Below are 57,671 nucleotides of genomic sequence, written 5' to 3'. Positions count from 1 at the left end.
ACTTCGACATCCGCATCGACGCCTCGGTCAGCCCCGTCCAGGACTCCCAGTTCCGCGTCGTCCCCGGGCTGGCGAACACCTCCGGGTACGTGTCCTTCGAGTCGGTCAACTACCCCGGGTACTACCTGCGGCACTACAACTACGACCTGGTCCTGGCCGCCAACGACGGCTCCACCACGTTCGCCGGCGATGCCACGTTCCGCCAGGTGGCCGGTCTGGCCGACAGTTCCTGGTCGTCGTTCCAGTCGTACAACTACCCGACCCGCTACCTGCGCCACTACAACTATCTGCTGCGAGTCGACCCGATCAGCACCGCCACCGAACGGGCCGACGCCACGTTCCGCATCACCGGCTGACGCCGCCGGGCCGGGGCGGCACGTGCTGCCCCGGCCCGTTCTCATCCTGGCATCGGGTCCTGGACGGTGGCCCAGACGACCTTGCCGTCGTCGATCGGCATGGCGCCCCACACCGCGGACAGCCGGTGCACGATCTGCAGGCCACGCCCTCCCTCCTTCAGGTCGGGACCGTTTCTCTCGCGGGGCCGGGGCAGATGCGGGCTGCGGTCCGCGACAGCGATGTGCAGGCCGTCCCCGCGCCGGGCGACCAGCAGCCGCCCCTCCGAACCGGTGTGCTCCACCACGTTCGAGACGAGCTCCGACACGACCAGCTGCGCCGGGAACTCGAGATCGGGCAGCTCCCACGCCTCGCACGCGTCCTGGACCAGCCGCCGGGCCCGCCGCGCGGCGAGCGACTCGGGCGTGATCCGCATGAACAGCCGGCGAGGCTGTGGCAGGCGCCCCGCCAGGGCCTCCCGCGCGCTGTCGGCACGTGGATAGACCGGCAGGCCGTCGCCGGTCCGGCGCAGGCGCCCGGCCAGCACACCGCCGTCCGGCGCGCAGAGCGCCACCGGCACGCCCGGGTCCATGTGCTCGCCCCGGCGGTACGCGTTCAGCCACGTCGGCACGCTGTGCCCGCTCGCGTCGTCCAGGCCGGACAGGTCGAGCAGCAGGCCGCGCGGATGCTGGCTGAAGCATTTGTTCAAGGTGGTCGTGACCCGGTGCCAGAGCCCGCGGCCCCACCGGTCCCGGACGGCGACGACGGTGATCTCGGCGTCGAACTCGCTGCGGACCGCGACCGATCCGGGCTCCGCGTCGAACAGGTAAGGCGGATGAACGCCCACACCCCGATGCTAGGTAATACCCCTGACGCGTGCACTCCCCGATTCAGGGTCGCCTTCCGGGTTGTCACGGATCCGTCAGGTGTGCGGCTGTTGCAATGATTAGCGGTCTCGTCGCCTGGCCTTGGGGAGGCCGTCATGAGATTCCGCCGTCTCGGCGCCGCGGGCGCGGTCGCCGCTCTGCTGCTCGTCGCAGCGTGTGCGAACGACCCGGCCGGCACCGCCACCAGTGAACCGAGCACGACCAACCCGCACGCCTCGCACAGCGGATCCGCACCACCGCCGTCACCGTTGCGGCAGAACGAGCGGTTCGTCGACATCGGGCTCGACAAGCCGTACACACCGGCCGCGCCGAACGGCGGCACCGATGAGTACCGGTGCTTCCTGATCGACCCGAACCTGACCGAGCCCGCGTACCTGACCGGCAGCCGCTTCCTGCCGCAGAACGCCGCGATCGTGCACCACGCGATCTTCTACCGCCTCGGCCCGGAGCAGGCCAAGTCGGCCGAGCAGACCGACGCCGGCACGCCCGGCGAGGGCTGGACGTGCTTCGGCGACACCGGTGTGGACGGCCAGACCGCCTGGGTCGCGCACTGGGCACCCGGCGCCGGCGAGACGCTGATGCCGGACGGTTTCGGCTTCGAGATGCCGCCCGGCAGCAAGCTGGTCATGCAGATCCACTACAACCTGCTCGGCGCGCAGGGCACCGGGAACGCCGACCAGTCCGGCATGCAGATGCGCCTGGCCTCGGCGGGCGCCCCGCTCAAGCCGCTGGAGACCGGCCTGGTGATGGGCCCGATCGAGCTACCCTGCGAACCCGGCGGGACCGGGCCGCTGTGCGACCGCGAGACCGCCGTCGCCGACGTCGCCAAGCGCTTCGGCGAGGAGTCGCGGGAGACCGTGGACCAGCTCGTCCAGTTCTGCAGCGGCGGCCGGCCGAAGCCCGGCAACACCCAGACCTGTGACCAGCCGATCGAGCAGGCCGGCACCGTCTACATGGCCGCCGGTCACATGCACCTGCTGGGCCGCGCGATCAAGGTGGAGCTCAACCCGGGCACCCCGAAGGCGCAGACCATCATCGACATCCCGCAGTACAACTTCGACGACCAGGCTCTCGTACCGCTGAAGAAGCCGATCTCGATCGGCAAGGGCGACAACATCCGGGTCACCTGCACCCATGACGCCACGCTGCGGCAGAAGCTCCCGCAGCTCAAGCAGCTCCCGTCCCGCTACGTCGTCTGGGGCGAGGGCACCAGCGACGAGATGTGCCTCGGCATCCTCGTGATGGCCCCGGCCACCACCTGACCCGGCACGACTCGGGGCCTCCTGGACCGGAGGCCCCAAGTCGGTGGTTACGCCCCGCCCGATCGGTGGGTAACGGGAAGGGCATGACGGAGTACGGCATTCACGCCTCGCACGAGCAGATCCCGCCCGGCGCCCTCCTGGAGGCGGTGATCGCGGCCGAGCGGGCCGGGTTCGGCGCCGCCATGTGCTCGGACCACTTCTCGCCGTGGAGCGCGCGGCAGGGCCAGTCCGGGTTCGCCTGGTCGTGGCTCGGCGCCGCGCTGCAGGCCACGAACCTGTCGTTCGGAGTCGTGAACGCGCCCGGCCAGCGCTACCACCCGGCGATCATCGCGCAGGCGATCGGCACTCTCGGATCGATGTATCCGGGGCGGTTCTGGACCGCGTTCGGCACCGGCGAGTTCAGCAACGAGCACATCACCGGGGCGAAGTGGCCGCGCAAAGAGGTCCGCAACGCCCGGCTCCGCGAGTGCGTGGACGTCGTCCGGGACCTGCTCAACGGCGAGGAGGTGTCCCGCGACGGGCTGGTGACGGTCGACCGGGCACGGGTGTGGACCAGGCCGGAGACGCCGCCGGCGCTGATCGGGGCCGCGGTCAGCACGGCCACCGCGAAGTGGTGCGCGGAGTGGGCGGACGGCCTGGTCACGGTCAACGCCCCGGAGGAGCACCTACGCGAGATGATCTCGGCGTACCGGGGTGCGGGCGGCCGCGGGCCGGTCTGCCTGCAGGTGCACCTGAGCTGGGCGGAGAGCGACGCGGAGGCGGAGCGGATCGCGTACGACCAGTGGCGCAGCAACATCTTCGAACCGCCGGTCTGCTGGGACCTGGCGACCGCCGAGGAGTTCGACGTGGTCTCCGAGCACGTCACGGTGGAGCAGGTGGCGCGGGTCGTGCACATCTCGGCCGACCTGGAACGGCACGTCGAGCTGCTGCGCGGCTATGCGGCACTCGGCTTCGACCGCATCTATCTGCACCACGTCGGGCAGGACCTGATGCCGTTCGTGGAGACCTTCGGCGCGAAGGTGCTGCCGCGCCTGCGAGACTCGGCTGCATGACGCGGTACGTGACGACCCGGGACTGGGACGCGGGAGCGTCGGAACTGCGCAGCCACGAGGGTGTCACCTTCGCCGACCTGGACCTCTGCGAGACCGAGGTACGCGGGGTCGAGTTCTCCGGCTGCACGTTCCGCGACGCCCGGTTCAACTGCTCCCAGCAGGACGACGTGGCATTCCTGAACTGCACGTTCGTGAACTGCACGTTCTTCGACGCGACGTTCACCGACTGCAAGATGGTGGGCAGCGGCTTCGAGCGGTGCACCTTCGACATCATGACCGTCGAGGGCGGTGACTGGTCGTTCGTCGTGCTCCACCGGGCGGACCTGTCGAGCACCACGTTCACCGGCACCCGGATGCGCGAGGCGGACCTGACCGGTGCGCGCTGCCACGGCGCGACCATGCGCGACCTGGACCTGTCCGCTGCGACGCTGACCGGGGTGGACTTCACCGGGTGCGACCTGCGGGGCACCGACCTCTCGGCGCTGGACCCGCTGACCGCCCAGGTCCGCAACGCGATCATCACGGGCGACCAGGCGATCACCGTGGCGGCCGCGCTGGGCCTGCAGATCCGCGACTAGCGGCCGGGGAACTTCGGCAGGCCGGCGCGCATGCGGGCCCGGTCGAGGAGCTGGTCCTCGCTCTCGTCGTCGTCGCTGAGGTAGACCCACGGCCAGTCGGCCTCGTCGCCGGAGCGTTCCAGGTGGGGCCGGGAGCGCTTGATGTCGCCGCGGTCGTTGAAGACGAAGGCGAAGGCCTGGTGCGCCTCCGGGGAGGCGGGGTGTGCGGCATACGCGTCGGCGCCGGCCATCAGCCGGTCGGACGCGGCGTCGACCTCCCGGCGCACCTCCTTGCGGCTGAAGTACCGCAGGGCGGCCCGGACCCGGGTGAAGACGTTGTCGTCGCTGCGCAACTCGATGTAGGCCTCGACGTGCGCGAGCGGGACCAGCGCGTGCATCGGATGGCCCGGCGGCAGGTCGCGGGTGCGCTCGCGAGCGAACGCGAAGCACTCGGCCTCGCTGCCGTGCCACTTGCCGGTGAGCGTGACCAGGCGCAGCCGGTTCGCGTCGTAGGAGATGTCGCCGCCGCGCTTGACCAGCTCCGCCCACATGTCGTGGACCTCGCCGGAGTACTTGCCGGCGGCCATCGCGCAACCCATCAGCCGACGCCACGGCGCGGGGTCCTCGGGCAGCAGCTCGGCGGCGCGGTGCAGCGACTCGCGTGCCCGCGTCATGTGGTGCATCAGGCCGTCGACCTGCGCCCGGCTGGTCTCGGACATGACCGCGGCACCGCGGGCCTTCCAGGCGGACTCCTCCTGCAGCGTGCCGACCAGCAGCCAGAGGTCCGGGTTCCACGGGTCCTGGCCGAGCTGGGCCTCCAGCTGCGGCAGCCGCGGGATGGTGTTCCGGGACAGGCTGCACAGCGCGTGGATCCGCGCCTCGGCGTCACCACGGGCGGCGGCGAGAAGGTGCAGCGCCGGGGCGGTGTCACCCTGCTGCAGCGCGATGCGGGCGTTCCGGTACGGGTCCGGGTGCCATTGACCGGCGAACATATCGAGTGATCTTAGCGAGGGCTTGCACGGCCCGGCTTTCCTGGAGGGTATGGACGTACCGGACGGCCCCGAGGATCTCGACGCCAAGATCGCCCGACTCGCCGCCGCGCTGAGCGAGCGCGCCCGGCTCGAGCCCCGCCGGGCGGCCGTCGTCGCCGCGATCACCAAGCTGACCGGTGAGCTGGAGGTGCTGCGCCGCCGGGAGGAGGCCGAGCAGCGCGACGTCGAGAAGCTGGAGGGTTTCTCGGTCGGCCGGGTCCTCACCACGCTGCGCGGCGCGCACGGCCGCAGTCTGGACCGGGAACGTACCGAGGCCGAGGCGGCGCGGGAGCGGGTCGCGGAGGCGATGACGCGACTGGACACCCTGGAGTCGCAACTCGCCGATGTGAAGGCCAGGCTTGCGGCGACGGACACCGCGCCCGCGACCTATGCCTTGGCCATCGCCGAGAAGGAACGACTTCTTCAAGAATCAGGACACCTTTCGGGTACGCGACTCGCGGCGCTCGCCGCCGAGAAGGCCACGATCGGCGCCCAGCTGGAACGGCTCACGCGCGCCGCGACGGCGGCCGGCCGGGCCGCGGAAGCCCTGCGGCAGGCCAACGAGTTGCTGGAGTCGGCCGGCAACTGGTCGGCCGCGGACACGTTCCTGGGCGGCGGCGCGATCAGCAGCCACGCCAAGCACGAGCGTCTCGAGGAGGCGGCCGGTCACGTGTCCGGTGCGGAACGCCAGCTGGAGGTCCTGCGCAAGGAGCTCGGCGACAGCCGGGTCGTGGCGCCCGTGGCGGCCGGGCTCGGCGTCGACGGCACGACCCGCCTCATCGACGTGTGGTTCGACAACATCTTCACCGACGTGTCGGTCGGCAACCAGATCGGCACCGCGCAGGAGCGGATCGGCCGGACCGCGAAGCGCGTACGCGACGTGCGCACCGCTCTCGCCGCCCGCATCGCGGGAATTCGCGCGCGACTGCGTGAAATCGAATCCGAGCGCGAGAAAATCATTTCTATAAGCGACGGCTGTTAAACCCGGCGAAATTGATCGGTTGACGCGGGGCGCCGGCAGGCGATAAACAGTTTTGTAGATCCTATAGGTCTACGAAAGGAATCCCGCTCGTGGACCCGTTCGAAAGAGTGGCGCTCGGCCGCACCGGCGTCACGGTCACCCGGCTCGGCATGGGGCTCGCGCCTCTCGGCGGGCTGTATTCGGCGGTCGGCGACGACACCGCCACGGCGGCGATCGACGAGGCCTGGCGGCACGGGGTGCGGTTCTTCGACACCGCCCCGTTGTACGGTTCGGGGCTCTCCGAGCGGCGTTCCGGGGCGGCGCTCTCCGGCCGGGACGATTTCACCCTGTCCACCAAGGTGGGCCGGCTCGTCACCCCCGGCAGGACCGAGGATCCGGGAATGTGGTCCGAGGGGCCGCAGGAGATCACATGGGACTTCTCGGGTGAGGGGGTGCGCAGGTCACACCGGGAAAGCCTGGAACGGCTCGGCCTCGACCGCGTCGACGTGCTCCATCTGCACGACCCGGACGACCACTATGTGCAAGCGGTCACCGAGGCGTTGCCGGCGCTGGTCTCGATGCGCGCCGAGGGCACCATCGGCGCGGTCTCGGCGGGGATGAACCAGTCCGCGATGCTGACCGAGTTCGCCCGCACCGGCCAGTTCGACTGTCTGCTGCTCGCCGGGCGTTACACGCTGCTCGACCAGTCCGGGCTCGCCGACCTGCTGCCCGAATGCGAGCGCCGGGGCATCTCGGTGATCGCCGGCGGGGTGTACAACTCGGGGGTGCTCGCCGATCCGCGTCCGGGGGCGTATTACGACTACAGGCCGGCGCCGCCCGCGGTGGTCGCGCGGGCACAGGCGATGGCACGACTTTGCGAGCGTCACGGCGTACCTCTTCGTGCTGTTGCTCTGCAGTTTCCCCTCGCCCATCCGGCGGTTGCGGCGGTGCTGATCGGCGTGCGGTCGCCGGAGGAGGCAGCGGATGCTGTGGCGATGGCCCGCGTCCCGATTCCCGGCGGCCTCTGGCGTGACCTGGTCGCCGCGTGGCTGCTCGACCCCACCGTCCCGGTTCCCTGACCCCCTTCCCTCGATTGGAGCTGTCATGAGGTATCTGCGTGTCGGACCGCCCGGTGAGGAGCGCCCGGTGCTGTATCACCAGGGTGAGCTGCTCGACCTGTCCGGAGTGACCCGCGACATCGATGGCGCCTTCCTCGCCGCGGGTGGCTTCCAGGGAGACCCGTCGGCGCTGCCGCCGGCCCGCGTCGACGGATCCCGGATCGGGCCGCCGATCGCCCGGCCGGGTGCGGTGCTCTGCATCGGGCAGAACTACGCGGCGCACGCCAAGGAGTCGGGTGCCGAGCCGCCGAAGGAGCCGATCCTGTTCTACAAGGCGCCGAACACGGTGATCGGGCCGGAGGACGACATCCTGCTGCCGCGCGACTCGGTGCGCACGGACTGGGAGGTCGAACTCGGAGTCGTGATCGGCCGGACGGCACGCTATCTGTCGTCACCCTCGGAGGCGCTCGCGCACGTGGCCGGGTTCGTGATCTCCAACGACGTGTCGGAGCGGGACTTCCAGCTCGAACGGTCCGGTGGGCAGTGGTCCAAGGGCAAGTCGTGCGAGACGTTCAACCCACTCGGGCCGTGGCTGGTCACGCCGGACGAGGTGTCGCTCCCGCTGCGGCTGCGGTCGTGGGTGGACGGCTCCCCCCGCCAGGACTCCACGACCGAGGACATGATCTTCGACGTAGGCCACCTCGTCTGGCACCTGTCCCAGTTCACCGTCCTGGAACCCGGCGACCTGATCAACACGGGCACGCCGGAGGGGGTGGCCCTGTCGGGGCGCTTCCCGTACCTGCGTGCGGGCGACGTCGTCGAGATGGAGATCGACGGCCTGGGCAGACAGCGCTGCGTCGTCAAGGGCTGAGCCGCGCACGACTCGGGCGGATGCCCCGGCCGGCTGGCACCCACGCAGCATTCCGGCCGCCCGAGCCCGCCTCACCGCCGGCCCCCGCAACCCGGCCGGCACCCACGCAGAATCCCGGCCGTCCCGTTTTGTGGCTCACCTCGTCCCCCGGGCGTTCGTCCAGCGCCCCCGCCGGCCGTCACGGAGAGTGGAGCATTTCTTAAGTTGTGATTAAGTAAAGAATCTTTGGGAAACCGCTTTCCTCCTGCATACGTGCTACTCCCCAGACATCGCCTTCGAGGCGCCCTGCTAGGGAAAGGCACGGTATGACCAGGAGCAGAGTGATCGCAGCGGCGGCCGTATCAGTCGGTCTGGTCGCGGCGGTGGCGTTCACGAACTTCGCGGCGGCCGATGTGCCGCCGGCGACCGGCCAGGAGGTCGTCACCGCGACGATCGAGGTCAGTGGTGTCTTCGACGGCGAGAACAAGCGCTTCATCGGTGGCGGCGACCTCGGCGACGGCGGCCAGGACGAGGGCCAGGACCCGCTGTTCGAGCTGGCGGACGGCGCGACCCTGCGCAACGTGATCCTGGGCAGCCCGGCCGCCGACGGCGTGCACTGCTCCGGAAGCTGCACGCTGAGCGGCGTGCACTGGGAGGACGTGGGCGAGGACGCGGCGACGTTTCGGGGCACCAACGCCACCGTGGTGATCGAGAACGGCAGCGCGACCGCGGCCGACGACAAGGTGTTCCAGGACAACCGGGGCGCCGGCGGCTCGGTGACGATCCGGAACTTCGAGGTTTCCGACTTCGGCAAGCTCTACCGGTCGTGCGGCAACTGTTCTACGCAGGCCGCCCGTACCGTCACGATGCAGGACATCACCGCCACCGCACCCGGCGACACCCTCGCCGGCATCAACGTCAACCTGGGCGATCGCCTCACCATCGACGGCGTGACCCTGGTCGGCGACGAGATCAGCCTCTGCGACCTCTTCGAGGGCAACGACACCGGCGACGAACCCACCAAGGTCGGCGAAGGCCCCGACGGCACGAGCTGCGTCGCCACCGGCGTCACCGGCCCCTGAGATCGTCGGCGGCGCTGGGCCGGGTGCTCGCGGATTCGTCCTCCACGGGCGCCCGCCCCTCCCCGACATCCACGACCAGGGTCCGCGCATCGTCCACAACCAGGGCCCGCGCATCGTCCACGACCAGGGCCCGCGCTTCGTCCGCGACCGGGGCCCGCGCATCGTCCACGACCGGGGCCCGCGCATCGTCCACGACCGGGGCCCGCGCTTCGTCCGCGGACGGTGTCCAAGCGAAGGCGAGCGACCCGCCGACCAGCCCGAGCAGCAGCCCGACGACGAAGCCGCCCATGTTGGACGTGATCCAGGAGCTGAGGCACAGCAGGATCGCGACCAGCGAGTAGAACACCCGCTGGGACGGGTTGAACCACAGCAGCAGTCCGCACAGGATGATCACGAGCGGGATCAGGTAGCCGAGGAAGCTCTGCATTCCCACCTTGAGCACCACGGGGAGCGGCGCCCACACCGTCACGAAGATCTCGATGCCGCCGAGCAGCACGAACAGGCCGCCCCAGAACGGACGGGACCGCCGCCAGCGCCGCCACCGCCGCCGCCACTCAGCAGGCACGATCGCTGAATTCCATGCGCAGGTTGGGCAGGCGGAAAGTCGCCGCCGTGGTCGCGTAGTTGTTCTGCCGCAGGTTGGTGATGGTGACCTCGTCGGCCTGCTGGCCGAAGACGCCCAGGCCGCCGTTGACGCCGGGGACCTTGTTCAGCGTGCTGGCGTCCTGGCCGATATCGATCTTGTTGAACTCGGCGTCGCCGGTGATCAGGTCGGAGTCGACCACGAGACGCCGCGCGGTCACCGGGATCCGGTCGCTGCCCGCGGTGATCCGCAGGTTGGTGCCGCCCAGGTTGATGCTCTGGCACAGGCCGTACAGTTCGGCCTCGTTGATCGCCGAGACGATGAGGATCATCTGGCCACCGGTGTCGCCGGCGTTGGGGCTGTCCGGCGCCATCTCGTCGAGCGTGGCGAACTGCTCGAACCCGGTCCCGTGCAGACGGGGCGACGCGACCGTGAACGGCATGCCCGAGATGGAGAACGACACCGCGAGCACGCCTTTGCCGGTCAGCAGGACGAGCGCGGCGGCAAGAGCGGTGACGATGCCCATCATGGCGCCGAACCGGCGCCAGCGGGTCCGCCCGGCAGGGATGACAGTAGCGGTGGACACTCAAACTCCCTTTCCAAAGGCCGGGCACGCACTGCGGATACGCGCCCGGCATCGAGGGGCCGATCGATGGATCTCGATGATTGCGGCGAAGTTACGCCCCAGTAACCCGGGCCGTCAAGGCAGGATCCCGGCATTCCGGAAGGTGAAAAACCTCAGCGGTATCCGACTAGCGCTGCGGCTCCGCACACGGCGCGCTGACCTGTGCCGAGGGGTCCACCGGCACGCCCAGCTCGGCATCGGCGGCGTCCCGGCCGAGGAACGGCGCCATCATGAAGTAGCTCAGCACCGGCAGCAGACCGGGCAGCTCCGCGACCCGGCCGTCGGACACGTATCGGTAGATCGTCGCGTACACGCCGCCGACCACCGCACCCACCAGCTCGTCCGGCAGCGGCTTGGGCGCCTCCGCGAAGAACCGCGCGAACCGGCCGAGCAGGTCGGAGCGCTCGCGGCGGGCGAGCGGGCCGGCCGCGTCGATCTCCACGATGGCCATCGCGGCGAAGGCGGGCACACTGGCCAGGATGTCCAGCAGGACGCCGAGCGCGGCGCGCGCACCGGAACGCCAGTCAGGCGCGTCCGCGTACGCTTGATCCATCACCCGCAGAAGCACCCCCGTGCCGTGCCGGTACGTCGCGAGAAACGCGTCCTCCTTGCCCGCGAAGAGTGCGTAGAACGCCGGCCTGGTGACCCCCGCGGCCGTGCAGATGTCGCTGACCCGGGCGCTGGCGTAACCCTTCTCCGCGACCGTGTGCACGAGTGCGTCGAAGAGCCGTTCCCGCTGCGTGGCCGCCACGACCTCGGCCGGAACCTGCCGTGGCCCGCGCTTGATCGCCCGCGCCGGGTCCCGGCCGGTACGGGCGCCCGGCAGCGGCGGCGGGGCGGAAAGCGGACCACTCATCGGCAAACCTCGATGTATTGACACGTCGAAACGACCGGGTTTATAACTTCGAGAGCCGTTCGGTACGGATCTCGATGATGTTCCACGACGGAGTGCTTCTCAGTATCACTCTCGTCGATACCCGGTCCACTGCGGACGACCGGAAGAGAATCCCCCTCTCCCGGAAGGCATCCCCCATGCGCAAGCACCGGATCATCGCCACCGTCTCCGCCGCGGTCCTGGCCGCCACGCTCACCGCGACGCCGGCCCTGGCCTTCGACGACACGGTCCTGACCACCGGCAGCGCGGCCGGCACGGCGGTCGCCGCCGGCACCACCATCTCGTCGGCGCTGGCCACCGGCACCACCGCGGTCTTCGCCAGCACCGCGGGCGGCAGCAGCGGCATGACCTGCAAGACGTCCAGCATCAGCTCGGTGGTGGGTGAGAACCCGGCCGCGCCGGGCAGCGCCACCGCCGCCTCCACACTGACCCTGGCCGACTGCACCGTGAGCGGCATCTTCGGCGTGCTCGGCGTCAACAGCGTGACCATCAACAATCAGCCGTTTGCGACCGCAGTGAACAGCGACGGCACCGTGAGCGTGACGGGAACGGACGCTGCCCCGATCCAGGCGACGCTCGTGCTGCGCACCCTGCTCGGCACGGTGACCTGCGTCTTCACGGCGGAGAAGAACGACATCGCGGGCACTGCCGACAACACCGACAACGCGATCGCGTTCAGCGAGCAGCAGTTCGACCGCACCAGCGGCCCGTCCGCCTGCATCACGAACGCCTTCTTCACCGCCCGCTATGCTCCGGTCTCCGACGAGGCGGGAGCGCCGGTCTTCGTCAACTGAACCCACGGTCGTTGAGTCGAGTTGACTTGATGCAAGTCAACTCAGCTCGACTCAACTGCCGTCAACTGCGCTCGTTCGTGTCGACTGACAGATCGAGGCCCGCCGCCCAAGGGCGACGGGCCTCGATGAAAACAGGTCAGGCGATGACCGCCGACACCCGCACCACAGCGCCGGCCGGAGCAACCGGGACCACGTTCCCGTCCACCTGCTCACCGTCCACCAGCAGGTGGGTCACGCGGCCCTGGGCCCCGGCCGGCTTGCTCACCGTGATCTCGTAGGTGGCTCCCCGATACGACCGGGTCGCCTCGAAGCCGTCCCACTCGGACGGAAGCACCGGATCGATGCGCAGCCCTTCGAAGTCCGGCCGGATGCCCAGGATCCACTGCGTGATCGCCACGTAGTTCCACGCGGCCGTGCCCGACAGCCACGAGTTCTTCGCCTCGCCGTGCGTCGGCGCGTCCTTGCCGGCGATCATCTGCGCGTAGACGTACGGCTCAGTGCGGTGCACCTCGCTGATCGCCTCCCGCGCCGACGGGTTGATCCGCCGGTAGTAGTCGAACGCCCGGTCGCCGCGCCCGACGATCGCCTCGCCGATCATGATCCACGGGTTGGTGTGGCAGAAGATGCCGGCGTTCTCCTTGTAGCCCGGCGGGTACGACGAGATCTCACCCAGCTCGATGCGGTAGCTCGAGTACGCCGGCTGCTGGAGCACGATGCCGTGCGCAGTGGCGAGCCGGTCCGCCACGCTGTCCAGAGCCTTCACCGCCAGGCCGTCCTCGAGGCCGACCCCGCCGAGGACGCACATGCCCTGCGGCTCGATGAAGATCTGCCCCTCGTCGTTCTCCGACGAGCCGATCACGTGGCCGTAGAAGTCGTACGCCCGGCGGAACCACGCGCCGTCCCACCCGTGCTCGGCGATGCTGCCGGCCATCTTCTCGGCGGCCGAGCGGTACATCGCCTCCTCGCCGTCCTTGCCCACGATCGCGGCGAGCGCGGCGAGTTCCTTGGCCGCGAGCACGAACTGGCCGGCGATGAAGACCGACTCGGCCGCGCCGCCGGAGGCGTTCTCGGTGGTCTGGAACGGCTCGCCCGGGGTGTCGGAGAAGCAGTTGAGGTTCAGGCAGTCGTTCCAGTCGGCGCGGCCGATCAGCGGCAGGCCGTGCGGGCCGAGGCGGTCCAGCGTGTAGCGCAGCGAGCGGCGCAGGTGCTCGTAGAGCGGCACCTCACTGCCCGGCTCGTTGTCGAAGGTCACCGGCTCGTCGAGGATCGAGAGGTCGCCGGACTCCTTGACGTACGCCGCCACACCGAGGATCAGCCACAGCGGGTCGTCGTTGAATCCCTCGCCGATGTCGTTGTTGCCGCGCTTGGTGAGCGGTTGGTACTGGTGGTACGCCCCGCCGGTCTCCTTCTGGGTGGCGGCGATGTCGAGGATCCGCTCACGGGCCCGCTCCGGGATCATGTGCACGAAGCCGAGCAGGTCCTGGTTGGAGTCGCGGAAACCCATGCCCCGCCCGATGCCGGTTTCGTAACCCGACGCCGACCGGCTCATGTTGAACGTGACCATGCACTGGTACGCGTTCCAGACGTTCACCATCCGGTCGGTGTCGCCGTCCGGGGTGCGGACACGGAACCCGCCGAGCAGAGAGTCCCAGTACGCGCGCAGTTCCGCGTACCCCTCCTCCACGCTCTCGGAGCGCAACCAATGGTCGATGACCGGCCGCACGTTGGTCTTGTTGAGGGTCTGCGAGCCCGGCGGATCGAACTTGGCGTCGCGCGGATTCTCCGCATAGCCGAGCACGAAGTTCACCTCGCGCGTCTCGCCCGGCCCGAGCGCCAGCTTGACGTGGTGGCTGCCGATCGGCTGCCAGCCGTGCGCGATCGAGTCGCCCGCCGAGCCCCGCTCGACCGCGACCGGGCGGTCATAGCCCCGATACGACCCGAGGAACGCCTCACGCTGCGTGTCGAACCCGGCGAGCGGCTCGGAGCAGGCGAAGTACGCGAAGTGGTCGCGGCGTTCCCGGTACTCGGTCTTGTGGTAGATCACGCCGTCGACGACCTCGACCTGGCCGGTGTTGAAGTTGCGCTGGTAGTTCGTCGCGTCGTCCTGCGCGTCCCACAGGCAGAACTCGATCGACGAGAACAGCGACAGCTCGGCGGCGGTGTCACGGTTGTTGGTCACCCGGACACGCCAGACCTCCAGGGTCTGCCCGAGCGGAACGTAGTAGAGAGTCTCGGCCGCGATGCCCCCGCGAGCGGAGGCGATCTTCGTGTACGACATGCCGTGCCGGGCCTCGTAGGAGTCGAGTTCCCGTTCCGGCGTCGGCTGCCAGGAGGGCGACCAGTAGTCACCGCTGGCGTCGTCGCGGACGTAGACGTAGCGGCCGCCCACGTCGAGCGGCGCGTTGTTGTAGCGGTACCGGGTCAGCCGGCGCAGGCGGGCGTCGCGGTAGAACGAGTACCCACCCCCGGTGTTGGAGACGATGCCGAAGTAGGCCTCGGTGCCGAGGTAGTTGATCCACGGCAGCGGAGTGTCCGGCCGCTCGATCACGTACTCGCGCTGATCGTCGTCAAAATGCCCGTAGCGCAAAAGTTCCTCCCCGGTGGCGGGTAAGCCGCTCCGGCACGGTGCCGGTCGGCGGAAAGTCGGTCATGGGAGCGCTCCCAATTGACGTTCATTTTACCGGTCGGACCCCTTTGCGGAACCCGTCAATTGGCCGCAACTTTCGGCATGGCCACGGAAACAGGTCAGCCCGGACCCGCCGCTGCCAGCGACGGATCCGGGCTGCGCGAACTGCGGACTACGGCGCCCAGGGGGAGACGACGTTCCAGCTGCTGTCGGCGGACAGGGTCTGGGGGCGGTCGAAGGTGCCGCCGTTGCCCGCCGCGATCCATGCCTGGGCCTCGAAGTGGCGCAGGTAGGAGCCCGGGAAGTTGATCGACTCGAAGGTCACGCCGGTGCCGCCGACGCCCGGGCGGGCGCAGAAGGTGGCGTCGCCGGCGAACAGGGCTGAGCCGTCGTTCGCCGCGAGACGGATGCGACTGGCGGCGTGGCGCAGGTACTGGCCGGGGACGTTGACCGACTCGAAGGTGTAGCAGGAGTTGTCGGCCAGACCGCGGCGCAGGACAAACGTGGCGTCGTTCTTCAGCAGCGCCGCGCTCGACCCGTTCACCACCTCGGTCCATCCCAGGCTGTCAGCGTGCCGCAGATAACGGTCGGTGAAGTTCCACGTGGTGACCTGCAGTGAGCGCCGCACGTCGAACGGCAGGATCACCGAGCTGCGCCATTGAGCCGGCGCCGAGACGCTCCAGGTGGCGTCCGCGGCGAAGGATCCGCCGGTGTTCGCGTCGATGCGTACCTGGTCACTGGCGTGCCGCAGGTAGCGGCCGGGCTGGTTGGCAGCCTCGAACGAGACACCGCCCGCTGCCAGGCCGGGCCGGGAGCACCAGGTCGCGTCGGCCGCGAACGTGCCGCCCGTGTCCGCGTCGAGGCGCACCAGGCTGTTGGCGTGCCGCAGGTAGCGGCCCGGGAAGTTGACCGATTCGAAGGAGTAGCAGCGAGGATCGGAAAGGCCCGCAAGGGTACGGAAGGACGCGTCCTGCCGCGGCCCGTCCCCACTGATCACGTCCGTGCGGGCGAGCGAGTTGGCGTGCCGCAGGAACCGGTTCGTGTAGCCGGCCGTGGTCACCTGGAACGACCGGACATGCCCGAGGGTGAGCGGCACGCTCGCGTTCTGGTTCTTCGACGCGCGGATCAGGTTCGTCAGCGCGGTGCGCACCTGGTTGGTGTCGACCTTCTGGATCTGCCGGTCGTAGGTGAGCAGCCCGTTGTACTCGCCCTCCACGTCGGTGATCTCGGTGTAGACGAAGCCGGACAGCCCCTTCTGCGTCATCAGCTTCTGCGAGTCCCGGATCATGCCGGTGAACCGGTCGTTGAGCTGCGCGTTGCTCGACATCTGCTCGTACGCGAAGAACTGCCCGTTCGGGCTGTACTCGTGTCCCGGCGTGCGCAGCCCGAGACCGCCGAACTCGCCGAGGATCGACACCCGGGTGGAGCTCGGGTTCGGCGCCTCCGGGCCGGTGTACATGTGCCAGTCGATCATGTCGCCGGTGCCCGGGTCGCCCTTGGAGGCGCAGCAGTTGAAGCCGCTGTGCGGGTTCATCAGGCGGGTCGGGTCGTAGTTCTCCAGGTCCCGGGTGATCCGCTGGGTGTCGGCGAGGTTCCACTCGCCCCAGCCCTCGTTGAACGGCACGTACGTGACGACCGACGGGAACGCCCGGTGCTCGTCGATGATCTCGCGGGCCTCGGTCTCGAACTGGGCGATCTGCGCCGCCGACTTGGTGTCGTCACCGCCGGACGGGATGTCCTGCCAGACCAGCAGGCCGAGGCGGTCGGCGTGGTAGTACCAGCGGGCGGGCTCCACCTTGATGTGCTTGCGGATCATGTTGAAGCCCAGGTCCTTGTGCTTCTGGATGTCGAAGGCCAGCGCCGCGTCGGTGGGCGCGGTGTACAGGCCGTCGGGCCAGAAGCCCTGGTCGAGCGTGCCGGCGTGGAAGACGAACTCGCCGTTGAGGGTGGGCCGCAGTACACCGTTGACCAGCTTCGTCCCGACCTCCCGCATGCCGAAATAGCTGGTCACCTGGTCGACGGTGGCACCACTGCTGTTGCGCAGGCCGACACGCAGGTTGTAGAGGAACGGGTCGTCCGGCGACCAGAGCCGCGGGTTCGGGACCGGAACCGTGAACTCGGTGAAACCGCCGGTGGCGGAGCCGACGACCGTGGAGCCGTTCAGCGACTCGGCGAAGACACTGTGGCCGCTCACGGTGCCGCGGGTGAAGACGCGTACGCGTACATTTTGGGCAGTGATGTTCGGATAGATGTCGACCGAGTAGATGGACGAGGTGGCGGTCGGCTCGAGCCAGACCGTCTGCCAGATGCCCGACGTCGGGGTGTAGAAGATGCCGCTCGGGCTGTTGACCTGCTTGCCGGCCGGCTGTTCCTCGCCGCGGCCGTTGGTCGGGTCGTAAACGCGGACGACGATCTCGTTGGTGCCGCCGTTGAGCTGCGGGGTGATGTCCACCTCGAAACGGTCGTAACCGCCCCGGTGCGTGGTCACCTGCGTGCCGTTGATCCAGACGGTGGCCTCGTAGTCGACGGCGCCGAAGTGCAACTGGACGCGGCGGCCGTTCCAGCCGGACGGGACCGTGAAGGTCCGCCGGTAGAACATCAGGTCGCGGTTGTCGTTGCGCATGATTCCGGAGAGCGCCGACTCGACGGGGTACGGCACATTGATCCGCTCCGGCAGGGTCTGCCCGATCGGCGGGGCCGCGTTGCGGTTGACGTTGCCGGCCGAGTCGGTGGCCGGGTTCGAGAACTGCCACTCACCGTTGAGCGACTGCCAGTCGGGGCGCAGCATCTGCGGCCGAGGGTACTCAGGCAGCGGGTTCGCGGGGTTGACCTGGCTGGTCCAGGGAGTGGTCAGCGGTGGGGTCTTGGGTACGGCAGCCGACGCGGGCGTGGTGGTGGCGACCAGTCCGGCGGCGGCGAGTGTCAGGACGGAGAGGGCGCGTGCGAGCAGGAGGCGCATCGGACTCCTTCAGGGGAACGTGGTCGTTCTGCCGGAGGACGCCGGCATAACCCATCAGAGCCGAACGACTCCGATCAGGGTCGAACACATTCACCCATCGACGCGCGTTACTGTCAAGAGGCCGAACTGAATAGCGCGAACGCCGTCCCCTTCGCCTGCAACAGCAGGAACGTGGGCTTGGTACGCGTACCGTCAGGGTTGAAACTGACCTGGCCGGACGTGACCACGGTGTCCGTGGCGGCGATCGCGGTGCGGATGGCCTCGCGGTCCAGCGAGCCCGCACGGGCGATCGCGTCCAGGGCGACCTTCACCGCGTCGTAACCCTCGACGGTGGACGGCCCCGGGGCCGAACCGATCGCCTCCCGGTAACGCTCGGACCACGCCGCCAGCTCGGGCATGAACTGCGGGAAGATGAGCGCGGTGCCGTACACGTCGCGGGTCTGCTCCGCGGTCAGGTCCTGGAACAGCAACTCGTCGGCCGCGCCGTCGCCCACCACGATCTTGCCGCGGAAGTTCGCCGCGCGCAGATCCCTGATCAGCTGGCTGGCCTCGCTGTAGTAACCGGTGTAGTAGACGATGTCGGCCTTCGCGTCGACGATCGCGCCGGCGGTCCGGGCATAGCTGGGCGCGCCCTGGCTGAGCTTGAGCTCCGCGGCGACGGCGAGTTTCCTCGTACGCTCGGCGGCCTTGACCGTGGCGTCGGCGAGGGTGACCGGGAAGCTGGTGCCGTCATGCACCACCGCCACCCGCTTGCCGCCGAGCCGGCTCATCCAGCTCACCGCGAAGTCCGCCTCGGCCACCACCGTTCCGCAGAGCAGGAAGACGCTGTTGTAGCCGGCCTCCAGGAGGTCGGTCGAGTTGGCCTGCGCGACGATCATCGGCACGCCGGCGTCATGGAAGATCTTGAGCGTGGGAACGACCGCGCTGCTGCAGTAACCGCCGACCGAGACAGCAACGTCCCTCTTCAGCACGCTTTGCGCCGCGGTGACGGCCGTGCCGGCTTCACAGGCGTCGTCCTCGACGATCAGCTCGACCTGGCGGCCCAGCACTCCCCCGGCGGCGTTGGCCTCACTGACGGCCAGCTTCGCCCCGTGCGACATAGCCTCGCCGGACTGGCTGCTACGGCCGGTGAGCGGGACCAGCGCGGCCAGGCGTACGGTGTCGGCCCCCGCTGACGCGGCAGGCGCCGCCGCAGGCTCGCTGCCGTCCCCGCAGCCCACGAGAAGCGCCAGCACAGCGCCGACTGCGGCAACGGAGAGCGTGCGTCGGGACCCCATGACAGTCGTATCGGTCCGGCTCCCGGATAGCTGAGCCCGATTCCTTGACTGCCCGCCGGTACGTGCCGAATGGCAAGACGTGATCAGGCGACTGCGCGGACCCAGCGTCGTGATGACCGCATCCCTCGCGGGCGTCCTGCTGGCGCTCGCGGCCTACGTGATCCAGGGGACGCTGCACACCACCCGGGTCACCGACGAGCAGAGCCGCGCCCTCGCGGTCGACCTGCAGTTCATCGAGGCACGGATCGCCATCGCGATGCAGGAGGTGAACCTGCGGCACTACGAGGTGGAGCCGTCGGTCGCCGTGAAGCAGCGCTTCGACCAGGTCGCGCAAAAGGCGGACGCGACGCTCACGGCGATCGCCTCCGGGTCGGACCCGGACGCGCAGCGCGACGCGCAGCGCTTGCTGAAGCAGCAGCGGGCCTACCGGGCACTCGCCGAGAAGCTGATCGTCATGGTGGCCGACAGCGATCCGGAACAGGTCACCCTCGACCGGCTCGAGGTGACGCCGGCGTTCTACGCGCTGCAGAACGACGTCGACGAGGTCTCGCTGGCCTATCACGACGACGCCCAGCGGCGGGTGGCCGAGCTGCGCCAGACCCAGGTGCGCCTGCTGGTCGGCACGTCGGTCGGTTTCGGGGCCGGCCTCGTCCTGGTCGCGATGATCCTCAAGATGGCTCTCGGCTACCAGCGACGGCTCGTCGACCACGCCGCCGAGAGCCGCCACCAGGCCCTGCACGACCCGCTCACCGGCCTGCCGAACCGTTCGCTGTTCACACGGCAGTTGGAGACCGCGCTGACCGGCGCCGTGGACAGCGGCCACGAGGCCGCCCTCATGGTGATCGACCTGGACGGGTTCAAGGCCGTCAACGACACCCTGGGTCACCACGCCGGCGACCAGGTGCTGCAGGAGGCCGGGCGCCGGCTGACCGCGGCTGCCGGGAACGAGGCCCTGGTGGCCCGGCTCGGCGGGGACGAGTTCGCGGTGCTGATGCCGCTCGTGCACGACCGGGACGCGGCCTGGGCGCTGGGTGAATGCCTGGTGGCCGAGTTGCGCCGGGATTTCACCCCGGACGGGCGTACGGCGGCGATCGGGGGCAGTCTGGGGATCGCGTACGGCCCGGCGCACGGGTCCGGCGACGAGCTCTTCCGGCACGCCGACGCCGCGATGTACCGGGCCAAGGGCAACGGCGGGGGTGTGTCGGTGTACGACGCGGACGCCGACGCCGACCTGCACCAGGACCGCCTTCAGCTCTTCGGTGACATGCGCGGACTGCTCGACACCGGCGACCCGGACGGCCAGTTGCTGCTTCACTACCAGCCTCAGGTACGCCTGGCCGACGCCAAGGTCACCTCGGCGGAGGCTCTGGTCCGCTGGCAGCACCCCCGGCAGGGGCTGCTCCCGCCGGCCGCCTTCCTGCCCGCCGCCGAACGCGGTGGCCTGGAGGTCCGGCTCACCTACCACCTGCTCCGGCTGGCGGTCCGGCAGGCGGCCCGCTGGCGCGACGAGGGCTGGCCCTGCCGGGTGGCGGTGAACGTCTCCCCCGGCGTCCTGGCCGACGCCGGCTTCGTCCCGAACGTGCTGGCCGCCCTGTCCGAGGTGGACCTGCCGCCCGGTCTGCTGCGCCTGGAACTCACCGAGACGAGCATCATGGCCGACCCGGAACGCGCGATCCGCGCCCTGCACCGGGTGTGCGACGAGGGTGTGAGCGTGTCGGTCGACGACTTCGGCACCGGGTTCAGCTCACTGGCCCAGCTCCGCCGTCTCCCGGCCGGCGAGCTGAAGATCGACCGGACGTTCGTGCGTGACCTCTCACCCGGCACACCGGACGCGGTGATGGTGCGCAGCGCGATCGATCTCGGGCACAACCTGGGCCTGCGGGTCGTCGCCGAGGGCGTCGAGGACGTGGAGACGCTGGTGCGCCTGCGCGAGATGGCGTGTGACTACGCCCAGGGGTACGCGCTGAGCCGCCCGGTGCCGGCCGAGCGCCTCCGCGACGCCTGCGACCAGGCGCAGGAGGTGGCCGCCGGGGCGTTGACCGGCCGGGACTTCTCGGATACGCACTAGGGATGAGCACCGACCTCGCCTCACTGGAGGCCGCACGACACCGGATCCGCGACGCCTACCTGCGCCCGGCCGCCGACCGCCCGCAGTCCACCGCCCGCGGGCTGCACCACACCGCGCTGATCAGCAGTGACGTCGAGACGACGGTCCGCTTCTACCAGGACCTGCTCGGCTTCCCGCTGACCGAGCTGATCGAGAACCGGGACTATCCCGGCTCGTCGCACTTCTTCTTCGACATCGGCAACGGCAACCTGCTCGCCTTCTTCGACCTGCCCGGCCTGGACCTGGGCCCGTATGCCGAGGTCCTCGGCGGGCTGCACCACATGGCCATCTCGGTGGCGCCGGAACGCTGGGAAGGGCTGGTGGGACGGCTCGCCGAGGCGGGCGTGGAGCACGTGGTGCACAGCGGGGTGTCGGTGTACTTCAAGGACCCGGACGGCGCCAGGATCGAGCTGATCGCGGATCCGCTGGGTGAGATGTACGGAACTAAAGTGCTCTGACCGCCTGGTATCGCTCGACGAGCATGCGGGCGCCGAGCGGCGCGGCGAACGATCCGAGGATGGCCACCCACCACTGGCCGTCGACCGCGGCCTCGATGACGAGAACCAGCCAGCAGAGCACCACGGCCGCGGTCGCCGCGAACATGGCGAGCGGGCCGCGCCACCACGGGCCCTGGCGGACGGACTCGCTGGCGGCCAGATCCCGGGCGTACTCAGCGAGCGACGGGAACTCGTCCGCCGGCTGCGAACCAGCGTCGGCGACGTGGGCGCGTGCCTCCGCGACCAATTCGGCCGCGCGGGACGGCGGGACGTCGTGGCGGCCGATCAGCACCGCTTCCAGCCGGGCGAACCACGCGTCCGGATCGCCGGGGTCGTCGGCGGCCGCGGGCGCGGGCCCGGGCTCGGCTTTCGGCTCCGGCGTGGGGCGCAGCAGCCAGCCCGCCCCCACCATTGCCAGGAGAAGGGCGAGCAGGACCGGCAGATCGCCGATGTGGGTGCGCGGGAGCAGGGTGAACGCGCAGCCTGCGGCGACGACGAGGACACCACAGAGGACGAAACCCCAGGGTGCCAGTCCCGGGCGCCCGGCAGCGCGGGCCGCGGCCGGCACGGCGGCGGCGAGAACGGCCAGCCCGCTCAGGAGGGCGCCGGCCGCTCCGGCGACGGTGACCGGGATGGTGAGGCCACCGGCCACGACAGCGCCCAGCACCAGACCGAGAACGGCGAACCAGGCCAGGGCGAACGCGGCGTCGCTGAAGTAGTCGCGCGGGCTCTTGCCGTGCACGTCGAGGCCGGCGGGGACGGCGGCGGCCACCTCGGCGGCGAACTCGGCCGGATCGCCGAGCGCGGTCCACGGGTCCTGGCCGCTCTCCGCGTGATAGCCGCGCGCGTCCTCGATCAGAGGGTTGGCCTCGTGGAACCCGATGCCGCGGTCGGCCAGCTCGCGCCGTGCCGCGAGCTCCCACCGGTCGAACGTGCGGTCGGACGTCATCATCGTGCCTCCGTCTGGCTCAGGAACTCGCTCATCGTCGCGGTGAACCGCGCCCAGGCGGCCCGCTGCCCGGCCAGCCGCTCCCGGCCGGCCTCGGTGATCGCGTAGACCTTGCGCCCCGGGCCGCCCTGCCCGGCGTGCCAGGTCGCGGCGATCACAGCGTCGGCCTCCATGCGGTTCAGCACCGGATAGAGGACGCCGCCGCGCACGGTGCCGAGGCCCTGGTCGGACAGGCGGCGGGCCAGCGCGTACCCATGCTGGTCGCCCTCGGTCAGGGCGGCCAGCACCGCAAGCTCGAGGGTGGCCCGCACCCAGCCCGATTCCGCGTCCACCGGTCCTCGCAATCCCAACTAGTTGGGATTCAGACTAGCAGAGCGTGGGAAGCCAGACGCGCATGGTGGACGGGCCCCGGTTCGCCCAGGTGTGATACGGAATGAGCGGCACCTCGCCCAGATCCTCGGCGGCCGGGCGGGGCGGCGCGGCCGCATAAGGCCAGTCCTCATCGGAGAGCGTCAGACGGCGGGCACGGACGAGAACCTGGCCGCCGCGGAGGACCGGGGCGTGTTCGGGGTCGATGCGGATCTCGTCCACCGAGTCCGCTCCCGGGACGTCGACGGACTCGAGGGCGTAGACGAGCGGGCCGCGTTCCACGGCGACGCAGCCGCGGATCGCGTCGACCCGGGGGTCGGGGTGGGTGAAGCGGGGCTCGACCGGCAGGCACAGGACCACCTCGTCACCCCGGCGCCAGCGGCGGCGCTCGGTCACGTAACCGGGCTCGACCTCCCAGGTGTGACCGCCGACGGTCAGCGTGGCGCCGTCGCCGGCCCACGCGGGCACGCGCAGTGAGAGCGACCAGGGCTCGTCCGCGTCCTCGTCGACCCGGATGTGGATCTCACCGTCGGCGGGATAGCGGGTCGTGACGGTGACCCGGCCGGCGACCGTCCCGGGGACGTACTGGTGCAGCTGCAGGCCGTCGTCATCCTCGGTCGCGACGTAGCCGGCGACGGACGCGAGGGTCCGCGAGACGTTGGTCGGGCAGCAGGAGACCTCGTACCAGGGTGCGCGCACGGTGGCCGTGGGGCGCGGATTCGGCCGATCCTGGTCGGGCAGCGGGCCGATCGCCCGGCGGTGCAGCGTGTTGGCATAGAAGAAGGCCTTGCCGTCGGCGGCCGGCGAGGTGGCCACCACGTTGAACAGGGTCCGCTCGATCAGGTCGGCGGCGGCCGGATCGCCGTGCGCGAGCAGCAGGCGCCAGGCCACCATGATCGAGCCGACGGACGCGCAGGTCTCCGAGTACGCGCGGTCGGGCGGCAGCACGAAGTCCTCACCGAACGCCTCGTCCTGGTGGCGTGAGCCGATGCCGCCGGTGACATAGACGCGGCGCGCCACGGTACGCCGCCACTGCCGGGTCACCGCGTCGAGCAGTTCCTCGTCGCCGGTCTCGTCAGCCAGGTCGATCGCGCCGGCGGCCAGATAGACGGCGCGGACGGCGTGGCCGTGAAAGACCGTGTTGTCGCGGACCGGCACCTCGTCCTGCCAGTACGCCCGGCCGAACTCGATGTCCGGGAGGATGCGGGTGCCACGCCGGTCGAGGAACAGCCGCGCCTGGTCGAGGTAGCGCTGCTCGCCGGTGACCCGGTACAGCTCGACCAGCGCCGGTTCGATCACCGGGTGGCCGTCCATCGAGGCGATGCCGTCCGCGCCGAACGTGTCGCAGACCAGGTCGGCGGCCTTTTGGGCGACCTGGACCAGCAGGTCGCCGGGATGGCCGGTGCGGGCGCGGGCGACAGCGGCCTGAATCAGATGGCCGATGCAGTAGAGCTCGTGGCCCCATTCGAGGTCGGACCAGCGGGGTTCCTGTCCTTCGCGGCCGAATCTCGTACTCAGATAACCGTCGGTCTTCTGCGCAGCTGCGACCGCTTTCACCGACTTATCGTATATTTCCTGAAGTTTGGGGTTTTCTTCCCGGCCCAGCTCCCACGCCAGCGCCTCCAGGAACTTGTAGATCTCGCTGTCCGAGAACTCGCGGCCGCGGCGTTCGGCGGGCCCGTTCGCGAAGTTGGCAAGCCAGCCGGTCCGGTCCAGCCACTCGGCGATGTGCGGAAGGATCGCGTCGCGGTTGCGTTCCTGCAGCTCGGCCCAGAAACCGCCGGTGATGCGGACACGGTCCGGCCCGACGGGCCGGAGTCGCGAGCGGCGTGGCCGTACCGGTCCGTCGATCATCGCTCACCCCTTGAGTGCGCCGGACATGAATCCGCGGATGTACTGCCGCTGGAGTGCCAGGAACAGCACGACGCAGGGCAGCGCGAGCACGACCACGCCGGCTTCGGTGGCGCCGTAGTCGATGATTCCCATGACCTGCTGGCGGAGGTTGGCGACGGCGAGCGGCAGTGGGGCCTTGTCGGCGTCGCTGATCAGGACCAGCGGGGTGATGAAGTCGTTCCAGGCGGCGAGGAAGGCGAAGAGGCCGACGGTGACGAGTCCGGGGCGTACGGCCGGGAGCATCACGTCGACCAGGGCGCGTACCGAACCGCAGCCGTCGACGAGGGCGGCCTCCTCCAGTTCGGCGGGGACGGCCTCGAACGAGATGCGCATCATGAACGTGGCGAACGGCAGCTGGAACATGGTCAGCACGAGGGCCAGGCCGACCAGCGAGTTCTGCAGGCCCATCCGGTTGAGCAGGACGTAGAGCGGGATCAGCAGGGTCGCGTACGGGACCATGAGGATCGCCAGGGTGACCAGGAACAGCAGATTCTTGCCGGGGAAGCGGAAGCGGGCGAACGCGTACCCGCCGAGCAGCGAGACGGTCAGCGTGAAGAGGACGGTCAGGCCGGAGACGACGACGCTGTTCATCAGATACACCCAGATGCCGGCCTGGTAGTCGGCGAGGGTGCCGTAGTTGGCGAAGCCCCAGCCGCCGGTCTGCGCGGTGCCGCCCTGCGGGGAGACCGAGGCGACGCCGGCCCAGGCCAGCGGGAATAGGAACAGCAGCGCCAGCGAGCCGGTGAAGACGTAGTAGGGCATCCGCCGCATCGGCTCAGTTCTCCTTTCCGCGCAGCCAGCGGAACTGGCCGATGTTCAGCACCAGCAGCGCGGCGAGCACGATGATCGAGAGCGCGGCGGCGAGGCCGAGGTTGTTGGCACCGGCGAACGCGGCGTTGTAGATCAGCTGGACGATCGTCACGGTGCTGTTGTCCGGGCCGCCCTTGGTGAGGATGTAGAACTGGTCGAACGCCAGCAGCGAGCCGGTGACGCAGAGGATCGTGCAGAGCGCGAGCGAGGAGCGCAACAGGGGCAGCGTGATCGAGAGGAAGGTGCGCCACCTACCGGCACCGTCCATCTCGGCCGCCTCGTAGACGTCGGCGGAGATGCCCTGCAGAGCGACCAGCAGCAGGAGCATGTAGAAGCCGGCGAAACGCCAGACGATCAGCGCGACGGTGGACCAGAGAGCGCGAGTCGGCGTACCCAAGAATGATTCGACGCCGAGAAAGCCGAGCGGCGTGCTCTGCGGCGAGTACAGCGCGTAGAACAGCAGCGACGCGCTGGCCAGGCCCAGGGCGCTGGGCACCAGGATCGCGGTGCGCAGGAAGGCCGACCACCGGGTCGACTCCTGGACCAGCAGCGCCAGCCCGAGCGCCAGGGCGATCAGCAGGACCGTGGTGATCACCGTGTACTTGACGGTGAAGCCGACCGCCGGCCAGAACAGCCGCTGGTCGACCGCGTCGACGAAGTTCTCCGGCGCGTTGACGCCACGATTGCCCGCGAACAGGCCCCAGTCGGAGACGGACATCTGCCCGACCAGCAGGACCGGGATCGCGAAGAAGATCAGTACGAAGAGCGCGGTGGGTGACGCGTACGCCCAGCCGGTCAGCGCCTGGCGCCGCCGGCGTGGCGGAACGTGCGCCGCCCCCGGCTTGGCCGGGGGCGACTCCTGCAGTGTCGCGGTCACTGGCCGAGGACCTCGGTGATCGCGGTGTTGTCGGCGGTGGGATCGGTGGCGCCGGAGAAGACCTGGTTGCGGAAGAGCGTGACCCAGGGGCTGCCGGCCGCGTTGAAGGCCTGCTGGAAGTTCTTCGCCACCGGGGTCTTGCTGGCCGGCTCGGCCGCGACCTTGTTGATCGCCAGGACCCGCGGGTCCTTCCGGGAGAACTCGTTGTCGGCCAGGTCCGACCGGGACACCACAGTGTTGTTGGCGGCCAGGACGTTGACCTGGGCCTGTTCGGACATCATCCAGGAGAGGAAGTTCCACGCCTGAGCCGTGGCCTTGGAGTCCTTGGAGATCCCGATGCCGTCGCCGCCGACGAAGGTGGACCCTCCGCCGCTGACGCCGGGCAGAGGCGCGACGCCGACCTTGACGGTCTTGTCGGCGGTCTGCAGCAGGGTCGCCGGGTACGGCATCACGCCGATCTTGCCCTCCTGGAAGCCGGCCACCCAGGTCGCGCCGGTCTCGTCCCGACTGCCCGGGTCGACCGCTCCGGCACTCCACAGCTCGCGCCAGGTCTTGTAGACCTCCTTGGCGGCGGTCCCGGCGAGCAGCGACTCGGTGCCCTCGGGGTTCATGACCTCTTCGCCGCTCGCCCAGATCATGGGGAACCAGGTGAAGACGCCGCAGCCACCGCAGTTGCCGCCGAAGTACGACCCGTACTGCCCCTTGCCCGCGATCTTCTGGATCTTCAGGGCGTGGTCCTTGAACTCGGCGAGCGTCGTCGGCCCCTTCTCCGGGTCGAGGCCCGCCTTCTGGTAGAGGTCCTTGTTCCAGAACATGACCGACAGGTCCAGGACGAAGGGCAGGACGTACTTCTTCCCGTCACGCGTGCCCGCGTCCAGGTGCCCCTTGTTGATCTGGCCAACGTACGGCAGCGCGTCGATCTGCTTCGTCAGGTCCGCGAACAGCCCCGCCTCGGTCCAGTTCGGCACGTAGACGATGTCCGCCGCGAACAGGTCCGGCAGACCGCCGCTGCCGGCCGCCGCACCCACCTTCGCCACGTAGTCGTCGTTCGGGACGACGGTCAGCGCGACCTGGTTCTTGTGGCTCTTGTTGTATGCGTCGACGAGAAGCTTGGCCTGTGACTCCAGTGGAGCCCTGGTCCACAGTGTCAGCTTCGCGCCGTCGTCGGTTCCCTCGACACCGCCGGTGTCGACGGCGCCGCCGTTCTCATCGGAATCCCCGCCACACGCCGTCATCCCGGCCGCGAGGACGGCGGCCATGGCGACGGCGATCAGGCGCCGGGCTCTGGACATGGTCTTGGTTCCCCCTCCCTGCACTACGTGATCTTGCAGGTTCCGAAAACGCTTTCCGAACGTAACGCGCGTCACATCGAGAATCAAGAGTGGTCGAGGCGCTACGGTGAGTGCCTGATACGTCCGGGACGGAGGAAACCGGGGTGACCTCTACCGAACCGCACACCGTCTGGCGACCGGCCACATTGCACGACGTGGCCCGTCTGGCCGGGGTCTCGATCGCCACGGCATCCAAGGCGCTCAACGGCCGAAAACATGTTTCGGCCGCTACCCGGGCCGAGGTGCTGAAGGCGGCCGGGCTGCTCTCCTATTCGCCGAACACCCTGGCCCGCGGTCTGGTCGCCGGGCGGACCGGCATGGTCGGGCTGATCACATCCGACCTGGAGGGCCGCCTGTCGATCCCGATCCTGATGGGTGCGGAGGACGCGTTCGGGGCGGACCGGACCAGCGTTCTGCTCTGCGACGCGCGCGGCGACGCCATCCGGGAGGGTCATCACCTTCGGACGTTGCTCAGCCGCCGGGTCGACGGGCTGATCGTTGTGGGGGCCCGTCCCGACCCGCGGCCGTCGATCGGGCGTGACCTGCCGGTGCCGGTGGTGTACGCGTACGCGCCGTCCGCCGACCCCGCGGACCTCTCCCTGGTCAGCGACAACGTGTCCGCCGGGCGGATGGCAATCGAGCATCTCGTCGAGCTGGGACGGCGCTCGATCGCGCACATCACGGGTGATGCGACATATGGCGCCGCGCAGGACCGCGCGACCGGCGCCCTGGCCGAGCTGACCGATCGCGGACTCGGCCTCGCCGGCGACCGCGTCTACTTCGGCACCTGGACCGAGGCGTGGGGACGCAGCGCTACACGGATGCTGCTCGGGCGGCACACGGCGCTCGACGCGGTCTTCGCGGGATCGGATCAGATCGCGCGAGGGGTGATCGACGCGCTCCACGAGGCGGGGCTCGAGGTGCCGCGAGACGTAGCGGTGATCGGTTTCGACAACTGGGAGATCTTCGCTACGAGCTCGCGGCCACCGCTGTCCAGCATCGACATGAACCTGGAGAACCTCGGCCGGGTCGCGGCGGAGCGGCTGGCCGCGGCCTTCGACGGCACCCTCGGCTCGGGCGTCGAACAGCTCCCGTGCCGCCTGGTCCCGCGAGAGTCCACGGCCCTCTGACGCTGGTTTCTGATGGGCCTCAGACCGTCGCCACCCGCCGCAGCGCCATGCCGATCAGGACGAAGATGATGCCCAGGCCCGCGGCCAGCGCCGCCACCCCGAACGCGACCACCGACGTGAACAGCGACGCCTGCAGGAACGACGCGTTCATCACGCTCTCCCGGTTCGGGTCGTCACGTGGCAGCTGGGCGTAGGTCTTGCCGCCGGCCATCTCGTCCGCGTGCTCCGCGATCACCATCGCCTCGGCGTACGCCTCCCACGGCTGGTCGACGTGACTGCCCGCGAAGTTGTCGGCGTCCTCCGACACGGTGATCTGCTGGTCGGAGAGCGTCGAGCTGACGGTCGTGTACGTGATCACGCCGGCGACGAAGAGAACCGCACCCGCGATGATCGTCAATAGTCCGATGAGGGAAACCCGTCCGGTGCGTGCCATGGTCCTACCCTCACGGCGTGATCACGTCGTGTCGTCATCCGCGACGGATGACCGCCCCGGCCGTCACTCCGGCATGAACGCCACCCGGGAACGGACCCGGCGGAAACCCAGCCGTTCGAGGTCGGCGACCACCGCGACCCGGTGGGCGTCCACGTCGGCGACCACCTCGTAGGCACCCTGCTCCTCGAGGGTGGCGGCCGCGTCGGCGACCAGGTCGCTGAGCGCCGCCTCCTCGAGCACGCCCAGGTAGGCGATCATCGGGTAGCACGCGTCGCCGGTCGGGCCGGCCAGTCCGACCGGGACGTCGCTGTCGAGGGCGACCCGCCACGTACCCGAGACCCACTTCAACGGATCCCGGGCCAGATCGACCCCCGCCGCAGTGCGAGCCATCTCCACACCCGTCAGCACGGCCGGGTCAGTCATCCGCGCGACCAGCTCCTCGACTTCCTGATCACTTTCGGCCGCGCGGAACGTGTACCGGCCGGACGCCGCCGGCAACGGGGTACGCGTCCAGGTCAGCCGCAGCCGCTCGCCGGTCTCGGTGAGCCCGGCCAGGCGAGCGGCGGTCATCGGCGCGGACAGCGCCTCGCGTACCTCTGTGCGCCTTCGCCAATAGGCCGGCGCCGCCGCGTAGTAGATCTTCGGACCGCCGAGCGCCTCGTGGGCGGCGCGCAGCAGCGTTGCACCCACCTCGGGCTCGGCGGCCACCTCGAACCGTTCCAGCCACGGCTCGCCGACGGCGCCGGGTGGCAGCAGCCAGGCCGCGCGGGCCACCACCCGGCCGTCGCGAAGGGCCACCCAGGTGTGCTCCGGCCGGTAGCCGCCGCCGGCCAGACCGTCGGCGTAGCTCACCTGCCGCAGCTCGGGCAGCGGATCGGGCATCGAATCGAACAGTTGCTCCTCGCCCGCGGTGAGCGGGCGGACGATCAGATCGGTCATGGCGAGACCTCCGGGCAGCGCGCGCCCCGGATCAGATCCGCGGTGACGCCGGGCCACGGAGGGGGCGCAGAACATCGGACATGGTTCTGACCTCCTTCCAGGCTCTCGTCGGCGTAGCGCGAAATCTATCAGGAACGGCCCGGCTTCGTCCGGGTGTCCACACCCACACTCAGCGCCACGGTGAATCCGCTGCTCACGTCGCCCGTCACGGTGGCCAGCTGACTGCCGCCCGCGTCGTCGCCGAAGACGTTGTCGCTCTCCAGGGTCAGGTCCGACAGGGTGGCCACCGACTGCTCGTACCCCGCCTCCTGATAGGCCGCCTCGCAGTACTCCTTGGGGAGGGCGACCTGCGACGTCGCGATCGCCTTGGCCGAGTCGGTGATGCTCGCCTGATCCGGGTAGACCTCGAAGTGCACGTGCGGCCACCGGCCCGGGTAGCAGGCGGGGAAGATGCTGGTGAAGGTGACCTTGCCGGAGGTGTCGGCGATCTGCACACCACGCAGGTAGTTCTCCTCGGTGACCCCCTCGGAGTACATCGAGTAGCGCCCGTCCCGATCGCAGTGCCAGACGTAGACGGCCACCCCGGTGAACGCGTCCCCACCATTGGCCAGGTCTTTGATCGTCAATTCGAGCGTCATGGGTACGCCCTGAGCCGTGCCACCGGCGCCGCCGAGGCTGGACCGGATGTCGCCTCGCACGATGCCGCTCTGTTCGAGCACGTCCGGCCCGTTCGACCCGTCCCCCGGGTACGGCCCCGCTGTCTCGTCGGGGATCTCGCCGGTCGTGGTCGTCGTGGCGGCCGACGAGGTGTTCGGCGACGTGTCGCTGCAGGCGGCCAGACCGAGCGCGGCCGCGCCGATGCCGAACGCCCGCAGGACCTGGCGGCGGCCCATCAGCGTGCCGAGGTCGAACCCCAGCCCCTGGTCGAACACCTCTTCGCCGGGGTGCGGAAGAGGGCGGCCCTCGTAGGTCGGAAATCTGCTCACGGGGACTATGCAAACACCGCAATCTTGGGACTTGCTGTGATAGTCCCGGCCGACCCCTGTGGGGCCGGCCGGGCCCTTTCAGCTCGCCGTGGCTGAGTAGCTGTTGGTGACGAAGTTCAGGCCACCACTCGACGACGTGATTTCGTAACCGAACTGAATCGTGCTGAGCGTGACATCGCCGTACCAGCCCCGGCTCCGGATCCAATTGAGAACCGCGCGGATGTCGACGGTGCCGGCGTTGGCGTTACTCGTCCGCACAAACGAGAACACCGCGTTCGATCCGTTGGACCCGCGGTAGACAGCCCACGTGTGCCCACCGACGGTCGCGTTCGTCTGGAACGACCCCAGCGGACCGACAGCCCCCCGCTTGTTCATCCAGAGCATGATTTCGTACGTGTGACCGTCCGCCCAGATGTCATAAGCGCTGGTGTACGCGCCGGACGACGGCACCGTCACGTTGAAACTGCTGGTCGCGCTCCGCAGCGAACTCAGGCGGATGTTCACGCTCTTGCTCGCGTTCGGGTACGACTTCACGCCACCGGTGTTCGGGTGGTTCGCCCACACACCCCAGTTGCTGTACGAGTTCGCCCAGATGCTCTGCGGCCCGGCACCCGAACCCCAGATGTTGTTGTAGAGCGCGTACCCGCCGTTGTTCCACGTCGCCCACTGGTCGGACGAGCCCCAGACGGCGGCCCGGGCCGGGGACTGCCCGACGGCCAGAAGCACCGACGCCACCAGCAGGGACAGAACGATCTGTAACTTGCGCATGCCTCGACTCCTAGATTGGGGGGATGTCGAAGCGCTTCGATATCTGAACCCTAGAACCGGATCGCCATCATTGCAACGTTTCGATTAAGGTCGATGCATCGCACGACGTCGACACGGGGAGACGAGACGGTGACGGACGAGAACGCGCCCGCTGGCCTGGACACCTCCAAGGCCCACCCGGCCCGCCGCTACAACTACTGGCTCGGCGGCAAGGACCACTTCGCCGCCGACCGCGAGTCCGGCGACATGATCGAACGAGCCCATCCCGCAGTCCGCGTGACGATCCGGGAGAACCGCGCCTTCCTCCAGCGCACCGTCCGCTACCTGGCCGGCGAGGCAGGCATCGACCAGTTCCTGGACGTAGGCACAGGCCTGCCGAGCGCCGACAACACCCACGAGGTAGCCCAGCGGATCAACCCACGCGCCCGCGTCGTCTACGTGGACAACGACCCCATGGTCGGCGTACACGCCCGCGCCCTGCTCACCAGCTCCGACGAGGGCAGCACCCGCTACCTCGAGGAAGACCTCCGCAACCCAGCCGAGATCCTCGGGCACCCCGAGCTCAAGGAAGTACTGGACATGGAACGCCCAGTAGCCCTCATGCTCGTAGCCGTACTCCACTTCATCCCCGACCACCACCAGGCCCGAACCGTGGTCCACCGCCTGATAGACGCCCTACCACCCGGCAGCTATCTCGCCGCCTCCAACTTCACCCTCGACTACTCCCCTCCCGCCCAGGCCGCCGTAGCCCGCGAAATGATCGCCCAGGGCAAATCCGACGCCCACCCCCGAACCCGCAACCAGTTCGCCGAGTTCTTCACCGGCCTGGACCTGGTCGACCCGGGCATCGTGGCGGTCTCGGAGTGGCACCCCACCGTCCCGCCCGACCAGCTGCCGGCCCGCGAGGACATAGCCATCTACGGCGCCGTAGGCCGCAAACCGTAGCCCTCTCCCACCTCCCTGCCCCACACGCGCCACGCCCGCCCGCGCCCCGCCACACTTGCCCGCGCCCCGCCGCGCCCGCCGGCGCCCCGCCGCGCCCGCCCGCGCCCCGCCCGCGCCCCGCCACGCTGGCCCGCGCCCCGCCACGCCCGCCCGCGCCCCGCCCGCGTCCTGCCGCGCCCGCCCGCGCCCTGCCCCTCCTCGCCTCTGCCCGCGTCAGAACAGCGCCGAGTAGGCGTTCAGCGCCGGCTGACCACCCAGGTGCGCGTAGAGAACGTTCGAGTCCTTCCCGATCTCGCCGCGCTGGACCAGATCGATCAGGCCGGCCATCGACTTGCCCTCGTACACCGGGTCGGTGACCATGCCCTCAGTCCGCGCGGCCGTCTTCATGGCGTCCAGCGTCGACTCGTCCGGAATGCCGTAGATCCCCGCGTGATACCGCTCGTCCAGGATGATCTCGTCCTCGGTCAGATCCCGGTCGACACCGATCAGCGCAGCGGTGTTCCGCGCGATCCGGGCCACCTGATCCCGCGTCTCCACAGGCTTGGCCGACCCGTCGACACCGATCACCCGGCGCGGACGCCCACCCGCCGCGGCGAACCCGGCGATCATCCCGGCCTGCGTGCTGCCGGTCACCGAGCAGACGATGATCGTGTCGAAGAAGACGTCCAGCGCCCGCTCCTGCTCGATCACCTCATAGGCCCAGTTCGCAAAACCCAGCCCGCCGAGACGGTGGTCGGAGGCGCCGGCGGGGATCGCATACGGCGTACCCCCGGACGCCGTGACCTCGGCCAGCGCGGCCTCCCAGCTCTCCTTGAAGCCGATCCCGAAACCCGCCTTGACCAGCCGCACGTCCGCACCGGCCAGCCGGCTGATCAGGATGTTGCCCACCTTGTCGTAGACGCTGTCCGGCCAGTCCACCCAACTCTCCTGGACCAGCACACACTTCAGCCCGGTCGCGGCGGCCACGGCGGCGACCTGCCGGGTGTGGTTGGACTGCACCCCACCGATCGACACGAGCGTGTCCGCACCCTGTTTCAGAGCGTCGGCCACCAGATACTCCAGCTTGCGCGTCTTGTTACCCCCGTACGCGATACCGGAGTTGCAATCCTCCCGCTTCGCCCAGATCGTCGCGCCGCCGAGGTGGCGCGTGAGCCGATCGAGCCGGTGCACCGGCGACGGCCCGAACAGGAGGGGATGACGGTTGAAGTCAGCGAGCGGCATGACAACTCCTACAGATCGACGCTGTGGTGCAGATGGCCCCAGATCTCCGCGTTCACCGCGACGGCACCCTCGACGTCGCGCGCGGCCAGGGCGGAGATCAGTTGGTCGTGCAACAGGACGGACCGTGTCGCCTGCGGCGATGTGAAGAGGAGACGCTCGGCTCGCCGCACCAGAGGCGTGTAACGCTCGACGGTGCCGGTCGCCGCGGCATTGCCGTAAGCCAGCAGCGGGACCGCGTGCACCTCGTCGTCGGCCGCCAGCGCCCCCTCGACGTCACCCGCCGCAACCGCAGCGGCGAACCGCACGTTGGCCTCCCTCATCCGATCCACCACCTCCCCGGTCAAACTCCCCGCGACATTACGAACGGCCAGGTCATGCATGGCCCCCAGCACCGCTGCCGCATCCTCGACGTCCTTAGGTTTCACCTCGGTGACCCGCGTGTAGCTCTGCGGCTTCGTCTCCACCAGCCCCTCACTCGCAAGCCGCGCGATCGCGTCCCGAATAGGCGCCCGCGACAACCCGAGCCGCTCCGCCAGCTCGTCCGGCCGCAACGCCGCCCCCGGAGCCAACGTCCCGTCGACGATGGCCCCCCGGATCCGGCCGTATGCGGCGTCCCGCAACAGGTGCCGTCCAATGCTCTCCACACTGAAATGTTAGATACCAGGCCCCCTGATCACAAGATCCGCGTACCGTCAGGACGTGTGATCGGACGCGCAGCGGTGATCACCCACCGCGACACGCGCGACGCCGTCCTGGGACTGCTCCCCACCGCGGCCGCCCTGACCGCGGCGTCTTGGCTGCTCACCGGCCTCGACCTCGGCCCATGGTGGGTCGGCCTAGCCCTGGCCGCCGTCGTAGCCACAGCCGACGGCCTCACCCGCCCCGTACTCCGCCTCCTAGCCCGCTGGTGCGGCGCCGTAGCCGCCCTCGTCCTAGGCGTAGCCACCCAAGTCCTGATCGTCGGCATAGCCCTCACCAGCGCCCCCATGATCAGAGTCGACGGCTGGCACACCGTCTTCGCCACGTTCGGCGTCGTCGGCCTGGTCTCAGCGGTCGTTCACTGGGTACTCGGCGTAAACGACAGCTCCTACCTGGTAGCAGACCTACTCCGCCGCGCCCGCCGCCAAGCCACCACCCCGCCGCCCGGTTCCCGCCGCCAAGCCACCACCCCACAGCCCGAGTCCCGCCGCCAAGCCACCACCCCGCCGCCCGGCACCGCGCCCAATTCCGGCGGCCTCCGACCCGGCACCGCACCACCGCCCGGCGTCCCTGCCGGGGTGGTGATCGTTCAGGTCGACGGGCTGCCCTATCCCCTGCTGCGCCACGGCATCCTCAGCGGGATCCTGCCGACCGTCTCACGGTGGGTGCGCTCCGGCAGCCACGACGCCACCTCGTGGTGGGCACGAGTGCCGTCCACCACGCCCGCCAGCCAGGCCGGTCTGCTCCACGGCCGCAGCGACGGCATCCCGGCGTTCCGCTGGTACGACCGCTCCCTCGGCCGTCTCGTCGTCGCCAACCGCCCCGCCGACGCCGAACTGATCGAAAAACGCCTCTCCGACGGCCACGGCCTGCTGGCCGACGGCGGAGTGAGCATCTCCAACATGTTCAGCGGCGACGCCACCACCGCCCTCATGGTGATGAGCCGCGCCGGCCGCCGCGGAGGTCTCGGCCCCGGCAGCGATTACCTCCGCTTCTTCGCGCGCCCGTTCATCCTGGTCCGATCGCTGGTACTGACCGCCGGCGAGATCGTCAAAGAGATCTACCAGGGCCGGCAGCAGCGGATGCGCGGCATCGAACCGCGTATCCACCGCCACGGCTCCTACCCACTGCTCCGCGGCCTCACGAACGTCCTGCTGCGCGACCTCAACGTCGCCCTGGTCGCCGAACACATGATGCGCGGCGCCCCGGTTATATTCGTGGACTTCGTCGACTACGACGAGATCGCCCACCACGCCGGCGTGGCCCGTCCCGAATCGATGGACGCACTGGCCGGCGTCGACCGTGTACTCGGCACCCTCGAACAGATCGCGGCCGCGGCACCCCGCCCCTACCGCTTCGTCGTCCTCTCCGACCACGGCCAGAGCCAAGGTCCGACGTTCCGCCAGCTCGCCGGCCGTACCCTCGAAGACGCCGTGCGCGCCCACCTGCACATGCCGGCGCCCGCGACGCTGAGCGCAACCAGCGACGTGGAGGGCTGGGGCCCCGTCAACGCCCTGCTCGCCGACCTCCTCGGCACCGGCGGCGCGGTCGGCCGCTGGGCCGCCCGCCGCTCCACCACCGAACGCGGCGGCATGATCGTCGGCCCACCCGCCACCGAACAGAGCGGCACCGGCAAAGACCTCGTAGTCGTCGGCTCCGGCAACCTCGGCCTGATCTGGTTCCCCCGCCACCCTTCTCGCCTCACCTTCGAAGACCTGCGCGAACACTTCCCCGGCCTGATTCCGGGCCTGCTCACCGAACCCGGCATCGCCTTCCTCGTCGCGGACAGCGCCCGCGGCCCGATCGCCATCGGTCCGCAAGGCGTCCACCTGCTCACCGACGGCACCGTCCAGGGCCACGACCCCCTCACCACATTCGGCCCACGCGCCGCACCCGACCTGCTACGCGTGGCCTCGTTCCCCGAAGCTCCCGACCTCTACGTCCACTCCACCCTCGATCCGAACACCGATGAGGTACACGCCTTCGAAGAACTAGTCGGCTGCCACGGCGGCCTGGGCGGCTGGCAGAACCACCCGATCCTGGTCCATCCCCACGACTGGCCCATCGACGACGACTTACTCGACCAGGGCGAACTTCACGGCGCCGAGGCGGTGCACCAGCAACTGCGCCGCTGGCTGGCCCGCAGCGGCTTGCGCTCAGACCTTTGAGGGGTACGTATTAGCCGCACCACCCACCGCCGCACTACCCACCGCCCACCGCCGCACTACCCACCGCCCACCGCCGCGTTACCCACCGCCCACCGCGGCACCACCCACCGCCGCACTGCCCTTCCATCCACCAGCCGCACTGCCCTTCCATCCACCCGAAGCGGCTAGGGCCTCCGCCCGTGTAGAGCCCGACCACTGCGTTGCCAGCCGTCTTCCGCGCTCCACCACCCAAAGACCCGCCCTCGTCCTTGAGCCCGCGCCGCTCGAGCTGCCCGGGAAATCGACGCGGTCAGTTGCCCACCCCCAAGCTGGACATGAAGGCCGACGGATAACGGTCGCCGTGGGCTGCTCCTGCCGGGATCGCCTTCTCGATCTCGGCGAGGTCTTCGGCAGTCAGCTTCAGCTCCGCGGCGGGCAGTGCCTCGGCGAGCCGCTGCTGGGTCCGAGCCCCGATGAGCGGCACTATGTCTTCGCCCTGCGCGGCGACCCAGGCGATGGCCAGCTGGGCGACGGTGCGGCCCTTGGCCTCGGCCACCTCGCGCAGAGCCTCCATCAGCGCAAGGTTGTGCGTGCCGTTGTCACCGGCGAACCGGGGTGAATAGGCACGCATGTCGCCCGGCGCGAACTGGCCGGCCTTCCAATGGCCGGAGAGGAGCCCGCGGCCCAGCACCCCATATGCCGTCAGGCCGATGCCCAGCTCCCGCAGCGTGGGCAGAACCTCGGGCTCGATCGCGCGGGACAACAATGAATACTCGATCTGCAGGTCGGCGATCGGATGAACCGCGTGTGCCCGGCGGATCGTCTCGGCGCCCACCTCGGAGAGGCCCACGTGCCGCACGTAGCCCGCGTCGATCATCTCCTTGATCGCGCCGACCGTGTCCTCGATCGGCACCGCCGGATCCAGTCGGGCCGGGCGGTAGATGTCGATGTGGTCGACGCCCAGCCGGACCAGCGAATAGGCCAAGAAGTTCTTCACCGCCTCGGGTCTCCCGTCCGCGCCACCGAACTCGTGGCCGGGCCCGCGCAATTGGCCGAACTTGACGCTCAGCTGATAGGTGTCCCGGTCACGGCCGCGCAGCGCCTCGGCGATCAGCATCTCGTTGTGGCCCATGGCGTAGAAGTCGCCGGTGTCGATCAGCGTCACGCCGTCGTCGAGCGCGGCATGCACGGTGGCGATGCTCTCCGCCCGGTCCACTGCGCCGTAGACCCCGGCCGACATCCCCATTGCGCCGAGCCCCAGAGTGGAGACGGTTGGTCCGGTGTTTCCGAGAGTTCGTTTCTGCATGCCACCACCCTGCTCCGGGTTCGGCTTCGCAGGGAGAGAGCGCTTATCGTGGGAGAGACGCTCCCTGGCTCGCCCCCGCCGCCCGAGGCAACATGTACTTCATGCAGCGTGAGCAGCTTGCCGACTTCCTTCGCCGGCGCCGAGAGGCGATCCACCCGGCCGAGGTCGGCATTGCCGTGGGCACCCGGCGCCGCACGGCCGGCCTGCGCCGTGAGGAGGTCGCAATGCTGGCCGGGATGTCCGTCGACTACGTCGTCCGCCTGGAGCAGGGCCGCAGCAGCCAGCCCTCGGCCCAGTTGCTCGGCGCGCTGGCCCGGGCGCTGCGTCTCACGGACGACGAGCGCACCCACCTGTTTTACCTCGCCGGTCACCTCCCACCGCCCGCCGACGGGGTGGCCAGCCTGGCTCGGTCCGGTCTGGTGCGCATGCTTTACCTGTTGAGCGAGCACGCGGCCGCCATGGTGCTCTCGGACCTCGGCGAGATCCTCGCTCAGAACCGGACGTCCGCACTGCTGACGGGAGGGCTGCGCGATTACACCGACGACCGGCGCTACATGATTTATCGCTGGTTCACCGATCCTGCGGCACGCGCCATCCACCCGGTCGCCGAGCAGGAACGCCACGCGCGCCACATGGTCGCCGACCTGCGCGCAACAGCCGGGCGCCGCGCCGGCGATCCCATCGTGACCGGGCTCGTCGAGCGGCTGGAGGCTGCGAGCGAGGACTTCCGGCGGCTCTGGGCCGAGCACGAGGTCGCGGTCCGGCGCGACGACCAGAAGACGCTGGTGCACCCACAAGTGGGGCCCCTATTGATGGACTGCGAAACCCTGGTCACGCCGGACCAGGGCCAGATGCTGCTCGTGCTCACGCCAGCCGACGTGGAGAGCCGTGATCGACTGGAGCTGCTGCGGGTCGTCGGCACCGAGGAGTTCCCCGCCGACAGCATCACCGGTGGCGGCCACCACCGCGACTTCGAACGGCCGGCACGCGACGGCGGCCCGGCAGGAAGGGGGCCGGACCGCCGCTGACCAGATTCGAATGGGGAGTGCTTCAGTCGCGTTGGGACTGTTCCAACTTACGGATCGCGGTCTTTGCGATCTTCTTGAGTTCGCTGGTGCTCGGCGCTGGGAGACCGACGAGGGCCAGGGTGGCGAAGACGTCGTCGACGGCTACGACTACGACCTTGCCGTCCATGGAGATCTCGTAGTTGTCCTGCTTGAGGGTGACTGTCATCAAGACCGCGACGGAGGAGTCGCCCAGGGCTGGGAACTTGAGGGGTTGCTGCTTGATTTGTACGGTCTCGGTGTCGACATCGGGGCAGCGCTTCAGGGCATCCTTGGCGTTCTTGACCAGGTCGCGGGCGCCCTTGCGGCCGGCGTCGTAGAGCGTCTCCATGAGTACCGGGCCCTCGGCGCCCTTGATGAAGCCGACGCCCGCTACGTCCGGCAGAGCCATGTCACGGACCGGTGCTGGCTTCTCTTCGCTGGGCTTGCCCTTGTCACCGCTGGGCTTGCCGTCGCTCGCGGGCTTGACCTTGTCCTTTGACGGCTTGGTCACGTCGGAGGGCTTGGCCACGTCAGCGGGCTTGGTCATGTCGGAAGGCTTGGCCACGTCAGCGGGCTTGGTCATGTCGGAAGGCTTGGCCACGTCAGCGGGCTTGGTCGCGTCGGAAGGCTTGGTCGCGTCGGAAGGCTTGACCTTGTCCTTGTCGGCGTGGTGGTCGAGCTGCTTGTGGTTGTCGGCCTTGACCGGCTTGGACTTGACGGGTTTGTCCTGGTCTTTGTCGCCTTTCACGGGCTTGATCGGCTTGACGGGCTTGCTCGGGTGTCCTGGGTGGATCGGCTTGACGGGGTTGACTGGGCGCATTGGCAATTCGGCGTCGTCGGCGTCGGCATCTGGTGAGAGGTCGGTGAGGTTTAGGGAATCTTGGACGGCGCAGGGGTCGCTGCCCAGTTGTTCGGGGTCGATGACAGCACCGAGGATTGCGCCTGGGTCGAAGTCGAGTGCGGCGTAACCGGGTGGCAGGTCCTCGGTGGTGAGTAGCGCGTCCTTCAGGTCCAGCGCGGGGCGCGGTGCGATCGGGGCCGCGGCGGCGGGACGGGCCGTTAGCGCGACGTCGGCCACCGCCATCGGCAGCGCCATTCCGGCTGAGAGTGCGAGCGTTACCGGGAAACCGGCCGAGTACGCGATTAGCTTCTTTCTCAGAATCCCCATCGCCTCACCATAGGTCGGGTGAAAGCGCGATTCCGGCGATCGGGTGAATGCCAGCGGCAGGGGCTCTGAGCAGCGGCAATCCTAGTGCGGAAGTCGTTGATCAGGGGCGAATCTCGAATACGGCAACCCGGTCCGCGGCGTCTGCGAATTCGGCGGGGTCGGCCTTCGTGACGAGGCCGAGGCGTACGAAGAACGGGACGCCACTGGGCACTTCGACGGGGAATGCGCGCATCACCTCGCGGCGCTCCTCGACGGCTGCCACCTCGATCAGGGTCACTGCAGTCCGGTGCCGGCCGGCTGCCAGTTCGCCCCTGCCGGCGGCGCGGACGTTGCGGGCCCAGTCGCCCTCCGGCAGTCCGGCGACCAGATAGCGGCGGCCGGCGACGGTGAGCGGGGAGACCGGGGTGGCGCGTGGTTCCCCGGTGCGGCGGCCCGGAACGGTGAGTACGTGGATGGTTCCGAGCCGCAGACCCAGGCGGTTCAACAAGCGGACGACCCGGTTGGCGAAGGGGAGCCAACCCGGGAGGCGGAGAGCGGTGTCAGCCACCAGAAATCCTTTCGACGATCGAAGCTTTCTCTCCACGGTATATTCCTTCGAGTGTCGAAGCAATCACCGGAGACGTGGCCGAACGACCCAGGGCTGAAGCCGATCAGCGGGCGATGGTCGGCGCGCTCGGATGTCACGCCGCTGCAAGAGGACGCGACAGCCGACTTGGTGAAGAGCGCCGACGGGAGTGATGGCGGCGACACGGCGGGGCACGACGAGAGGGAAGGCGACGGCACGGCGGGGCACGACGAGAGCGAGGGCGACGGCACAGCGGGGCACGACGAGAGCGAGAGCGGCGGCGCGGCGGGGCGTGGTGGGGAGATTCGGCAGAGTGCGGCGGATGCGGCTGCGGAGTTCGGGGCGGCGGCTGATGAGGTCGATGACGCTGCCGCCGGGTTGCTCGGGGTCAATCGGACTGACTTGCGGATATTGGGGCTGGTCAGTGCGGCGGGGGCGATGACCGCGGGCGTTCTCGCCGTGCGGGCGCGGCTCAGCCCGGCTGCGACAACGGCGGCGATCCAGCGGCTGGCGGCCGCTGGGCATCTGCGGCGTGACGTCGACCCGGCCGATCGGCGCCGGGCCGTGGTCAGGGTGACCGCGGAGGCCAGCGCGATGCTCGACCTGGCCTATGGTCCGATCGCTGAGGCCGGGCATCGGCTGCTCACGGCCTACTCCCCCGCCGAGCTGACGCTGATCGTCGACTTTCTCCGGGTCGGGCGCCGGATGCAGTTGGATCAGGCTGCACGAATTCGCGCGGCCGCCGCCTCACGGGAAGAGCGTCAAGCCGGGATATGAGGCGGCCTCGGCCAACTGCGCCAATGTCATCGGCGCCTTCGAGCCCTTGTCCACGGTCAGGACCGCGAGCAGGGCTGTTCCGTCCTTCCGGTACGCCTCGACCTGATCACTTCGTCCGTGATCCACGGCGGCCACGATGGTGTCGTCGCCGGACAGGCGGTACAGGCAATTCTGGTCGGCCTTTTCGGGGCACTGGGTCATGGACCGGTCCGGGTACTCGTGGGCGGCGATGATCCGGACCAACAATGAGCCGCTGGAGCCGTTCGGGCCGGTCACCTTCATCGGGGCCTCGTACTGGAGGCGCCGGCTGTTGTAGGCGAAGGTCGTCGGATACACCGATTCGAGCCGCACGCCCGGCACAACGGCCAGCGCCTCGGACATCTCCCCGGCGAGCCTCTTCACCGCTGCCGCGCAGTCCTCCGTCGGGCGCGGCGCAGGGTGGGACTGCTGCGGCTGGGGCCGTTCGCCGGGATCCTCGGGTACAGCGGGGCAATCCGCCGGCCCAGAGACGGCCGGGCAATCCGCCGACGCAGAGGCGGCGGGGCAATCGGCCGGCGCAGGGGCGGCGGCGGGGCTCCGATGCTCGTCGGCCCCGAAACCCAGCGCCATCGGAACAGCCGAAACGACGAGTGCCACCACCGCCAGCCCGCCGGCCCAGCGGAGCCGCCGGGTGCGGCGCTTCTCGCCGGCGATCAGGGCGTCCAGGTCGATCCCGGCAACCGGCGCACCCGCGGACGCGGAGCGCATCAAGTCAGACATGTGCGGCATCAGACGACCTCTCCCACAGGCGCGGAACACATGGGGGCGGAACACACGGGCACGGAACACACAGACACGGAACCCACGGGCACGGAACACACGGGCACGGAACACACAGGCACGGAACACACAGACGCGGAACACACAGGCACGGCAGAAGGCCCCATCGGTCAGACCTCCTCTGCCACGAGCACGGCGTCCAGGCGCACCCGTAAAGCTTCTAATGCCCGGGATGTCTGACTCTTGACCGTCCCTGTCGAACAGCCGAGCTGCGCAGCCGTCTCCTCCACGGACAGGTCGCAGAAGTAGCGCAGCACCAGTACCGCCCGGCGCCGTGGTGGCAGTTCGCTGAGCAGCGCCATGAAGCGCTGTTCGTCGGCGACCCGGTCCGGACCCGGCACGGCGGACGGGCTGTCGGGGACCGCGGTGACCGGCTGTTCCCGGCGCCAGGGACGGCGGCGTTCGTTCAGCATGGCGCGTACCAGGATCTGCCGGACGTAAGCCTCCGGATGCTCTATGCGGGACACGCGTCCCCAGTGCCGGTACAGCCGCACCAGCGCGATCGACACCAGGTCGTCGGCGGCGTGCCAGTCACCGCAGAGCAGGTACGCGGTGCGCCGCCAGCCGTCCATCCGGCCGGCGACGAACTCGCGGTACTCATCGACATCTCCCACGACATCTCCTCGCTGTCCCACTCCTTCGAACACGCGCGCACCCCGGCGAGGTTGCCCGTATCCGAAAAGTTGCGGACGTGCCGGAAACTGTGACGCACACCCGACGAGACAGGGAACGCCCGTGACACCCGCTCCATCGACATATCCCTGCCCGCACTGCGGTGCGGTCGCGTCCGCCGAGTCCGGCTGCCCCTCCTGCGGGCGCGGGCCGGACGCCGACGCGATCGAGGTGCTCCGGCTGAACGCGGAGATCGCCGGGATGAACGAGCGGCTGCAGGCGTTGCGCGCTGAGGTGTCCGGGCTGGAGCGGCAACTGTTCGACACGACGTCCCGGCGTAACGCCACGGCCTTCCGCATCCAGCAGGCGGTCGCCGCGTCGTCACGGCCGCCGGCACCAGCCGCGCACGCCGCCCGCACCGAGGCCGAACAGCGCAGCCGCGCGCCGGAGATCAGCACCGCCGTCGCCGAGCGCCCTCTCACCACCCTGACCGTCCAGAACGTGCTGTTCGCCCTCGGGGGCCTGCTGCTTCTCGTGGCGGCGGCGGTTTTCACGGCCGTCGCCTGGGCCCAGGTCGGGGTCACCGGTCGCGCCCTGCTGCTGGGTGCGGCCACCGGCGCGATCCTGGCCATCCCGCCGTTTGCCGCGCGTCGCGGGCTCACCGCCGCCGCCGAGACCCTGGCGGCGGTCGGCTTGCTGATGATCCTGCTGGACGGGTACGCGGCCTGGGCCGTCGACTTCCTCGGCGTCGCAAGCCTGCCCCCGCAGGGGTACGCGGCCGCGGTCTGCGCGATCACGGCCGCAGCGGCTCTCGGATACGGGTGGCTCGTCGGGCTGCCCGGACCGCGGATCGCCGCTCTCCTGGTCGTCCAGCCCGTGCTCCCGCTCGCCGCGGCCGCCGCCGACGCGGACGTGATCGGCTGGTCGCTGACCCTCACCGCGGCCGCCGCCCTGAACCTCGCGGTCCTCCGGTTCCGGCGGGCCCGCTTCACGCCGGACTTGACCGGCATCGTGGCCTATGTCTTCGGCGGTGGCGCCGCTGTGCTCTCCGCGGCCCTGACGGCGGTTGAACTGGGTACCACCGGGTCGGCGGCCGGGGCGGCCTCGGCAGGCGCGGCGTTGGTGCTGGTCAGCGCGCTGGCGCTGGTGGCGGCGGTGCTGTCCGGAAACGCCGTGGCGCGGTCGATCACGAGTGGGGTCCTGGTGGTCGCGCTGGGTGCGGCTCTCGCGGTCCCGGGTGCGCGGTTGTGGCCGGGACGGGGGCTGCTGTGCGCCGCGGTCGTCGCGCTGCTCCTCGCCGGAGTCGTGACCGGGATCCGGCTCGCTCTGGAAAAGAGAGCCGGCCGGGCAAGCACAGCCGACGAGGCAAGCACAGTCGACCACACAAGGCACGCGAAAGCCGCAAAAACGACCGATAGCGCAAACCCGACCGACGAGGCAACGCCAGCGGGCGAGGCAGGGCCGACGAGCGAGGCAACGCCAGCGGGCGAGGCAGGGCCGACGAGCGAGGCAACGCCAGCGGGCGAGGCAGGGCCGACGAGCAAGGCACCGCCAGCCGACGGTGCCAAGGCCAAAACGACGGCCGGAGGAAGGGCGGCCGGCAAACTCCGGGGGCCGATGATCGGGGCGCACATCTTCGCCGCGGTCCCGGCTGCCGGCGTCGTGGCGGGAGCGGTCGACGCCGCCTGGCAGGGGATCGTGGCGGCCTTCTCGACCACCACACTCTCCGGGCCGGGATGGGACGTTCTGGTGGGGGCGGTCGCGGTCGTTCTCGCGTACGCTGTCCTGCTCCCGGCCAGGAGCCGCACGGACCTCGGGCTGATCGCCCTGCTGGTGGTGGGTCTTCTCGTGCCGGCGGCCTATCGCCTGCCCTGGTGGACCCCCGCGATCACCGGCGTGCTGACCGCCGGCGTCGCGCTCCTGACGGCCACCCGCACCTCGCGGAACCCCGCACTCAGGTTGGTGATCGCTTTCGTCGGAGCCGGCTACGCGGTGATCATCGGGCTGGGTGATCCGGCGGTGGGTGCCGCGGTCAGCGCCGCACTCGCGATCATCGGGCTGGGCATCGGCGTGATCGCGCATCCCCGGCTCGCCGGCGCGATCGGCTGGGCGGCCGGGCTCCTCGCCGCGCCGGCGGCTGTCTGGCAGGTATTGATCGCCGCCGAGGTCTCCGTGACCGATCAGGTGCGCGCAAGCTTCGCGATGATCACCCTGCTGGCCGCGGTCACTCATGCGGTGGTCCGGCTGCTTCGGGGGTACGCGACGACGACAGCAGCGGTAACCCTCCTCCTCGCCGCGGCGTGTCCGGTGTGGTCCGTCGCCGGTGACGACCCGGTGGCGCTGTATGCGGCCGGTGCACTCCTGCTGATCGCCTCCCTGCTCCCGGCACAGGCCGCCGGCGCCACCTTCACCGCCGCCCTGATCCCGGCTGCGGTCCTGGTCGTGTCGTCGGCGCCCGACCTGGCAGCCGTCTTCCTCGATCCCTTCGAAGACCTCCGGTCAGCCTGGTCCGGCACGATCCCGCCGGCCCCGGCCGTGTCCTGGTCAACAGTCGCCGCGATCCTGATCACCGCGCTGGCAGCGGGGGTGGCCGCACTGACAACGCGCCCAGCCCTCGCCTGGCCCACGCGATTCCGCCGGGCCGGATGGGCAGCCGCCCCTCTCACCGGAATCGCCGTCCCCCTCGCCTTCGCCGCCGCTCGCGCCCCCTGGCCCGCCCTTCCGATGTCTACGCTGATCACCGGCCTGGCCGGCCTCATCCTCGCCGCCCTGCTGAGCTCGTCAGCCACCGGCTCCGCCACCGCCACCGGGTCCGCCACCGCCACCGGCTCTGCGAGCACCGCGATGACCACCGCCCTCGCGACCACCACCGTCGCGATCTCCGGCTGGCTCGTAGCCGTCGGACTGGCCGGTTCCACCCCCACCCACGGCGCCACCCTGGCCGCTTTCGGACTGCTGCTGATCGCCTCCGCCGTGATCGGCGTGGCCGGCCGCGACCAGACCGTCCGCATCGTCGCCTGGATGACCGGGAGCGGCTCGGTGGCCGTACTCGCCTACACCACCGCCGACACCCTCGGCCTCTCCGACGGCGGTGTCTCCCGCAGCGTGCTCGCCGCCGCGACCGCAGCCGCCGCGCTCGAGTGGATCCTGGCCCGCCGCCGCCCCGCCGAGGCCCCGGCCGTGGCCGCCGTCGCCCACTCCACCGCGTTCGTCGCCCTGCTGCTCGCCGGGAGCACCGGCCGCGCCGCCGTCATCTGCACCCTCTGGGCGATGGTCCTCGTCGTCCGCGCGCTGCTGCCGAACGAGAGCCGCCGGGCCCGGTTCCGCTACGCGCTGGCCGCCGCCGTGGTCGTCCTGGTCGGCTGGTGGCTCTTCCTGCAGTCGAGGGACGTGGCGACCGCCGAGATCTACACGCTGCCCGCCGCCGCCCTCGCCCTGGCCGTCGGCCGTCTGGCCCGCCACGAACGGCCCGGCCTCCCGTCGTGGACCGCCTACGGTCCCGCGCTGGCCGCCGCGTTCCTGCCCACGTTCGCCGTGATCAGCTACAGTTCGCCGGCCGAACCCGAGTACCTGCGGCGCCTCCTGATCGGCCTCGGCGCCCTGGCCGTGCTGGTGCTCGGCGCCCGGGCCCGCTCCCAGGCCCCGGTCGTGGTCGGCGCCGGCGCGCTGGGCCTGATCGCCCTGCACGAGCTCATCCAGTTCTGGGACCTGGTACCCCGCTGGGCTCCACTCGCCCTCGGCGGCGTCCTCCTGCTGGTCATCGCGACCACGATGGAACAGCGCCGCCGCGACCTGCTGCGCCTGCGAACCGCCGTGAGCCGCATGACCTGAAACGGGCGCTCAGTACACGTCCCGGAGGTAGCGCTTGTCGGCGGCCAGCTGCTTCAGAAAAGCCCCCGCCGCCTCCGGGCTGAGCCGCCCATGATGGACCGCGATCTCCTGCAAGGCCTGGTCCACATCCCGCGCCATCCGGCTCGCGTCACCACAGACGTAGAAGTGCGCGCCCTCCTGCAACCACGCCCACACCTGCGCCCCGTGCTCCCGCAGCCGGTCCTGGACATAGACCTTCGCCCGCTGATCCCGCGAGAACGCGAGATCAAGCCGGGTCAGCGTGCCGGACCGCCGCAGTTCCTCGAGCTCCGACGAGTAGTAGAAGTCCGTATCCCGCCGCTGCTCGCCGAAGAACAGCCAGTTCGCACCGGTGGCGCCGAGGGCCTGACGCTCCTGGAGGAAGCCGAGAAAGGGCGCCACCCCGGTACCCGGCCCGACCATGATCATCGGAGTGGCCGGGTCGGCGGGTGGGCGGAAGTGGGGCGCCTTCTGCACGAACACCCGTACTTCGGCGTCCGGTTCCGCGTCGGCCAGGTGGGTCGAGCAGACGCCCTTGCGGGCATGTCCGGCACGGCTGTCGAACCGGACCACGGAGACAGTGAGGCTCACCTGGTCAGGGTCGGTCAGATGGGTGGAGCTGATCGAGTACAGCCGGGGCTGCAGCCTCTTCAGCACGCTCACCCACTCCTGCGCCGAGGCCCGGACCGGGTGCTCGGCGATCAGGTCGGCGGCCTGCCGGCCCCACGACCATTTGGCAAGCTCACCCTTGTTGTCCGCCCGCAGCAGCGTCTTGAGATGCCCAGCCCCACCCCGCTCAGCCACAAATCTAATTAAATCCCCAGTTATCCGGCTGATATCCAAATATTGGGATAAGGCTAGGCCTAGCGGCACCGACTCGTCCCCCACCACGACCACGGTGTCGAACGACAACCCGGTGACGGTCAGCCACTCCGAAACCAGGGACGGGCAGTTGACCGGCCACACCCCCAGCGCGTCCCCCGCCCGATAATCCAGCCCACCGGTGGAGAACGTGAACCGCCGCACCTCCTTGGCCGACCCCGGCAGGCTCAACAACCGGTTGCCGCTCAACCGTGCCGTCAACGGCGAGGCCCTGGTCGGCGCCGGAACGGGCGGTGCCGTCAGCGCCGCCACCACACTCTCCAGCCAGCCGCGAGCCGTGTCCTCATAGTCCGGTTCGCAGTCGGCGCGTGGTGCCAGCCGGACCCCGCCGAGTTCCGCGAGACGTTCGTCGAGGCGGCGGCCGTGCCCGCAGAAGTCGTCGTAGCTGGAGTCGCCGAAGGCCAGCACCGCATAACGCCGGCCGTCGAGGCGGGGTGCGCCCTCCTCCGCGAGCGACTTCCAGAACACGGCACCGTTGTCCGGCGCGTCACCGTCGCCGAACGTGCTGGTCACGACGAGCAGGTCGGCGTTCGGATCCAGCAGTTCCCCGGCGGCGCCGTCCATCCCGAGCATGGTGATCTGCCGCCCGGTCCCGGCGAGGCGGTCGGCCAGGCCGCGCGCGAAGTCCTCCGCGGTCCCGGTCTGCGACGCCCAGAGGATCTGCAGGCGACCCGCCGCCGGCCCGGCGGGCCGAGACGTTTCCGGATCAAGAGCATGCGAGGGCACGGCGAAAGCACTCGCGAAGTACCCGTTGAGCCAGCTCGCCGTCCCGCGGTCGAACGGCGCGTTCGCGGGAAGGACGGGTGGCACCGGCAGTCCCGCCGGGACACCGGCGAGAAAACCGGACAGATAGCGCTTCTGGTCGTCATCGAGGACCGGTGGCGTGAGGTCGAGCCCGAGCAACGGCCGGGCGTCCGCGGCCGGGACCATCGCTGCGGGCTCGGCCGCCGGTTCGGGCGCCGCGACGCGGGTCAGGGAGACCGCGCACACCTTGAGTTCCGGCTGGAAGGACAGCGGGTCCACCGCGTCGCTGGTGACCGCGTTGACGCTGACGTATTCGCCGAAGAGGTCGTTCCAGTGGATCGGGGCGAAGCAGCCGCCGGGCAGGACGCGGTCGGTCAGGACGGCGGGCAGCACGGCCCGGCCGCGACGTGACGCGATCTCCACCTGATCGCCGGCCGCGATGCCGAGCCGCTCGGCGTCGTCCGGGTTGATCTCCAGGAACGGGGCCGGGTTGAGGCGGTTCAGCTTGGCGATCCTGCCGGTCTTGGTCATCGTGTGCCATTGGTGCTGGAGGCGGCCGGTGTTCAGCACGAACGGGTAGTCGTCGTCGGGCATCTCGGCCGGGTCGAGATGCGGCCGGGCGTGGAAGACCGCCTTCCCGCTCGGGGTGGCGAACCGGAGGCCGCCGTCGGCGGTGCGGTAGCGGATCGGGTTGCGGTCCGGCCCACCCGGTGCGGCGGGCCACTGCACGGGTCCCCGGGCCAGCCGCTCATAGGACACGCCGGTCAGGTCGTAACCGGTCTGCGGGTTCGCGAACAGCTTGATCTCGTCGAGGATCGCGGACGCGTCAGCGTACGAAAAATGCTCTTGAAAGCCCATCGCGGCCGCAACCTGGGCGATCAAGCTCCAGTCGGGCACCGCCTCGCCCGGCGCCTCGGCGACGGGGTGCACGAGCGTGAGGTTGCGCTCGGAGTTGATCATGATTCCGTCGGTCTCCGACCACATGGCCGCGGGGAGGGCGATGTCGGCGTAGGCGTTCGTCTCGGTCTCGGCGAACGCGTCCTGGGTGATCACCAACTCGGCGGCCTCGAGCCCGGCGATGACGGTCCGCCGATTGCCGACCGAGGCGACCGGATTGGTGCAGACGATCCAGCAGGCCTTGATCCGCCCGGCCGCCATCTGCTCGAACATCTCGACGGTGCCCTTGCCGACGTCGGTGCGCAGGGTCCCGGACGGCACGCCCCAGACCCGCTCGGTGAACTCCCGGTCGGCGGGTGCCAGCACCGACCGCTGGCCGGGCAGGCCGGGGCCCATGTAGCCCATCTCCCGGCCGCCCATCGCGTTGGGCTGGCCGGTCAGCGAGAAAGGACCGCTTCCGGTACGGCAGATCGCGCCGGTGGCCAGGTGCAGGTTGATCAGCGCGTTGGTGTTCCAGGTGCCGTGGGTGCTCTGGTTGAGGCCCATGGTCCAGAGGCTCACCCAGTCGGCGGCCTCGCCGATCCACCGCGCCGCGGTCCGGATGTCCTGTTCCGGGATGCCGGTCAGCTCGGCCACCCGGTCCGGCGGGTAGTCGGCCAGGAACTCCGGCATCGCCTCCCAGCCCTCGGTGTTCGCCGCGATGAAGTCGGGGTCCGGATCGATGAGGTGCAGCAGGCCGTTGAGCAGTGCCAGGTCGGCGCCGGGGCGGATCTGCAGGAACAGGTCGGCCTTCTCGGCGGTGGCGGTGCGCCGGGGGTCCACCACGATCAGCTTGGCGCCGGCCTTGACCCGCTCCATCATCCGCAGGAAGAGGATCGGGTGGCAGTCGGCCATGTTCGAGCCGATCACGAGGAAGACGTCGGCGTGGTCGAGGTCGTCGTACGAGCCGGGCGGCCCGTCGGCGCCGAGCGACAGCTTGTAACCGGTGCCCGCGCTCGCCATGCACAGCCGCGAGTTGGACTCGATGTTGTTCGTCCCGATGAAGCCCTTGACCAGCTTGTTGGCCAGGTATTGCGCTTCCAGGGTCATCTGACCGGAGACGTACATGGCGAACGCGTCCGGCCCGTGCTCGTCGATGATCGCGCGCAGCCGGCGCGCGGTCTCGCTGATCGCGGCCGCGGTATCCAGGCGCTCCGGCTCCGCACCGCGCCGCCGCCGGATCAGGCCGGTGCTCAGGCGTCCCGGCGCGGCGAGCAGTTCCACGCTGGTCGCGCCCTTGGTGCACAGACGTCCCGAGTTGGCCGGGTGCGCCTTGTCGCCGCTCGCCTTGACGACCCGGCCGCCGGACACGTCGAGGACGATGCCGCACCCGACGCCGCAGTACCCGCACACGGTTCGCACCTGCGTGACATCGGCAGCCACACGCACCTCTTCCAGCTGAGTCCGGCAATCTCACGCTAGAAAGCCGCCGTTTCGGAACGGTCAACCGAAAGTGCGTCCCCCGATTACCCGCTTCTCACCGGACCCCCGCCGCCGTTGTGAGGCCCCGGCCTCACCCGGTCACCGCAGACCGTACGCCCGGATGATCGTCTGCGTCACCGCGGTCCCGTGCTCGTCGGCCGCGGCAGCACGCAGCGAGACGAACTGAGCCCCGGCCGGGTGGTCGACGGCAACCGTGCGGTTGAGCCCGGTGCCGGTGACGCGGGCCGGCTTCCAGGTCGCGCCGTCGTCGTAGGACACGTCGACGGTGAGCTTGGTGAGGTTGCCGTACGAGGCGCCCCCGCCCTGCTGGACGTAGACCGGATACCTCGCCGTCCGCCCCGCAGGGGCGCGGTTCCCGTCGTCCAGCGACGGGGCGAACCGCACCGCGAGGACCGGCAGGGGCGTGTCGCTCGCCCGGGACGAGGTGAACGTCCACGCTGCCGAGAGCCGCGTGGTGAACCGGGAGTTGCTCCGGATCGCGTCGGCTTCGAGGCGATAGGTCCCGGTGTCGTCGGGGACGGTGAAGATGTCGATGGCGGCGACGGACTCGCCGATCAGCCTGCCGTCCTTCGACAGCGCGAGCCGCATCTCGTCGGTCGCGCTCCAGCCGATCCGGTCTGCCGCCTGGTCGCCGTGCAGCGGGATGCCCGCGTAGATGATGTCCCGATGCCGCACAAGGAAGGGTGCGTACTGCGGATGCGGTGCCAGGCCGGGACCGAAGACTCCGCTGTTCCACCGCAGCCGGGTGACAGCCCCGGGTTGGTAGGTCTTCGGCAGTGCGTAGAGAACAGTGTGCGGATCGTCGCCCCCGTCGAACAGGCCGACCGCGTTCCAGTGCTCGAGGCCCGGCGTGACCAACTCGACGATGCGGGCCGGCGCGCTGAGTGGGCCGACCGGCCCGAGCCAGGCCTGCTGGTCCGGAGCGCTCGCCGCGATCGTGTGCTCGACCCGGGCGAACGCGCTGTCGTGCAGGCGCGGGTTGAGGTCGGCCGGCACGTTGCCGTCGTGCTTGAACTCGATCGCGTACGCGTACGGCGAGTCCCGGAACGAACCCTCGCCGTCAGCCCGGCCGGTGGAGCCGACGACCCGGTAGGTGAACTGTCCGGCGGGCGCCGACGTCCGTGACGGGACGACCAGGAAGCCGCTCGGACGGCCGATGCCCTCGTCGCTGTTCATCCCTTCGGCAGTGGTCCGGAAGAAGCCGATGTTCACGTTCCCCGCGAGCTCGGCGCCCGGCCGGTCCAGCCGGAACCCGATCGGCTGGGCATCCCGGCTGTCGATCACGAGGGTCTCCGCGCCGTCGACCACGAACGACGGCTCCGCGGCGAGGACATACCGAGCGGAGGTCACCACCCAGCTCCGCAGAAAGTAGGTGCCCCCGGGCAGCCGGACCGTCCTGCCGTCCGACGACTCGTAGGCGCCGGTCTCCACGTTGCTGAACGACGCCGAGAACTCGGTGGGCGCCGCCCCGTCGAGGCCGATCGCCCGCACCGTCACGTCGTAGCTCTCGACCTCACGGGTCAGTCCGACCGGTGTGTGGATCTCGGTGTCCCCGCCGGTCGCGACGACGTAGCCCTGGTACCGGCCGTCCGGCGCGGTCACCCGGGTGTCGGTGACGAGGTCGACGGTCGCCGTCCCGTGAGCCGGCACCGTCACGGCGGACTGCGAGAGCCGGAACATGCCGTCCGGAGCCGCGTTGCCGGCCGGGTCCTGCACCCGGGTGCCGAGGTTCAGCGTCAGCGCGCTGTCGCCGTCGTTGTGGTACGTGAGCGCCGTCGTGACCGGCCGATCGTCGTCGTGCGGCCAGCTCGCGACGCCGGCGCTCAGGCTCGGCGGGGTGGTGAACACCGAGCGATCGGAGGCCTCGCCGACGTCGATCCGGCCGGCGCCCTGGGCGTCGACGCTGGTTCCGTCGTGCGGATCGGCCGTGCCCATCAGCACCGGCTTCAACTCGGTCGCCGTCCAGTCCTGATGTTCGCCGGCCAGCAGCGCGGCCGCCCCGGCCACGTGTGGTGCGGCCATCGAGGTACCGGACAGGGCCACGTAGCGGCCGTCCACCGCCGGCTCGGACTCGGCGATCTCCGAGCCCTCGGCGAGCGTGGACACGATGCCCACACCCGGTGCGGTCACATCGGGCTTGAGCCTGCCGTCCGGCCCGGCCGGACCGCGACCGGAGAATTCGGCGATCACGTCGTCGCGGTCGACCGCACCGACGGTGAGCGCCCGGTCCGCGGTTCCCGGGCTCCCGACCGAGCCGGCCTTCGGCCCGTTGTTCCCGGCGGCGACCACGAACAGCGTGCCGGACTGGTCGGTGAGCCGGTCGACAGCGGCGGCCATCGGATCCTCCTCGGAGGTGAAGAGCGCGGCAAGACTCAGGTTCACCACCCGGGCACCGCGCTCGACCGCCCACTCCATGCCGGCGATGACCCATGACTCGAAGCCGAAGCCGTCGTCGGCGAGCACCTTGCCGTTGAGCAGGCCGGCGTCCGGTGCGACACCGGTGTACCGCCCGCCGGAAGCGGTGATGATGCCGGCCACGTGGGTGCCGTGGCCCAGCCTGTCGGCCGTTCCCGTCGGGCTGTCGGTGAAGTTCCGCTCGCCCACGACCGCGCCGGCGAGATCCGGGTGCCCGGTGTCGATGCCGCTGTCCAGCACCGCGACGGTGACGCCCCGGCCGGTGTGGCCGACTTTCCAGGCTCGCGGGGCGCCGATCTGCGGCACGCTCCGGTCCAGGTGGGCCCGCACCTTGCCGTCGAGCCAGATCCGGCTCTTGGCGGCGGCCAGGCGTGCCGCCCCGTCGCCCGTGACCGAGGTCCAGAAGCGTGTCGCGTCGGTCTTCTTCAGCTCGGTGGTGCCGCCGCCGACACTGGCCAGCCTCTGCGCCGCCGGAACTCCGGAGGCGACCGCCCCGGTCAGGATGAGTGGCAGTGTGGTGCGGTTCCGGTCGTCGTACTCCGACCGCACGAGCAGCGCGACGTCGAACAGCCGCCGGTCCACCCGCCCGCTGTCGACGAGGCGCACCGCGTCGCTGGGCAGGACGTGGTTCTCGCGGTGCCGGAAGGTGATGTCGTCACGGCCCTTGCCCGGGTCGACGGTGACGACCCGGAAGGTGGAGCCGGTCAGGCGGACCAGCACGCGATCGCCGGTGACGAGGGTGACCCATCGATGGTCCGCCGCCGCCGCGTCGGTCGTGCCGGCGTGCACGGCGGTCGTCGAAGGTGGCGTCGTGACCGCTCCGGCGGCGATCAGCACGCCCACCATCAGCATCCGTACCGAGCGGCGCATCAGCACTGTTCCTCCGGCGCCTGCGCGTCCCGGCGCGATTCGCCCGCTCTGCCGTAGCCCTGCCCCCCTTGCTGCTCGTTCGCCGCCGGCGGACGGTCGTCCGTCCAGCGGGCCGACATCAGAGCCCGGTAGCCGAAGAGCGCGTCCTTCGGCACCCACGCCATGTAGTCGGCGGGGGCCAGGGCCCGGTTCTCCTGGGCGAGTGTCCGGCCGCTGTCCGGGTCGAAGATCAGGCTCAGCCGGTAGGGGCCGCTGGGGTCGGCCCGCTGCTCCTCGACCGTGTCGTTGCGGACGACCGACACCGCGGCACCGCGCCGGCCGGTGGCGTCGGTGACCGCGTTCTGCGACTCCACTCCCGGGACACCGGCGAGCACCCGGTACGCGGCGGCGCGGACCTGAGGTGTGACCGGAGTGTCGAAGAGCAGGTTGAGCACGCCGTCGAAGAGGGACTCGCCGAGCTGGACGCCGGTACCGCGCGGCAGGTTCTGCTTCTCGATGACACCGGTCAGCCAGGTCTTCAGTTCCGCCGGGTCGGACGGCAGCCCCCGGATCTGCTCGGCCGTCAGGCTCACACCGAGAACGTCGAACACGCCCGACTGCGCGTCGGCCGGCATGACCCGGCTCGTCCCCGCCGGCGCGACGGTGTACGCGTCGTCTGGATCCACCGGGCATCCGGGCAGCGGGTCCCTGGGCCATGACGCCGGGGAGCCCGCCCTCTTCCAGGCGGCCCGGTCGGCCGCGGAGGCGGGTTCGGCACCGGCCCAGCGCATGTCCATGACCGGGTGGCCCGCGGCGGCCGGGGTCCACCTGGTCTCGGTGGTGGTGCCCATGATCGCGTACCGGTTGCCCGGCTCGCCGACCTGGAGAAGGTTGCCCTCCTCGACTGTCGCGGTCCAGAACGCGCCCTCGCCGGGCTCCGGCTGCGTGAGCGCGCGTTCGGCGGCGGCCAGGAGCAGCACCCGGGCCGGCCGATCGCCCGGTTGCGCCGTGCCGCTGTCCGGGTTGGTCGCCGGGACCGGTGGGGCCGGGCTCAGCACATGCACCCCGAACACGAGCCCGGCGGACATCGCGAACGCTCCGGCGGCGAGCGGCAGGAGGCGGCGACGGGGCCGCCGGCGCGGGGCCGGCAGCGCGTAGATCTGCCGGATCAGGCGGTTCCGGGCGTCGTCCACCGTCTGTCCCGACGGTGGTTCGACCGGGCGGGCGGCGCCGAGCAGTTCCAGTTCATCCATGACAGGTCACCTTTCGATGGCGTGGTCGTCGAGGGCGGCCCGCAGGCGTTTGCGGGCACGATGCAACCGGGAGCCGACGGTCCCGGCCGGAATGCCGAGCGCGGACGCGACCTCCTCGTGGGACAGTTCGCCCCACACCACGAGGAGCACCACGTCGCGATCCTGCGGTGCGAGGCCGGCCAGCGCGGCGACGAGCCGGTCACGGGCCGCCTGCGCCGTCATGCGCGAGTCGGCACGGTCGAGATCCGCCGAGTACACGGGTTCGGCGGCCGCCCGGGTGTGCGCCCGGTAGCCCCGTTCCTCGGCACGGCGGTGCTCACGGATCAGGTTCGTCGCGATCCCGTACAGCCAGGCGCGCACTGTCCCGCGGTCCGGGTCGAAACTCTCCCGCTGCCGGAACGCGATCAGAAACGTCTCGGCCGCCACGTCGTCGCCACCCGCGCCGCCGAGCCGCCGAGCGGCGTATCCGTGCAGCGCGGTGAAGTAGCGGTCGAACAGCGCGGCGAACAACTCTCCGTCGGCCCGGGACCGCCTGAGCAATTCGGCGTCGTCCAGACCCACGTCAACTCCCGGGCCCATCCGGCTCCCCTCGGTCGATCAGGTACTCACTCCTCATTGACCGAACCGGCAGTTGATCTTCACGATGAAAAAACCGCCCCACCGGCCGAAGCCGATGGGGCGGTGAATCGGTGCTGTGAGGGGGCTACCGGTCGGACTTGTCCGCGCCGGCGGTGGCGATCTCCTCGGTGCGCTGCTCGCTCGCGGCACCACCGGCCGGAGCCGCGTGGCGCCCGCCCTGCACGGCGCCGCCGGAGGACTTCGGGCCACGGGACACCAGCACGATGCCGGCGATCGCGAGGATCAGGCCGACGATGCCGAGCACCAGCGGGCCCCAGAGGCCGACCAGGTTCAGCTTCGACTTGTTCTCGCTCGCGGTCTCGGCGGCACGCTTGCTGGTGTCACCGGTGTACGTGAACACCGCGTTGAGCAGCTCCACCGAGCGGCCGTCGGAGGCGACCAGCGTCTTCTGCTGCTGCTCCTCGACCTTGATGTACTGGCCGGTCACCGGCTCCACCCAGAGGGTCCGGGTGTTGTTGTAGGTGACGCTGCCGGCGGTGGCGCCGGGGATCAGCTGACCGAGCAGGAGCTGGACCCGGTCCTCGGGGAGGACCTGGGTGCCGTTCTGGATCTGGGACGTGAACTTGTACGTCTCCAGGCCCTCGATCTCCTCGGTCTCGACGAACTGCGCCGGGTACGCCTTGAGGGTGTCCCGGTCGAAGTACTGGTAGGTCTTCTTCTCGGTGCCGAACGGGAACTTGTAGACCTGGCCCTGGTACTTGATGTCCTCCCGGTCGCTGCCGGTGTCGAGCCACTGGCCCTTCCAGTCCTGCGCCTCGCCCGACTTGCGGTCGACCGCGAGGGAGGTGCTGTACGCGCTGATCACCTCGTTGGTGTCAGTGCGGATGACTTCCTGGCCGGCCAGCCAGACAAGGGCGGTGCCGTCGAGGTCACCCTCGAGCTTCGCGGTCGCCTGCGAGTCCGGCTGGACGGTGACCGTCGACCGGGCGGTGCCGGTCTCGATCGTCGCCTTGCCGTCCTTGATCTGCAGGAAGCGCGCGTTCGGCGCCTCGGCGACCGATTGGGTGAGTTCCATGTCGTACGGCAACTGCGCTGCCGTGGGTGCCACGACGAACGCCAGTCCGCCGGCGAACACCAACGCCAGGACACCGAAGCCGAACAGCACGGAGCCGAGGACGCGGGACCTCATAGTGCCTCCACGAGGTAATTAACACGAGGTAAGAACAAGAATTCGAAAGGGTTCCGTTTGCGGAGCTGGCGGAAGGTTACTACTGAGTCACATGCGGACGCGAGACCTGGACCAGATCTTCCTGAACGATTGCTGAATCGGACGTCCCCGTGCGCCGCAGCACGACGGTGAAATTCCACGTCAGCGCCTCGCGCAGGACCGGTACCCGGGCAACCCATTTCGCCCATCCCGGGTGGTACCGGGGCAGGACATCGACCACGGTGACCGATCCTGCCCGGCGCGCCGCCCGGGCCCAGCGCATGGTGC

General features: G+C 70.1%; 48 protein-coding genes (2 of these 48 only partly in view). 17 read left to right on the top strand and 31 right to left on the bottom strand.

Annotated elements, in window-relative coordinates:
* A protein-coding gene (locus AB0M02_RS40475) for a glycoside hydrolase family 43 protein (RefSeq protein ID WP_364237336.1) crosses the window boundary here: on the top strand, positions 1-356 show its 3' portion. The gene continues 1,090 nt to the left of window position 1, outside the view; 356 of the gene's 1,446 nt are visible here — the last part of the coding sequence; its start codon lies beyond the left edge, outside the window; it ends in the stop codon at positions 354-356.
* Positions 357-397: 41 nt separating this feature from the next.
* On the opposite strand, the gene AB0M02_RS40470 is transcribed toward AB0M02_RS40475, so the two are convergent.
* Positions 398-1,180 (bottom strand): ATP-binding protein, encoded by a 783-nt coding sequence (locus AB0M02_RS40470; protein ID WP_364237334.1) that lies wholly within the window; start codon positions 1,178-1,180, stop codon positions 398-400.
* Positions 1,181-1,315: 135 nt separating this feature from the next.
* Here AB0M02_RS40470 and AB0M02_RS40465 point away from each other — a divergent pair, with 135 nt between their 5' ends.
* From AB0M02_RS40465 to AB0M02_RS40455, 3 genes are all read left to right on the top strand, one after another.
* The gene (locus AB0M02_RS40465) at positions 1,316-2,482 is read left to right on the top strand and encodes a monooxygenase (protein WP_364237332.1); all 1,167 of its coding nucleotides are present in this window, start codon (positions 1,316-1,318) and stop codon (positions 2,480-2,482) included.
* Positions 2,483-2,565: 83 nt separating this feature from the next.
* Positions 2,566-3,534, top strand: coding sequence for a TIGR03885 family FMN-dependent LLM class oxidoreductase (locus AB0M02_RS40460; protein ID WP_364237330.1), 969 nt, complete (start codon positions 2,566-2,568; stop codon positions 3,532-3,534).
* Positions 3,531-4,112: a pentapeptide repeat-containing protein gene (locus tag AB0M02_RS40455; RefSeq protein ID WP_364237327.1), complete on the top strand. Its 582-nt coding sequence runs from the start codon at positions 3,531-3,533 to the stop codon at positions 4,110-4,112. The genes AB0M02_RS40460 and AB0M02_RS40455 overlap by 4 nt, the downstream gene beginning before the upstream one ends.
* On the opposite strand, the gene AB0M02_RS40450 is transcribed toward AB0M02_RS40455, so the two are convergent.
* Entirely contained in the window at positions 4,109-5,083 is a 975-nt protein-coding gene (locus AB0M02_RS40450; RefSeq protein WP_364237325.1) for a hypothetical protein, read from the bottom strand. The genes AB0M02_RS40455 and AB0M02_RS40450 overlap by 4 nt on opposite strands.
* A gap of 49 nt (positions 5,084-5,132) precedes the next feature.
* Between AB0M02_RS40450 and AB0M02_RS40445 the strand changes: the two genes are divergently transcribed.
* The 4 genes from AB0M02_RS40445 (at position 5,133) to AB0M02_RS40430 (ending at position 9,073) form a co-directional block, all read left to right on the top strand.
* The gene (locus AB0M02_RS40445) at positions 5,133-6,104 is read left to right on the top strand and encodes a hypothetical protein (protein ID WP_364237322.1); all 972 of its coding nucleotides are present in this window, start codon (positions 5,133-5,135) and stop codon (positions 6,102-6,104) included.
* Between the two features lie 89 nt (positions 6,105-6,193).
* On the top strand, positions 6,194-7,162 hold the full coding sequence (locus AB0M02_RS40440; protein ID WP_364237321.1) for an aldo/keto reductase: 969 nt from the start codon (positions 6,194-6,196) through the stop codon (positions 7,160-7,162).
* 25 nt (positions 7,163-7,187) lie between these two features.
* Positions 7,188-8,012 carry a fumarylacetoacetate hydrolase family protein gene (locus AB0M02_RS40435; protein WP_364237319.1) on the top strand — a complete coding sequence of 275 codons (825 nt, stop codon included), beginning with the start codon at positions 7,188-7,190 and terminating at the stop codon, positions 8,010-8,012.
* A gap of 305 nt (positions 8,013-8,317) precedes the next feature.
* Positions 8,318-9,073: a pectate lyase gene (locus AB0M02_RS40430; protein WP_364237316.1), complete on the top strand. Its 756-nt coding sequence runs from the start codon at positions 8,318-8,320 to the stop codon at positions 9,071-9,073.
* Here AB0M02_RS40430 and AB0M02_RS40425 read toward each other — a convergent pair.
* The 3 genes from AB0M02_RS40425 to AB0M02_RS40415 all read right to left on the bottom strand — a co-directional run bounded on the left by AB0M02_RS40425 (position 9,060) and on the right by AB0M02_RS40415 (position 11,137).
* Positions 9,060-9,638 carry a DUF6114 domain-containing protein gene (locus AB0M02_RS40425; protein ID WP_364237313.1) on the bottom strand — a complete coding sequence of 193 codons (579 nt, stop codon included), beginning with the start codon at positions 9,636-9,638 and terminating at the stop codon, positions 9,060-9,062. The two genes, AB0M02_RS40430 and AB0M02_RS40425, sit on opposite strands and share 14 nt — an antisense overlap.
* Positions 9,628-10,242, bottom strand: coding sequence for a DUF6230 family protein (locus AB0M02_RS40420; protein ID WP_364237311.1), 615 nt, complete (start codon positions 10,240-10,242; stop codon positions 9,628-9,630). The genes AB0M02_RS40425 and AB0M02_RS40420 overlap by 11 nt, the downstream gene beginning before the upstream one ends.
* A 166-nt stretch (positions 10,243-10,408) precedes the next feature.
* Positions 10,409-11,137, bottom strand: a complete 729-nt coding sequence (locus AB0M02_RS40415; RefSeq protein WP_364237309.1) for a TetR/AcrR family transcriptional regulator — start codon at positions 11,135-11,137, stop codon at positions 10,409-10,411.
* A gap of 176 nt (positions 11,138-11,313) precedes the next feature.
* Here AB0M02_RS40415 and AB0M02_RS40410 point away from each other — a divergent pair, with 176 nt between their 5' ends.
* A complete protein-coding gene (locus AB0M02_RS40410; RefSeq protein WP_364237307.1) occupies positions 11,314-11,970 on the top strand; it encodes a Tat pathway signal sequence domain protein in 657 nt (218 codons plus the stop codon).
* Between the two features lie 136 nt (positions 11,971-12,106).
* Here the strand turns inward: AB0M02_RS40410 and AB0M02_RS40405 are convergent, their stop codons facing one another.
* The 3 genes from AB0M02_RS40405 to AB0M02_RS40395 form a co-directional block, all read right to left on the bottom strand.
* On the bottom strand, positions 12,107-14,557 hold the full coding sequence (locus AB0M02_RS40405) for a glycosyl hydrolase family 65 protein (RefSeq protein ID WP_364237305.1): 2,451 nt from the start codon (positions 14,555-14,557) through the stop codon (positions 12,107-12,109).
* A 211-nt stretch (positions 14,558-14,768) separates the two neighbouring features.
* The gene (locus AB0M02_RS40400; RefSeq protein ID WP_364237303.1) at positions 14,769-17,555 is read right to left on the bottom strand and encodes an AbfB domain-containing protein; all 2,787 of its coding nucleotides are present in this window, start codon (positions 17,553-17,555) and stop codon (positions 14,769-14,771) included.
* A gap of 113 nt (positions 17,556-17,668) precedes the next feature.
* A complete protein-coding gene (locus AB0M02_RS40395) occupies positions 17,669-18,832 on the bottom strand; it encodes a branched-chain amino acid ABC transporter substrate-binding protein (RefSeq protein WP_364237300.1) in 1,164 nt (387 codons plus the stop codon).
* 112 nt (positions 18,833-18,944) lie between these two features.
* On the opposite strand from AB0M02_RS40395, the gene AB0M02_RS40390 reads away from it, so the two are divergent.
* Positions 18,945-20,900 (top strand): EAL domain-containing protein, encoded by a 1,956-nt coding sequence (locus tag AB0M02_RS40390; RefSeq protein ID WP_364237299.1) that lies wholly within the window; start codon positions 18,945-18,947, stop codon positions 20,898-20,900.
* 2 nt (positions 20,901-20,902) lie between these two features.
* Entirely contained in the window at positions 20,903-21,397 is a 495-nt protein-coding gene (locus tag AB0M02_RS40385) for a VOC family protein (RefSeq protein ID WP_364237296.1), read from the top strand.
* Here the strand turns inward: AB0M02_RS40385 and AB0M02_RS40380 are convergent.
* Genes AB0M02_RS40380 through AB0M02_RS40355 form a run of 6 tightly spaced genes read right to left on the bottom strand, consistent with a single transcriptional unit; the run spans position 21,384 to position 27,626 of the window.
* Positions 21,384-22,388 carry a hypothetical protein gene (locus AB0M02_RS40380; protein ID WP_364237293.1) on the bottom strand — a complete coding sequence of 335 codons (1,005 nt, stop codon included), beginning with the start codon at positions 22,386-22,388 and terminating at the stop codon, positions 21,384-21,386. The two genes, AB0M02_RS40385 and AB0M02_RS40380, sit on opposite strands and share 14 nt — an antisense overlap.
* Positions 22,385-22,717: a PadR family transcriptional regulator gene (locus AB0M02_RS40375; RefSeq protein ID WP_364237291.1), complete on the bottom strand. Its 333-nt coding sequence runs from the start codon at positions 22,715-22,717 to the stop codon at positions 22,385-22,387. The genes AB0M02_RS40380 and AB0M02_RS40375 overlap by 4 nt, the downstream gene beginning before the upstream one ends.
* Positions 22,718-22,751: 34 nt before the next feature.
* Positions 22,752-24,608: a beta-L-arabinofuranosidase domain-containing protein gene (locus AB0M02_RS40370; protein ID WP_364237290.1), complete on the bottom strand. Its 1,857-nt coding sequence runs from the start codon at positions 24,606-24,608 to the stop codon at positions 22,752-22,754.
* Between the two features lie 3 nt (positions 24,609-24,611).
* Entirely contained in the window at positions 24,612-25,418 is an 807-nt protein-coding gene (locus AB0M02_RS40365) for a carbohydrate ABC transporter permease (protein ID WP_364237288.1), read from the bottom strand.
* 4 nt (positions 25,419-25,422) lie between these two features.
* Positions 25,423-26,334: a sugar ABC transporter permease gene (locus AB0M02_RS40360; RefSeq protein WP_364237285.1), complete on the bottom strand. Its 912-nt coding sequence runs from the start codon at positions 26,332-26,334 to the stop codon at positions 25,423-25,425.
* Positions 26,331-27,626, bottom strand: a complete 1,296-nt coding sequence (locus AB0M02_RS40355; RefSeq protein WP_364237284.1) for a sugar ABC transporter substrate-binding protein — start codon at positions 27,624-27,626, stop codon at positions 26,331-26,333. Before AB0M02_RS40355 ends, AB0M02_RS40360 begins: the two co-directional genes overlap by 4 nt.
* Before the next feature lie 143 nt (positions 27,627-27,769).
* Here AB0M02_RS40355 and AB0M02_RS40350 point away from each other — a divergent pair, with 143 nt between their 5' ends.
* Positions 27,770-28,795, top strand: a complete 1,026-nt coding sequence (locus AB0M02_RS40350) for a LacI family DNA-binding transcriptional regulator (RefSeq protein WP_364237282.1) — start codon at positions 27,770-27,772, stop codon at positions 28,793-28,795.
* Positions 28,796-28,814: 19 nt separating this feature from the next.
* Here the strand turns inward: AB0M02_RS40350 and AB0M02_RS40345 are convergent, their stop codons facing one another.
* The 4 genes from AB0M02_RS40345 to AB0M02_RS40330 all read right to left on the bottom strand — a co-directional run bounded on the left by AB0M02_RS40345 (position 28,815) and on the right by AB0M02_RS40330 (position 31,921).
* Positions 28,815-29,228: an aromatic ring-opening dioxygenase LigA gene (locus tag AB0M02_RS40345; RefSeq protein ID WP_364237280.1), complete on the bottom strand. Its 414-nt coding sequence runs from the start codon at positions 29,226-29,228 to the stop codon at positions 28,815-28,817.
* 63 nt (positions 29,229-29,291) lie between these two features.
* Positions 29,292-30,167, bottom strand: coding sequence for an acetyltransferase (locus AB0M02_RS40340; protein WP_364237278.1), 876 nt, complete (start codon positions 30,165-30,167; stop codon positions 29,292-29,294).
* Between the two features lie 128 nt (positions 30,168-30,295).
* Positions 30,296-31,153, bottom strand: coding sequence for a 3,4-dioxygenase subunit beta (locus AB0M02_RS40335; protein ID WP_364237276.1), 858 nt, complete (start codon positions 31,151-31,153; stop codon positions 30,296-30,298).
* Positions 31,154-31,231: 78 nt separating this feature from the next.
* Positions 31,232-31,921: a hypothetical protein gene (locus AB0M02_RS40330; RefSeq protein WP_364237274.1), complete on the bottom strand. Its 690-nt coding sequence runs from the start codon at positions 31,919-31,921 to the stop codon at positions 31,232-31,234.
* Between the two features lie 129 nt (positions 31,922-32,050).
* Between AB0M02_RS40330 and AB0M02_RS40325 the strand changes: the two genes are divergently transcribed.
* Positions 32,051-32,866: an SAM-dependent methyltransferase gene (locus AB0M02_RS40325; protein ID WP_364237272.1), complete on the top strand. Its 816-nt coding sequence runs from the start codon at positions 32,051-32,053 to the stop codon at positions 32,864-32,866.
* Positions 32,867-33,079: 213 nt separating this feature from the next.
* On the opposite strand, the gene AB0M02_RS40320 is transcribed toward AB0M02_RS40325, so the two are convergent.
* Both AB0M02_RS40320 and AB0M02_RS40315 read right to left on the bottom strand, forming a co-directional pair.
* Positions 33,080-34,087 (bottom strand): 1-aminocyclopropane-1-carboxylate deaminase, encoded by a 1,008-nt coding sequence (locus AB0M02_RS40320; protein WP_364237270.1) that lies wholly within the window; start codon positions 34,085-34,087, stop codon positions 33,080-33,082.
* A gap of 8 nt (positions 34,088-34,095) precedes the next feature.
* Positions 34,096-34,731, bottom strand: coding sequence for a GntR family transcriptional regulator (locus AB0M02_RS40315; RefSeq protein WP_364237269.1), 636 nt, complete (start codon positions 34,729-34,731; stop codon positions 34,096-34,098).
* Positions 34,732-34,788: 57 nt separating this feature from the next.
* Here AB0M02_RS40315 and AB0M02_RS40310 point away from each other — a divergent pair, with 57 nt between their 5' ends.
* Positions 34,789-36,954 carry an alkaline phosphatase family protein gene (locus AB0M02_RS40310; RefSeq protein ID WP_364237267.1) on the top strand — a complete coding sequence of 722 codons (2,166 nt, stop codon included), beginning with the start codon at positions 34,789-34,791 and terminating at the stop codon, positions 36,952-36,954.
* 289 nt (positions 36,955-37,243) lie between these two features.
* Here the strand turns inward: AB0M02_RS40310 and AB0M02_RS40305 are convergent, their stop codons facing one another.
* Positions 37,244-38,239: an aldo/keto reductase gene (locus AB0M02_RS40305; RefSeq protein WP_364237265.1), complete on the bottom strand. Its 996-nt coding sequence runs from the start codon at positions 38,237-38,239 to the stop codon at positions 37,244-37,246.
* 101 nt (positions 38,240-38,340) lie between these two features.
* Here AB0M02_RS40305 and AB0M02_RS40300 point away from each other — a divergent pair, with 101 nt between their 5' ends.
* Positions 38,341-39,267, top strand: coding sequence for a helix-turn-helix transcriptional regulator (locus AB0M02_RS40300; protein ID WP_364237262.1), 927 nt, complete (start codon positions 38,341-38,343; stop codon positions 39,265-39,267).
* 22 nt (positions 39,268-39,289) lie between these two features.
* Here the strand turns inward: AB0M02_RS40300 and AB0M02_RS40295 are convergent, their stop codons facing one another.
* Positions 39,290-40,453: a hypothetical protein gene (locus AB0M02_RS40295; protein ID WP_364237260.1), complete on the bottom strand. Its 1,164-nt coding sequence runs from the start codon at positions 40,451-40,453 to the stop codon at positions 39,290-39,292.
* A gap of 100 nt (positions 40,454-40,553) precedes the next feature.
* Positions 40,554-41,000: a nitroreductase/quinone reductase family protein gene (locus tag AB0M02_RS40290; RefSeq protein ID WP_364237258.1), complete on the bottom strand. Its 447-nt coding sequence runs from the start codon at positions 40,998-41,000 to the stop codon at positions 40,554-40,556.
* A gap of 51 nt (positions 41,001-41,051) precedes the next feature.
* On the opposite strand from AB0M02_RS40290, the gene AB0M02_RS40285 reads away from it, so the two are divergent.
* Positions 41,052-41,795: a MarR family transcriptional regulator gene (locus AB0M02_RS40285; protein WP_364237255.1), complete on the top strand. Its 744-nt coding sequence runs from the start codon at positions 41,052-41,054 to the stop codon at positions 41,793-41,795.
* Here AB0M02_RS40285 and AB0M02_RS40280 read toward each other — a convergent pair.
* Entirely contained in the window at positions 41,766-42,554 is a 789-nt protein-coding gene (locus AB0M02_RS40280) for a hypothetical protein (protein ID WP_364237254.1), read from the bottom strand. The two genes, AB0M02_RS40285 and AB0M02_RS40280, sit on opposite strands and share 30 nt — an antisense overlap.
* A gap of 170 nt (positions 42,555-42,724) precedes the next feature.
* Positions 42,725-43,228: a SigE family RNA polymerase sigma factor gene (locus AB0M02_RS40275; protein WP_364237252.1), complete on the bottom strand. Its 504-nt coding sequence runs from the start codon at positions 43,226-43,228 to the stop codon at positions 42,725-42,727.
* Positions 43,229-43,349: 121 nt separating this feature from the next.
* Here AB0M02_RS40275 and AB0M02_RS40270 point away from each other — a divergent pair, with 121 nt between their 5' ends.
* The gene (locus tag AB0M02_RS40270; protein WP_364237249.1) at positions 43,350-47,057 is read left to right on the top strand and encodes a hypothetical protein; all 3,708 of its coding nucleotides are present in this window, start codon (positions 43,350-43,352) and stop codon (positions 47,055-47,057) included.
* Between the two features lie 9 nt (positions 47,058-47,066).
* Here AB0M02_RS40270 and AB0M02_RS40265 read toward each other — a convergent pair whose 3' ends face one another.
* The 6 genes from AB0M02_RS40265 to AB0M02_RS40240 all read right to left on the bottom strand — a co-directional run.
* Entirely contained in the window at positions 47,067-51,020 is a 3,954-nt protein-coding gene (locus tag AB0M02_RS40265; RefSeq protein ID WP_364237246.1) for a bifunctional nitrate reductase/sulfite reductase flavoprotein subunit alpha, read from the bottom strand.
* A gap of 138 nt (positions 51,021-51,158) precedes the next feature.
* The gene (locus AB0M02_RS40260) at positions 51,159-54,365 is read right to left on the bottom strand and encodes a S8 family serine peptidase (RefSeq protein ID WP_364237244.1); all 3,207 of its coding nucleotides are present in this window, start codon (positions 54,363-54,365) and stop codon (positions 51,159-51,161) included.
* Positions 54,365-55,597 carry a CU044_5270 family protein gene (locus AB0M02_RS40255; protein ID WP_364237241.1) on the bottom strand — a complete coding sequence of 411 codons (1,233 nt, stop codon included), beginning with the start codon at positions 55,595-55,597 and terminating at the stop codon, positions 54,365-54,367. The genes AB0M02_RS40260 and AB0M02_RS40255 overlap by 1 nt, the downstream gene beginning before the upstream one ends.
* A 6-nt stretch (positions 55,598-55,603) precedes the next feature.
* Positions 55,604-56,158, bottom strand: coding sequence for an RNA polymerase sigma factor (locus AB0M02_RS40250; protein ID WP_364237239.1), 555 nt, complete (start codon positions 56,156-56,158; stop codon positions 55,604-55,606).
* 142 nt (positions 56,159-56,300) lie between these two features.
* On the bottom strand, positions 56,301-57,365 hold the full coding sequence (locus tag AB0M02_RS40245; RefSeq protein WP_364237238.1) for a DUF3068 domain-containing protein: 1,065 nt from the start codon (positions 57,363-57,365) through the stop codon (positions 56,301-56,303).
* A gap of 79 nt (positions 57,366-57,444) precedes the next feature.
* Positions 57,445-57,671, bottom strand: the end of a protein-coding gene (locus tag AB0M02_RS40240) for an alpha-(1->3)-arabinofuranosyltransferase family protein (protein ID WP_364237237.1). The gene runs 4,729 nt beyond the window's last position; only the last 227 of its 4,956 coding nucleotides appear in the window; its start codon lies beyond the right edge, outside the window; the stop codon is at positions 57,445-57,447.

Origin of the sequence: Actinoplanes sp. NPDC051861 (assembly GCF_040681145.1) — a bacterium.
Taxonomy (GTDB): Bacteria; Actinomycetota; Actinomycetes; order Mycobacteriales; family Micromonosporaceae; genus Actinoplanes.
Note: the sequence above shows the minus strand (reverse complement) of the source record. Positions and strands in the feature narration are given on the sequence as shown.

Bases quoted from the DNA above. Each gene is read 5' to 3' on its own strand.
- AB0M02_RS40460 (WP_364237330.1), top strand. From the start codon at position 2,566: ATGACGGAGTACGGCATTCACGCCTCGCACGAGCAGATCCCGCCCGGC.
- AB0M02_RS40395 (WP_364237300.1), bottom strand. From the start codon at position 18,832: ATGGGGTCCCGACGCACGCTCTCCGTTGCCGCAGTCGGCGCTGTGCTG.
- AB0M02_RS40430 (WP_364237316.1), top strand. From the start codon at position 8,318: ATGACCAGGAGCAGAGTGATCGCAGCGGCGGCCGTATCAGTCGGTCTG.
- AB0M02_RS40300 (WP_364237262.1), top strand. From the start codon at position 38,341: ATGCAGCGTGAGCAGCTTGCCGACTTCCTTCGCCGGCGCCGAGAGGCG.
- AB0M02_RS40280 (WP_364237254.1), bottom strand. From the start codon at position 42,554: ATGTCTGACTTGATGCGCTCCGCGTCCGCGGGTGCGCCGGTTGCCGGG.
- AB0M02_RS40355 (WP_364237284.1), bottom strand. From the start codon at position 27,626: ATGTCCAGAGCCCGGCGCCTGATCGCCGTCGCCATGGCCGCCGTCCTC.
- AB0M02_RS40370 (WP_364237290.1), bottom strand. From the start codon at position 24,608: ATGATCGACGGACCGGTACGGCCACGCCGCTCGCGACTCCGGCCCGTC.
- AB0M02_RS40400 (WP_364237303.1), bottom strand. From the start codon at position 17,555: ATGCGCCTCCTGCTCGCACGCGCCCTCTCCGTCCTGACACTCGCCGCC.
- AB0M02_RS40435 (WP_364237319.1), top strand. From the start codon at position 7,188: ATGAGGTATCTGCGTGTCGGACCGCCCGGTGAGGAGCGCCCGGTGCTG.
- AB0M02_RS40385 (WP_364237296.1), top strand. From the start codon at position 20,903: ATGAGCACCGACCTCGCCTCACTGGAGGCCGCACGACACCGGATCCGC.
- AB0M02_RS40380 (WP_364237293.1), bottom strand. From the start codon at position 22,388: ATGATGACGTCCGACCGCACGTTCGACCGGTGGGAGCTCGCGGCACGG.
- AB0M02_RS40305 (WP_364237265.1), bottom strand. From the start codon at position 38,239: ATGCAGAAACGAACTCTCGGAAACACCGGACCAACCGTCTCCACTCTG.
- AB0M02_RS40455 (WP_364237327.1), top strand. From the start codon at position 3,531: ATGACGCGGTACGTGACGACCCGGGACTGGGACGCGGGAGCGTCGGAA.
- AB0M02_RS40365 (WP_364237288.1), bottom strand. From the start codon at position 25,418: ATGCGGCGGATGCCCTACTACGTCTTCACCGGCTCGCTGGCGCTGCTG.
- AB0M02_RS40345 (WP_364237280.1), bottom strand. From the start codon at position 29,228: ATGGCACGCACCGGACGGGTTTCCCTCATCGGACTATTGACGATCATC.
- AB0M02_RS40410 (WP_364237307.1), top strand. From the start codon at position 11,314: ATGCGCAAGCACCGGATCATCGCCACCGTCTCCGCCGCGGTCCTGGCC.
- AB0M02_RS40255 (WP_364237241.1), bottom strand. From the start codon at position 55,597: ATGGATGAACTGGAACTGCTCGGCGCCGCCCGCCCGGTCGAACCACCG.
- AB0M02_RS40390 (WP_364237299.1), top strand. From the start codon at position 18,945: ATGACCGCATCCCTCGCGGGCGTCCTGCTGGCGCTCGCGGCCTACGTG.
- AB0M02_RS40340 (WP_364237278.1), bottom strand. From the start codon at position 30,167: ATGACCGATCTGATCGTCCGCCCGCTCACCGCGGGCGAGGAGCAACTG.
- AB0M02_RS40245 (WP_364237238.1), bottom strand. From the start codon at position 57,365: ATGAGGTCCCGCGTCCTCGGCTCCGTGCTGTTCGGCTTCGGTGTCCTG.
- AB0M02_RS40465 (WP_364237332.1), top strand. From the start codon at position 1,316: ATGAGATTCCGCCGTCTCGGCGCCGCGGGCGCGGTCGCCGCTCTGCTG.
- AB0M02_RS40445 (WP_364237322.1), top strand. From the start codon at position 5,133: ATGGACGTACCGGACGGCCCCGAGGATCTCGACGCCAAGATCGCCCGA.
- AB0M02_RS40320 (WP_364237270.1), bottom strand. From the start codon at position 34,087: ATGCCGCTCGCTGACTTCAACCGTCATCCCCTCCTGTTCGGGCCGTCG.
- AB0M02_RS40330 (WP_364237274.1), bottom strand. From the start codon at position 31,921: ATGCGCAAGTTACAGATCGTTCTGTCCCTGCTGGTGGCGTCGGTGCTT.
- AB0M02_RS40295 (WP_364237260.1), bottom strand. From the start codon at position 40,453: ATGGGGATTCTGAGAAAGAAGCTAATCGCGTACTCGGCCGGTTTCCCG.
- AB0M02_RS40450 (WP_364237325.1), bottom strand. From the start codon at position 5,083: ATGTTCGCCGGTCAATGGCACCCGGACCCGTACCGGAACGCCCGCATC.
- AB0M02_RS40415 (WP_364237309.1), bottom strand. From the start codon at position 11,137: ATGAGTGGTCCGCTTTCCGCCCCGCCGCCGCTGCCGGGCGCCCGTACC.
- AB0M02_RS40260 (WP_364237244.1), bottom strand. From the start codon at position 54,365: ATGCGCCGCTCGGTACGGATGCTGATGGTGGGCGTGCTGATCGCCGCC.